The organism is Accumulibacter sp. (genome assembly GCF_036625275.1).
Classification (GTDB): Bacteria; Pseudomonadota; Gammaproteobacteria; order Burkholderiales; family Rhodocyclaceae; genus Accumulibacter.
The window spans coordinates 1-57,671 of record NZ_JAZKUD010000015.1 but is presented as its reverse complement, the minus strand read 5'-3'; the positions used below and the strand labels follow the sequence as shown (position 1 = coordinate 57,671).

At 61.4% G+C, this 57,671-nt stretch carries 34 protein-coding genes and 1 pseudogene (1 of these 35 running past the window's edge); 19 read left to right on the top strand and 16 right to left on the bottom strand.

Annotated features, from left to right (window positions below):
- From mfd to V5B39_RS08035, 5 genes are all read left to right on the top strand, one after another.
- Positions 1-2,995, top strand: the 3' portion of a protein-coding gene (mfd, locus tag V5B39_RS08055; protein ID WP_332342382.1) for a transcription-repair coupling factor. The gene continues 437 nt to the left of window position 1, outside the view; only the last 2,995 of its 3,432 coding nucleotides appear in the window; the start codon falls outside the window, past its left edge; the stop codon is at positions 2,993-2,995.
- Complete coding sequence (locus V5B39_RS08050; protein WP_332342381.1) at positions 2,992-4,065, top strand: 3-deoxy-7-phosphoheptulonate synthase; 1,074 nt, start codon at positions 2,992-2,994, stop codon at positions 4,063-4,065. The genes mfd and V5B39_RS08050 overlap by 4 nt, the downstream gene beginning before the upstream one ends.
- Positions 4,066-4,107: 42 nt before the next feature.
- Entirely contained in the window at positions 4,108-5,205 is a 1,098-nt protein-coding gene (locus tag V5B39_RS08045; protein ID WP_332342380.1) for an NADH:flavin oxidoreductase/NADH oxidase, read from the top strand.
- Positions 5,206-5,472: 267 nt separating this feature from the next.
- Positions 5,473-6,507 (top strand): dihydroorotase, encoded by a 1,035-nt coding sequence (gene pyrC, locus V5B39_RS08040; protein ID WP_332342379.1) that lies wholly within the window; start codon positions 5,473-5,475, stop codon positions 6,505-6,507.
- A 55-nt stretch (positions 6,508-6,562) separates the two neighbouring features.
- A complete protein-coding gene (locus V5B39_RS08035) occupies positions 6,563-6,991 on the top strand; it encodes a hypothetical protein (RefSeq protein WP_332342378.1) in 429 nt (142 codons plus the stop codon).
- A gap of 83 nt (positions 6,992-7,074) precedes the next feature.
- Here the strand turns inward: V5B39_RS08035 and V5B39_RS08030 are convergent, their stop codons facing one another.
- Both V5B39_RS08030 and V5B39_RS08025 read right to left on the bottom strand, forming a co-directional pair.
- A complete protein-coding gene (locus V5B39_RS08030) occupies positions 7,075-7,785 on the bottom strand; it encodes an alpha/beta hydrolase (protein ID WP_332342377.1) in 711 nt (236 codons plus the stop codon).
- A 127-nt stretch (positions 7,786-7,912) separates the two neighbouring features.
- Positions 7,913-9,007 (bottom strand): isocitrate/isopropylmalate dehydrogenase family protein, encoded by a 1,095-nt coding sequence (locus V5B39_RS08025; RefSeq protein ID WP_332342376.1) that lies wholly within the window; start codon positions 9,005-9,007, stop codon positions 7,913-7,915.
- Positions 9,008-9,277: 270 nt separating this feature from the next.
- Here V5B39_RS08025 and V5B39_RS08020 point away from each other — a divergent pair, with 270 nt between their 5' ends.
- The 9 genes from V5B39_RS08020 (at position 9,278) to V5B39_RS07980 (ending at position 23,621) form a co-directional block, all read left to right on the top strand.
- A complete protein-coding gene (locus V5B39_RS08020) occupies positions 9,278-11,293 on the top strand; it encodes a hypothetical protein (protein ID WP_332342375.1) in 2,016 nt (671 codons plus the stop codon).
- 459 nt (positions 11,294-11,752) lie between these two features.
- On the top strand, positions 11,753-13,135 hold the full coding sequence (locus V5B39_RS08015; RefSeq protein WP_332342374.1) for a TIGR03013 family XrtA/PEP-CTERM system glycosyltransferase: 1,383 nt from the start codon (positions 11,753-11,755) through the stop codon (positions 13,133-13,135).
- Positions 13,136-13,202: 67 nt separating this feature from the next.
- Positions 13,203-15,314, top strand: coding sequence for an XrtA/PEP-CTERM system histidine kinase PrsK (gene prsK / locus V5B39_RS08010; RefSeq protein WP_332342373.1), 2,112 nt, complete (start codon positions 13,203-13,205; stop codon positions 15,312-15,314).
- Positions 15,311-16,669 carry a PEP-CTERM-box response regulator transcription factor gene (gene prsR, locus V5B39_RS08005; protein ID WP_332342372.1) on the top strand — a complete coding sequence of 453 codons (1,359 nt, stop codon included), beginning with the start codon at positions 15,311-15,313 and terminating at the stop codon, positions 16,667-16,669. The genes prsK and prsR overlap by 4 nt, the downstream gene beginning before the upstream one ends.
- Before the next feature lie 41 nt (positions 16,670-16,710).
- Positions 16,711-19,494 carry an XrtA/PEP-CTERM system TPR-repeat protein PrsT gene (gene prsT, locus V5B39_RS08000; RefSeq protein WP_332342371.1) on the top strand — a complete coding sequence of 928 codons (2,784 nt, stop codon included), beginning with the start codon at positions 16,711-16,713 and terminating at the stop codon, positions 19,492-19,494.
- A gap of 47 nt (positions 19,495-19,541) precedes the next feature.
- Entirely contained in the window at positions 19,542-20,822 is a 1,281-nt protein-coding gene (locus V5B39_RS07995) for a nucleotide sugar dehydrogenase (protein ID WP_332342370.1), read from the top strand.
- Positions 20,810-21,877 (top strand): NAD-dependent epimerase/dehydratase family protein, encoded by a 1,068-nt coding sequence (locus V5B39_RS07990; protein WP_434735667.1) that lies wholly within the window; start codon positions 20,810-20,812, stop codon positions 21,875-21,877. The genes V5B39_RS07995 and V5B39_RS07990 overlap by 13 nt, the downstream gene beginning before the upstream one ends.
- A complete protein-coding gene (locus tag V5B39_RS07985) occupies positions 21,874-22,797 on the top strand; it encodes a transglycosylase SLT domain-containing protein (protein ID WP_332342369.1) in 924 nt (307 codons plus the stop codon). Before V5B39_RS07990 ends, V5B39_RS07985 begins: the two co-directional genes overlap by 4 nt.
- A 2-nt stretch (positions 22,798-22,799) precedes the next feature.
- Positions 22,800-23,621 carry a S1C family serine protease gene (locus V5B39_RS07980; protein WP_332342368.1) on the top strand — a complete coding sequence of 274 codons (822 nt, stop codon included), beginning with the start codon at positions 22,800-22,802 and terminating at the stop codon, positions 23,619-23,621.
- A 41-nt stretch (positions 23,622-23,662) separates the two neighbouring features.
- On the opposite strand, the gene V5B39_RS07975 is transcribed toward V5B39_RS07980, so the two are convergent.
- Together V5B39_RS07975 and V5B39_RS07970 are read right to left on the bottom strand one after the other, a co-directional pair.
- Entirely contained in the window at positions 23,663-24,904 is a 1,242-nt protein-coding gene (locus tag V5B39_RS07975; protein WP_332342367.1) for an adenylate/guanylate cyclase domain-containing protein, read from the bottom strand.
- Between the two features lie 219 nt (positions 24,905-25,123).
- Positions 25,124-25,762: a putative metalloprotease CJM1_0395 family protein gene (locus tag V5B39_RS07970; protein ID WP_332342366.1), complete on the bottom strand. Its 639-nt coding sequence runs from the start codon at positions 25,760-25,762 to the stop codon at positions 25,124-25,126.
- A gap of 376 nt (positions 25,763-26,138) precedes the next feature.
- Here V5B39_RS07970 and V5B39_RS07965 point away from each other — a divergent pair, with 376 nt between their 5' ends.
- Positions 26,139-28,286: a YgiQ family radical SAM protein gene (locus tag V5B39_RS07965; protein WP_332342365.1), complete on the top strand. Its 2,148-nt coding sequence runs from the start codon at positions 26,139-26,141 to the stop codon at positions 28,284-28,286.
- Here V5B39_RS07965 and ettA read toward each other — a convergent pair.
- Positions 28,276-29,940: an energy-dependent translational throttle protein EttA gene (gene ettA / locus V5B39_RS07960; RefSeq protein WP_332342364.1), complete on the bottom strand. Its 1,665-nt coding sequence runs from the start codon at positions 29,938-29,940 to the stop codon at positions 28,276-28,278. The two genes, V5B39_RS07965 and ettA, sit on opposite strands and share 11 nt — an antisense overlap.
- Before the next feature lie 547 nt (positions 29,941-30,487).
- Positions 30,488-32,983, bottom strand: a complete 2,496-nt coding sequence (locus tag V5B39_RS07955; RefSeq protein ID WP_332342363.1) for a bacteriohemerythrin — start codon at positions 32,981-32,983, stop codon at positions 30,488-30,490.
- 863 nt (positions 32,984-33,846) lie between these two features.
- Here V5B39_RS07955 and V5B39_RS07950 point away from each other — a divergent pair.
- Both V5B39_RS07950 and V5B39_RS07945 read left to right on the top strand, forming a co-directional pair.
- A complete protein-coding gene (locus tag V5B39_RS07950; protein ID WP_332342362.1) occupies positions 33,847-35,505 on the top strand; it encodes a methyl-accepting chemotaxis protein in 1,659 nt (552 codons plus the stop codon).
- Positions 35,506-35,570: 65 nt separating this feature from the next.
- The gene (locus tag V5B39_RS07945) at positions 35,571-36,365 is read left to right on the top strand and encodes a hypothetical protein (RefSeq protein ID WP_332342361.1); all 795 of its coding nucleotides are present in this window, start codon (positions 35,571-35,573) and stop codon (positions 36,363-36,365) included.
- A 275-nt stretch (positions 36,366-36,640) separates the two neighbouring features.
- Here V5B39_RS07945 and V5B39_RS07940 read toward each other — a convergent pair whose 3' ends face one another.
- The gene (locus V5B39_RS07940; protein ID WP_332342360.1) at positions 36,641-37,705 is read right to left on the bottom strand and encodes an IS630 family transposase; all 1,065 of its coding nucleotides are present in this window, start codon (positions 37,703-37,705) and stop codon (positions 36,641-36,643) included.
- 265 nt (positions 37,706-37,970) lie between these two features.
- Between V5B39_RS07940 and V5B39_RS07935 the strand changes: the two genes are divergently transcribed.
- Positions 37,971-39,131 (top strand): acyl-CoA dehydrogenase family protein, encoded by a 1,161-nt coding sequence (locus V5B39_RS07935; protein WP_332342359.1) that lies wholly within the window; start codon positions 37,971-37,973, stop codon positions 39,129-39,131.
- On the opposite strand, the gene V5B39_RS07930 is transcribed toward V5B39_RS07935, so the two are convergent.
- The 8 genes from V5B39_RS07930 to V5B39_RS07895 all read right to left on the bottom strand — a co-directional run bounded on the left by V5B39_RS07930 (position 39,089) and on the right by V5B39_RS07895 (position 55,334).
- Positions 39,089-40,006 (bottom strand): DUF547 domain-containing protein, encoded by a 918-nt coding sequence (locus V5B39_RS07930; protein ID WP_332342358.1) that lies wholly within the window; start codon positions 40,004-40,006, stop codon positions 39,089-39,091. The two genes, V5B39_RS07935 and V5B39_RS07930, sit on opposite strands and share 43 nt — an antisense overlap.
- 64 nt (positions 40,007-40,070) lie before the next feature.
- Complete coding sequence (locus V5B39_RS07925) at positions 40,071-42,218, bottom strand: FAD-dependent oxidoreductase (RefSeq protein WP_332342357.1); 2,148 nt, start codon at positions 42,216-42,218, stop codon at positions 40,071-40,073.
- A 282-nt stretch (positions 42,219-42,500) separates the two neighbouring features.
- On the bottom strand, positions 42,501-44,072 hold the full coding sequence (locus tag V5B39_RS07920; RefSeq protein ID WP_332342356.1) for a methyl-accepting chemotaxis protein: 1,572 nt from the start codon (positions 44,070-44,072) through the stop codon (positions 42,501-42,503).
- Positions 44,073-44,135: 63 nt separating this feature from the next.
- Positions 44,136-44,588, bottom strand: a complete 453-nt coding sequence (locus tag V5B39_RS07915) for a cache domain-containing protein (protein WP_332342355.1) — start codon at positions 44,586-44,588, stop codon at positions 44,136-44,138.
- 145 nt (positions 44,589-44,733) lie between these two features.
- Entirely contained in the window at positions 44,734-48,660 is a 3,927-nt protein-coding gene (locus tag V5B39_RS07910; protein ID WP_332342354.1) for a PAS domain S-box protein, read from the bottom strand.
- On the bottom strand, positions 48,657-49,877 hold the full coding sequence (locus V5B39_RS07905) for a PAS domain S-box protein (protein ID WP_332342353.1): 1,221 nt from the start codon (positions 49,875-49,877) through the stop codon (positions 48,657-48,659). Before V5B39_RS07905 ends, V5B39_RS07910 begins: the two co-directional genes overlap by 4 nt.
- Positions 49,874-51,463, bottom strand: coding sequence for a PAS domain-containing protein (locus V5B39_RS07900; protein WP_332342352.1), 1,590 nt, complete (start codon positions 51,461-51,463; stop codon positions 49,874-49,876). The genes V5B39_RS07905 and V5B39_RS07900 overlap by 4 nt, the downstream gene beginning before the upstream one ends.
- A gap of 337 nt (positions 51,464-51,800) precedes the next feature.
- Positions 51,801-55,334 carry an indolepyruvate ferredoxin oxidoreductase family protein gene (locus tag V5B39_RS07895; RefSeq protein ID WP_332342351.1) on the bottom strand — a complete coding sequence of 1,178 codons (3,534 nt, stop codon included), beginning with the start codon at positions 55,332-55,334 and terminating at the stop codon, positions 51,801-51,803.
- A 393-nt stretch (positions 55,335-55,727) separates the two neighbouring features.
- Here V5B39_RS07895 and V5B39_RS07885 point away from each other — a divergent pair, with 393 nt between their 5' ends.
- The gene (locus V5B39_RS07885) at positions 55,728-55,862 is read left to right on the top strand and encodes a hypothetical protein (protein ID WP_332342350.1); all 135 of its coding nucleotides are present in this window, start codon (positions 55,728-55,730) and stop codon (positions 55,860-55,862) included.
- 286 nt (positions 55,863-56,148) lie between these two features.
- On the opposite strand, the pseudogene V5B39_RS07880 reads toward V5B39_RS07885, so the two are convergent.
- A pseudogene (locus V5B39_RS07880) lies at positions 56,149-57,325 on the bottom strand (IS3 family transposase); the annotation flags it as partial.
- Between the last annotated feature and the right edge of the window lie 346 nt (positions 57,326-57,671).

The following is a 57,671-nucleotide window of genomic DNA, read 5'->3' as shown; positions in this document are numbered from 1 at the left end:
CACCCAGATGACGCTGGCCGGTTACGCGCTGGTCACGCAGGTCGTGGCACCGGGCGAGTACGCGATCCGTGGCGGTCTCGTCGATCTCTTCCCAATGGGCTCGCCACTGCCTTTCCGCCTCGACCTCTTTGACAACGAGATTGAAAGCATCAAGACTTTCGACGTCGACAACCAGCGCACACTCTATCCCGTACCCGAGGTTCGCCTGCTGCCGGCCCGCGAGTTTCCGCTCGACGACACCGGTCGCACCCGTTTCCGCCAGCGTTTCCGGGAGATTTTCGAGGGCGACCCCGGTCGCTCGGGGATCTACAAGGACGTCTCGAACGGCCTCGCGGCGGCCGGCATCGAGTACTGGCTCCCCCTGTTCTTCGAGGAAACGGCGACCCTTTTCGACTACCTGCCACACCACACCGTACTTTGCCTGTACAGCACGGTGCCGACAGCGATTCGGGACTTCTGGCGCGAGGCACAGTCACGCTATCGCCTGCTCTCCGGCGACCGTAGTCGCCCGCTGCTGCCACCGGCTGATCTCTTCCTGAGCGAAGAAGAGTTCTTCGTTGCCGCCAGGGCCTATGCCAGAATCAACCTGACCGCCGACCATGAAGGTCCGGCATGCAGCCTACCGTCTCTGGCCATCGACCGTCGTGCGGAAAACCCGCTGAGTCGTCTGCAGACCTTTCTCGCCGAGTTTCCCGGCCGTGTGCTGTTGCTCGCAGAAACCGCAGGGCGCCGCGAGACCTTATCCGGACTCTTCTCGGAATGCGGCCTGAAACCACAAGCCTGTGCCGGTTTCAGCGATTTCCTGGCGACCGACACGCGCTTGTCGCTGGCGGTTGGCCCACTGCATGACGGCTTCCAGCTTGCTCAACTGGCAATCGTCACCGAAGCCGAACTGTACGCCGACAGTCCGTCGCGGCGTACTCGCCACGTGGCGCAGCGCAGGGCGTCGGTCGACAACTGGCTGCGGGATCTCACCGAACTGAAGGTGGGTTCGCCGGTCGTGCATGAGCAACACGGCATCGGACGCTATCAGGGCCTGGTCCACCTCGATCTGGGCGAAGGCGAGATGGAGTTCCTCGAACTGCACTACGCTGGCGATGCCAGGCTCTATGTCCCCGTATCGCAGCTACACGTCATCGCACGCTACTCGGGCTCCGACCCGGATACCGCACCATTGCACACCCTGGGCTCTCAGCAATGGGAAAAAGCCAGGCGCTCTGCCGCCCTGCAGGCTCGCGACACCGCCGCCGAGCTTCTCGCGCTCTATGCCTTGCGCGCAGCCAGACAGGGTCATGCCTGCGAGTTCTCGACCCATGACCATGACGCTTTCGCCGACGGTTTCGGCTTCGAAGAGACACCTGATCAGGCCACAGCCATCGCTGCGGTCATCGAAGACATGCGATCAGGCCGGCCGATGGACCGCCTGGTCTGTGGCGACGTCGGCTTCGGCAAGACCGAGGTCGCCTTGCGCGCCGCTTTCTGCGCGGTGGCCGGTGGCCGGCAGGTTGCCGTTCTCTGCCCGACCACCCTGCTCTGCGAACAACATTTCCAGACGTTCAGCGACCGCTTTGCCGACTGGCCGGTCAGAATCGCCGAACTCTCCCGTTTCAAGACCGGCAAGGAGGCGGCACAGTCCCTCCAGGAACTGGCCGACGGCAGGCTCGACATCGTCATCGGAACGCACAGGCTGCTGCAGAAAGACGTGCATTTCAGCCGTCTCGGGCTGGTCATCATCGATGAGGAACACCGCTTTGGCGTCCGTCAGAAGGAAGCTTTGAAAGCGCTGCGTGCAGAGGTCGACGTGCTGACCCTGACCGCAACGCCGATCCCGCGCACCCTCGCGATGTCGCTTGAAGGCCTGCGCGACTTTTCGGTCATCGCCACCGCGCCGCAGAAACGCCTGGCGATCAAGACCTTCGTCAGCCGCTTTTCCGACGGGGTCATCCGTGAAGCACTGTTGCGGGAATTCAAGCGCGGTGGGCAGGTGTATTTCCTGCACAACGAAGTCGACACCATCGAGAACATGCGCGACAAGCTCGCCAAGCTGTTGCCCGAAGCACGCATCGTCGTCGGCCACGGCCAGATGAAGGAGCGCGATCTGGAAAGGGTGATGCGCGACTTCACGCAACAACGGGCCAACCTGCTGCTGTGCACGACGATCATCGAAACCGGCATCGACAACCCGCATGCCAATACCATCATCATCAACCGTGCCGAAAAATTCGGTCTCGCCCAGTTGCATCAGTTGCGCGGTCGGGTCGGACGCTCGCATCATCAGGCCTACGCCTATCTGCTGACGCACGACGAGGCCGCGCTCAACAAGCAGGCCAGGCAGCGCCTGGAGGCGATCCAGATGATGGACGAACTCGGTGCCGGTTTCTATCTGGCAATGCATGACCTCGAAATCCGGGGTGCTGGCGAGGTGCTCGGCGCCAACCAGTCCGGGGACATGCAGGAAGTCGGTTTCAACCTGTTCACCGAGATGCTCAAGCGCGCCGTCGCGGCGCTCAAACTGGGCAAGGAGCCAGACCTGATGCAGCCCTTAGCGATCGCCACCGAGATCAAGCTGCATACGCCCGCCCTGCTCCCCGACGACTACGCTCCCGATGTCCACGAAAGGCTGACGCTGTACAAGCGCCTCGCCGACTGCGTGACTGCAGAGGCCCTGGCCGACCTGCAGGAAGAGCTGGTCGACCGCTTCGGGGCCTTGCCGCCGCAGGCTCGCGCCCTGCTCGACAGCCACCGGCTGCGCCTGCTCTGCAGGCCGCTCGGGATCAGCAAGCTCGACGCCAACGCCGAGCAGATCGTCGTACAGTTTGAAGCCAGGCCGCCGATCGACCCGATGCGCATCATTCATCTGATCCAGAAGGACCGCAACTACCACTTGGCCGGACAGGATAAACTGATCCTCAAACGCCACTGCGCGAGCCTTGGCGACCGCGTTGCCGCGGTCAAGGACATCATTCATCAACTGAGCACGCAGGCAAACACATGACCACCTTCGACATCGACAACATCAACGTTACCGCCTTCGACCCCATGCCTTCGCCGGAGGAAGTCCATGCCCAACTGCCTCTCTCGGCCAGCGCCGCGCGCCTGGTCATGCACGGCCGTGAGGTCTTGCGCAATATCCTCGACCGCAGCGACCCGCGCCTTTTTGTCGTCGTCGGACCATGCTCGATCCATGATCCGGTCGCCGGATTCGACTATGCGCAACGCCTGAAGGCGCTCGCCGACGAGGTCAGCGAGACGCTCTACCTGGTGATGCGCGTCTATTTCGAAAAGCCGCGCACGACCACCGGCTGGAAAGGCTATATCAATGACCCGGATATGGACGATTCCTTCCGTGTCGATCAGGGAATGCTGAAGGCCCGCGAATTTCTCCTCAAGCTTGCCGAACTCGGGCTGCCCGCCGGCACCGAGGCGCTCGACCCGATTGCGCCGCAGTATCTCGGCGACCTGATCTCCTGGACAGCGATCGGCGCGCGCACCACCGAATCGCAAACGCATCGGGAAATATCATCGGGCCTGTCGACCCCGGTCGGCTTCAAGAACGGTACCAACGGCGACATCGGCATTGCCGTCAATGCCATCCTCTCGGCTGCACGGCCACACAGCTTTCTGGGCATCAACGCCCAGGGGCGCACTTCCATCGTTCGCACGCGCGGCAACCGTTATGGGCACCTGGTCCTGCGCGGTGGCGACGGGCGTCCCAACTACGATACGGTCAGCGTGCAGATCACCGAGCAGGCGCTGCGCAAGGCGGGTCTGCCAATCAACATCGTGGTCGACTGCTCGCATGCCAACAGCTACAAGAAGCATGAGTGGCAGCCGCTGGTGATGGCCGATGCGGTCAACCAGGTCCGACTCGGCAACCAGTCTCTGGTCGGGATGATGATCGAATCGAATCTCGTCGCCGGCAACCAGGCGATTCCGGAAGACCTCTCGCAACTCAGATATGGCTGTTCGGTCACCGACGCGTGTGTCGACTGGCAGACCACCGAGCAGATGATCCGCGGCGCCGCCGGACTGCTGCGCGAGGTGCTGCCCGGTCGAACCGGTTGAGGGACGATCACCCGATTCTTACGGACCTGAAAGAGACTCAACGTGTCTGAACTGTTCTCCCCTTTTCAACTGAAATCCGTCACCCTGCGCAATCGCATTGCCGTCCCTCCGATGTGCCAGTATTCCGCGACCGACGGCGTGGTTAACGACTGGCATCTGGCCCATTACACCGGGCTGGCCCGCGGCGGAGCCGGCCTGGTCACCGTCGAGGCTACGGCGGTCTCCCCGGAAGGACGTATCACCCCCGCCTGCACCGGGCTCTGGAACAATGCCCAGGCTCAGGCACTGGCACCCATTGCCGCGGCCATCAAGGCCAGCGGCGCGGTAGCGGGCATCCAGATCGGCCATGCGGGCCGCAAGGCCAGCGCCAACCGCCCTTGGGAGGGCGATGACCATATCCCCGAAGGAGATGCTCGCGGTTGGCAAACACTCTCACCTTCAGCCATTCCCTTTGGTGCCAACCTGCCGAAGGTGCCGCAGGCCATGAGCCGCACGGATATCGCCCGGGTGCGTGCTGATTTTGTCGCGGCCGCACGGCGAGCCAGGGAAGCCGGGTTTGAGTGGCTTGAGCTGCACTTTGCCCATGGCTATCTTGGCCAGAGTTTTTTCTCGGTTCATGCCAACCAGCGCGACGACCAATACGGAGGCAACCTTGACAATCGCAGCCGTTTCCTTCTCGAAACGCTGGCCGCCGTTCGCGAAGTCTGGCCGGAACATCTGCCGCTGACTGCCCGCTTCGGCGTGCTCGAATATGACGGCCGCGACACCGAAACACTCGCCGAATCGATCGAACTGGCCAGGGCGTTCAAGCGTCACGGGCTGGACCTGCTGAGCGTCAGCGTCGGCTTTTCGACGCCGGCTGCGGTCATTCCCTGGGGGCCCGCCTTCCTTGCTCCGGTCGCCGAACAGATCCGCCGGAAAGCCGATATTCCCGTCGCGGCCGCCTGGGGCATCGATGACCCCGAAATCGCCCAAAACACGATTGCCAGCGGCCAACTCGACCTGGTACTGGTGGGGCGCGCCCATCTGGCGAATCCTCATTGGCCTTATCACGCCGCGTTGAAGCTCAAAGTCAAACGTGCCGCCTGGTTGCTGCCCTGCCCGTATGCCCACTGGCTGGAACGTTATCGGCCGGCGTGAACGGCCAGCCAAGGGATTATTGAGCAGCGCCCGCAAGGCACGCACCGCGGACGGGGGGTGAATGCAAGTGTTGAGAGATACCGAGATACTTCCCTCCCCCTCGCGGGGGCGATCACCGAGGTCAACGCCTCTCCATCGAACAAGGGATTTCGACCCACACTTTCATTCGCACCCCATCTGGCCTGTGCGATCCGCCGGACTGGCACAGCGCTGTTAGAATCCGGAATTCAACGATTTCCTCAACAGTTTCCTTTTCCAGGCGCAGGTATGCAGATCACCCTTACCCGTCCCGATGACTGGCACCTCCATCTGCGCGATGGTGCAGCGCTGGCCGCCGTCCTGCCACACACCGCGCGCCAGTTTGCACGCGCCATCGTAATGCCCAATCTGCGTCCGCCAATCACGACCGTTGCCGCTGCCGAGGCGTATCGTGCGCGCATCCTGGCCGCGCTGCCACCGGGGGTGACGTTCGATCCGCTGTTGACCCTTTACCTGACCGACCATACGCCCGCCGATGAAATCCGGCGGGCCGTCTATAGCGACTGTGTGCACGCCGTCAAGTTCTACCCGGCCGGGGCGACCACCCACTCCGACGCGGGCGTGACTGAGGTCAGTCGATGCGCGCCCGCGCTGGAGGCAATGGCCGAGTTGGGGATGCCGTTGCTGGTACACGGCGAGGTGACTGACCCGGCGGTTGACGTGTTCGACCGCGAGCGGGTGTTCATCGACTCCGTGCTGCGGCCTCTGCTGGCGCGGCACCCGCAGCTCCGGATCGTTTTCGAGCATATCACGACCGCTGACGCCGCCGACTTCGTGGCCGCTTGCGGGCCGAATGTTGCGGCCACGATCACCGCTCACCACCTGCTTTACAACCGCAACGCCATTTTTGCCGGCGGAGTGCGTCCGCATTACTACTGCCTGCCGGTCCTCAAGCGCGAACGACATCGCCAGGCCCTGCTGCGCGCGGCCACTTCCGGGAACCCGAAATTCTTTCTCGGGACCGATTCCGCACCACATGCGTGTGCCAGCAAGGAAGCCGCCTGCGGTTGTGCCGGCTGTTACACGGCGCATGCGGCACTCGAACTCTACGCGACCGCCTTCGAGTCGGCCGGCGCACTCGATCGACTGGAGGCCTTCGCCAGTTTTCATGGCCCCGACTTCTACGGCCTGCCGCGCAATGGCGGCCAAGTGACGCTCGCACAGCAGGATTGGCGAGTCCCCGAAACCTTCGCCTACGCTGATGACGATCGTCTGGTTCCGCTGGGGGCCGGCGAGTGGCTGCACTGGCGGATGCTCGACTGAGTTTGCGCCCTATGGGACTGCCGCCCTTTTTTCGAATTCCCTGGAGGAAATTCCCTTGTTACTGAAAAGGCTTTTCCCCTGCTTGCTGCTGCCGCTGTTGGTGGCCTGCTCGGATCAGCGCGCGTCTTTCGAAATCGCTTCACGCCAGCATTCGCTGACGCTGATTCGTGTGCAGAACTTCTTCTGGGAAAAGACCGCGAGGTACGCGGTCGTCGCAGCGCGCATGCCCGATTGCATGCGTCGGCACGAGATGGGACCGGGAGGGGCTGAAGGCAAGGTCGAGGTCTATGCGCCGGGTAACGACGCCTGGATTCTCAAACAGGGCAAGCGCATGTTTGTCGTCGAGACGCGCAGTTGCGAGGGCTTTGCCAAGCTGGACGGCGAACCCGAGGGCGGCATGGGTCCCCTACAGGGAACGTTCCAGATGCGCAGCGGAACCCTGACCTTTGTCGCCGCACCGCGTGAGGCCCCCGCCGCGCAGTGAGCGGCACGCCGTGCGCCTGGTTACCGGAGGCACACGGCGTGCGGGCAAAACGCCATCCCCCTTCCGGAAGGCTTTACCGCCGCTCAGCAGGCGTCTGCCAGCACCTTGTTCAGCCAGGCCTCGATGTCACGCAGCTCCTCGAGGCACACCGTATGCTCGGCGGCGTAGCCATGCCACTGCACCGGGTAGTCCGCAGCCTTGAGCAGTTTGGCGGAACGTTTGCCGAGGTCGTAGGGAATCACCGGGTCGGCACGCCCATGCGCCATGAAAATCGGCACGTCGCGGTTGGCCTGCTGCGCTTCCTCAGCCAGGGTCTCGGCAAGCGGCAGATAGCACGATAGCGCCAGGATCCCGGCCAGGCGCCGCGGGTGACGCAGACCGGTGTGCAAGGCGATGACTCCGCCCTGCGAGAAACCGGCCAGCACGATGCGCGCATCCGCGATGCCCCGTGCATTCTCACGGTCAAGCAGGGTTTCGATCTGTTGCGCGGAGGTACGCACGCCTTCCGCCTCCTCGCGTCCCGGCGCAAAATCGACTGAGACGATGTCATACCAGGCGCGCATCACGTAGCCCGCATTGATGGTCACCGCCCGCATGGGCGCGTGCGGAAAGACAAAACGCAGCGCCGGCAACTGATCAAAATCGAATTCGTCTACGATCGGCTCGAAGTCATGCCCGTCGGCACCCAGGCCGTGCAGCCAGATGATTGCGCACTTGGGGGACTCGCCGGTCTGCCGCTCGACAGTGGGCAACAACAGGCTGGCAGAGGTAGCGGGGGGCGGCTTGACAGTCATGGTGGAAATCCTTGTTCTTATGGAGGTCGCCATTGTAACAGTCACCCCGCCTGCATCAATCTGGCAAGACCGACCGCAGGCGCCAGCACGACACGACAGGATCGAGCCTCAAGGTTTGCCGCCGTGATCAGACCTTGCGAATCTGGGTCATGATCGCTTTGGTAATGGCTGCCGTGCCGTCCTGGCCGCGGAATTCGATCGGGCAAACCACGGTCAGCGCCTTTTCGACCGCCCGTTCCAGGATGCGTGCGCCATGTGCCAGCCGGGGTTCGCCATGCTGGTCGGCCAGCCAGTCCAGCATCAACGCTGCCGAAAGGATCTGGGCAACCGGATTGGCGACGCCCTGACCGGCCATGTAGGGGGCACTGCCGTGCGCCGGCTGAAAAACCGCGTGCTTTTCCCCGATGTCGGCCGACGGCGCCAGACCGAGGCTGCCCACGACACCAGCCGCAAGGTCGGAAAGGATGCCTCCGAAAGCGTTCTCGGTCACCAGCACGTCGAAATCCCACGGCGTCTTGACCAGGTTCATGGCCATCGCGTCTACGTATGCGTACTCCGACTTGATCTCGGGGTGTTTGGCAGACACCTCGGCGAAGACCTTGCGGAAGAAAGCCATCGAAGAGAGTACATTGGCCTTGTCGACGCAGGTGACCTTGCCCGTACGCCGCCGGCTCTTGGCGCGTCGTGAAGCGATACGGAAAGCAAACTCGGAAATCCGGCGGCTGCCGTGACGCGAGACCTTCATCGTCTCCCAGGCGAGCTGGTCCTCCTCCACCGTCCCTCGCCCGCGTGAGTAGAAGAGCCCTTCGCTCTGCTCGCGAACGATGACCAGATCGATCAGTGCTGCACGCTTGTCGGCCAGTACGCGCGGCAGGCCAGGATAGCTGCGGATCGGGCGCAGACCGGCGTACAAATCCATTTCAACCCGCAAATCGAACTGTGTGGAGATTTCCGTCCCATCGGGGTAACGGACCTCCGGCAGGCCAAAGGCGCCCAATAGCACGGCATCGGCCTTCTTGCATACGGCCATGCTTTCATCGGAGAAGGCGGTGCCGGTTTTCTGGTAGAAACCCGCACCCCCTTCGAGTTTGCGGTAGTCGAGACCGATGCCACCCAGGCGCTCCTGCAGAATGTCAAGCACTTGCAGGCAGGCAGCCACGATTTCAGGGCCAATGCCGTCGCCAGGAATGACAGCGATGTGAAAGCGCGAATCTCTTTTCATGGTTTCGGTTGTCCTGAAGGTGCAATGTGGATGCGGTGATCGACGGGTGTGGACTAAGACATGGGGCCGGTGCCTGGCCAGGCGCCAGTCCCCCGTCAAGCGCAGCGCTCATGTCGGCACCCTCGCTGTCCACAACCGTGCACACTTTAATTAAACACGCCGCGCGGTCAAGGGCTTTTTGCTGCCGGCATCAAATTTCACGGCCCCGGCCACTGAGCGATGGTAGCCGTATGGTATGTTTATCGTGGAATGGACCTCACATGTAACTGAATGGCGCCAACCTTGATGCAGGGCGTGCTGGCGACGCTGGCTGGCCTTCTCGGTGCTTTTATTGCGCAACATCACCCGCTATGGTCGACATCGCTGAGTGCGTTTTTTGTCGCCTGGTGCCTGGCCGTCTACGGATACCCGCACATCTGGCTATTTGTTCTGCCGGCACTGTTGCCGGTCGCCGGTTTTTCCGCGTGGACCGGATGGATCGGTATCGATGAGTTCGACTTGCTGGTGCTTGGGGCGGCGGTTGGCTGCCATGCACGTATGGCAGGTGATCGATTACGGCGCAGGTCTGAATCCGCCGTGCCCACCAAGCAGTCAGCCGGAACCCGGCGCTTCGCGGAACCATCCATCGACCCGTGCCGGGAACCCGAACGGAACAGGCTCTTTGGCTTTGCACAGATCTGGCTGGGCGCGCTGGCCGTATCCTACCTGTGGGCCATGCTGCGCGGTCTGGCTGATGCAGGCGGCTTTTCCCTGGGGTGGTTCCAGGGTTATGAAGAACCCTTGAACAGTCTGCGCGCCGCCAAGAGCTTCCTGCTGGCGCTGCTCTTGTTGCCAGCCTTGCGGAGCCAACTGCAGACCGGGGCGGCACGGGCGGAGCAATGCCTTGTGGCCGGGATGGCGAGTGGGCTGGGCGGGGTGAGTCTGGCCGTCATCTGGGAACGTAACGGGTATCCCGGACTGCTGGATTTTTCAACCCCCTATCGCAGCACAGCGCTATTCTGGGAAATGCATGTCGGTGGCGCAGCAATCGATGCTTTCCTTGCCCTGGCGGTACCATTTGCGGTCTATGCCGTGGTGCACGCGCGCACCCGATGGCGCTGGGCGGTCGCCGCGTGCCTGGCGGTGGCCGTTGGCCATGCCTGCCTGACCACTTTTTCTCGTGCCGTTTATCTGAGTATCGGGGTGTCCCTGGTCGTCCTCGCTTGGCGCTTGCCAGTGCCCTGGCTGCGGCGATCCCGGCTGGCCCGCGCCACCGGGCCAGTCGCCATCGCCAGAGCCTCCGAGCCGGAGTCCTGGCGGCAATGGGGAGATCGGTTGCTGGTCAGTGTGCTGATCCTTGAGGTTCTGGCGATCCTGTGCCTGGGGGATTTCATGGGCCGCAGGGTGTCAGCCGGCGAGCGCGATCTGAGTGGCCGCCTGCAGCACTGGCAAGAGGGCCTGAGCCTGCTGCGTGCGCCCTCGGAATGGCTGCTGGGCAGAGGGCTCGGGCGTTTCCCGGCCAACTATTCGCAGATCGTTCCGGGACGTGCGATGCCAGGTCGCCTGCAGATCATCGAAGCAGGCGAAGGGAGCCATCTGCGCATTTTCCGACCGCCCCACAGCGCACGCGCTGGAGACGCTTTCGAACTGCTTCAGCGCGTCCCGGCGTTTTTTGCAGGGAGCACTTATACGCTGGCAATGGACCTGCGCGCGCCGCAACCGGCAAACCTGCGCGTCGGCTTGTGCCACCAGCATCTTCTTTATGCTGCGAACTGCGCACAGACCGGCCTGACCTTGTCGGGCCAGGATGACCAATGGGAACACTTTACGCTGGCCCTCACTGCGAGCAAGGACGGCTCCCGAGGTTGGCCGGTACCGTGGCTGGGATTCCTCTCGCTACGGCTGGAGGGAGGAGCGGACTTCGTCGATGTTGACCATGTGAGCCTTCTCGATACGAACGGCCACCAGCTACTCGACAATGGCGACTTTTCCAGCGGCATGGCGCACTGGTTCTTCGCTGGCCGCCATTACTTCCTGCCATGGCATGTCGACAGCCTTTTCATCGAGATGCTGATTGATCAGGGCGCCGTTGGCCTGCTTCTGCTGCTCGGTCTGCTCGGCCTGGCGTTTGCCAATCTGCTGCGGGGTCGCGGGCGCGAGCATGCCCTCGCCCCCTATCTGCTGGCCGCCCTGACAGCCTGTCTGGTGATCGGGATATTCTCGAGCGTACTGGACATGCCGAGGCCAGCTTTCCTGTTGTACTTGCTGTCATGCTTTGCCCTGTTCCTCGAAGAACGTTCCCCCTGAGGGACTTCAACGCGCCGTTAATGTGAAAGTCGCGTCAGCGACTCACGAATCTCCCCTCCCCCTTGCGGGGGAGGGGTCGGGGGAGAGGGAAACGGTCATGACTTTCATGATCGGTGGTGCCTGGAAAAGTCATGACCGTTAGCGTCCCTGAAAACGCCTTGAAGGTGGTCGCCCGAGGTATAATTCCAGCATGAGGCGGCCTCCGTGATTATAAAATCATCAATTATATCATATGATTGTATCGTTTTTTGAAAGTGGCGTCTTGATTTTCAACAGGCACAGCAGGGCTTTCTTCCACGGGTATTGTCCCTGGCGTGTGCATTAGGTCACGTTCTCCAATTTTCTGCAGTGATAGCCTTCGTTGCGTGACGTTTGCCGAGCTTTCCTGATTTAAAGCAGCTCTCGGAGCAGCGATCATCAACGAGAAGTATTCAGGTTTATGCTTGCAAGGAGTCTATCGTGATCAAGGTGTTCAATCATTGGTTTCATCGGACGACGATTGCCCAGGTGGCCGTTGACCTGATGTTCCCGGTTGCGTGTGTGGTCCTTGCCGCCACGTGGATCGGGCATGGCGCTCCGCTCGCGCTGGAGCAGGTCGCCTTCTATGCCCTGATTTTCGCGCTGACGATGATCGTCCTGAATGCCTGGCTGGGCATTTATAAGCGGGTGCATAGCCGAACGCGGGAAGAGACCCAGGCGCGCGCGGTGCTGTCGCTCTACCTGGCGATTCCGCTGGCGTATATGGTGTTTGCGCTGCTTTCGGTAGCCGAGGTCGATCGCGATTTCATGTTATTGTCCGGCTTAGCGGCGCTCTTTGCGACGCTGGCGCGGCGTGTGCATCTGGGACACAGCCGCACCAGTTCCTTGCTGAGTCACCGCGTGCTGGTTTTCGGGGTCGGTGAGGAAGCGGAAAACGTCGGCCGCGTACTGCGTAAATCGGATCCGGATATTCATATCGTTGGCTTCTATCCGTCCGTCAACGACACCGAGATCGTTGTTCCTTCACAGGTCATTCTTTCCCAGGATCGGTCGCTCTCGGACACGGCGCATGCCTTGAAAGTCGACGAGATCATCGTTGCCGTGCGCGAGCGCCGCGGGGGCTCACTCCCCTTGCGCGAACTCCTCGACTGCAAGCTGTCCGGAGTCCGTGTGCTCGATCTGGCGAGCTATTTCGAACGTGCCCTTGGGCAGATCCGCCTCGATTCACTGCGTGTCGGCTGGCTGATTTTTGGCGAGGGCTTTCGGCAAAGTTGGCGGCGGACGACGATCAAGCGGCTGTTCGATATCGTGGTGGCATTCCTGCTGCTGCTGCTTGCCACACCGGTAATGCTGCTGGCAGCGATCATGATCGTCCTCGAAGATGGTTTTTCGATCTTTTATCGGCAGGAGCGGGTCGGTCTGGATGGTCGTTTGTTCAAGATCATCAAGTTTCGCAGCATGCGCAACGATGCCGAGAGTGACGGCAAGCCGCGCTGGGCGATGGTCGATGATGATCGTGTGACGCGTGTCGGGCGTGTCCTGCGCAAGCTGCGTATCGACGAATTGCCGCAGTTGTACAATGTGCTGACAGGGGATATGAGTCTGGTAGGGCCACGTCCGGAGCGCCCCTATTTTGTCGACCAGCTGACACGTGACATCCCGTTTTTCGCGGTACGCCATAGTGTCAAACCAGGACTCACCGGCTGGGCGCAGGTGAGTTATCACTACGGGTCGACGATCGATGATGCTGTCCAGAAACTGCAATACGATCTGTATTATGTCAAGAATCACAGTCTGTTCCTTGATGTGGTCATTCTCTTCGAGACTGTCGGCGTGGTCTTGACGGGCAAGGGTGCCCGGTGAATCCGTCTGCGCCGGGCTAGATCATGATTGCGGATGGTCATCCGGAAGGAAAGGATAGATATCGTTGATGGACAGCAAGATGGCAATGGTCACTGCCTGGAGTTACGGCCTGGCGGCAGTTCTGGCAGCCTTCCTGACGCTCTACCTGGCGTCCGGCTGGCGCGCGGGTGGCCGCAGTCGTGCGATGTTTCTGGCGGTGAGCCTGTGCGCACTGTGGGGCGGGCTGTCTCTGGCCTTTGTGATGACCGGAAACGTGGTTTTTCTTGCCGGCAGCCTATTGGCCGATGTGCTGCGCTTCGGTGGCTGGTATTTCTTTCTCCTCGTCCTGATGAAGCCGGAACCGACCGATGCCGAGGGTGCGCCGGCGCGCTTTGGCTGGCTGAGCGGCTTCGCCTGCCTGCTGGTCATCATTGCTTTCATCTCGCAGCTTTTGCTGGTGTTCGGTATTGATCTCATCGTACCGTCACAACGAGTGGTCCTGTTCGTGTTTCTGGCGATGACCGTCTTCGGTCTGGTGTTGGTGGAGCGCTTGTTCCGTAACGTCTCTCCGGACTTCCGCTGGAGCATCAAGCCCTTGTGTCTCGGGCTGGGTGGTGTTTTCCTGTTCGACCTGTATCTGTACTCGGATGCCTTGCTGTTCAACCGGGTTGACGCGGATGCCTTCAGTATCCGCGGCTTTGCGCATGCCCTGGGCTTGCCCCTGGTGGCTTTGTCGGCGATTCGCAGCCATGACTGGAAAAGACGTTTGGTGATGTCGCAGCGTGCCGCCCTGCAATCGGTAACGCTGCTGATCGTCGGCGTCTACCTGCTGTTCATGGCAGCGGCCGGCTATTACGTACGTTTCTTTGGTGGCGAGTGGGGGCGGGCATTGCAGTTGGCGCTGTTCTTTGCGGCCTTGCTGGTGCTGGCGGGACTAACCTTTTCGGGTTCCATGCGGGCACGCCTGCGTGTGCAGGTGGGCAAGCACTTTTTCAGCTACCGCTACGATTACCGTGAGGAGTGGCTACGCTTTACCCAGACCCTGTCCTCACAGGGCGGCTTCTCCGGCATGGGACGACATGTCGTGCGTGGCCTGGCTGACATGGTCGAGAGCCCGAGTGGCGCACTGTGGCTGAAGGACCCCTCGGGCAAGTTCTTTGCTCAGGCAGCGCACTGGAACATGCCCGCTTCGTCGGCGACCGAAGATGTCGGGAGTCCGTTGTGCAGGTTTCTGATCGATAGCGGTTGGGTGATCAACCTCGAAGAGTATCGTTCCCTGCCGCGTCGTTATGATGGTCTCGAGATTCCGTCCTGGCTGGTCGAGGTACCGAATGCTTGGCTCGTAGTGCCACTGACGACCGGGAATGAACTGATCGCCTTCGTGGTGCTGGCGACAGCCCGTACCAAGATCGATGTGAACTGGGAGGTCAATGACCTGTTGAAGACAGCCGCTCGGCAGGCCGGCGCTTTTCTGGGTCAGATGCAAGCCAGCGAAGCCCTGCTTGAAGTCCGGAAGTTCGACTCGTTCAACCGCATGTCGGCCTTTGTCGTGCATGATCTCAAGAATATCATCACCCAGTTGTCGCTGATGCTCAAGAATGCCGAGCGTCATCGCGACAACCCTGAATTTCAGAAAGACATGCTGATGACCGTTGAACATTCCGTCGAGCGCATGCGCAAGCTGATGATGCAATTGCGCGAAGGTGCGACGCCGCTCGATGGTCCGCGGGGCATTGACCTGGCGGGAGTCCTGAGACGGATTCAGACCGCCAAATCCGGGCAGGGACGGGATATCGAATTGAAAATCGACGAGAAGCTGGTCGCTCGCGGGCATGAAGACCGGATCGAACGGGTGATCGGCCATCTGGTGCAGAACGCACTGGATGCGACCGAGGATCGTGGGCGAGTGTGGGTCCGACTGACCCGACAAGGGATACACGCCCTGGTTGAAGTCGGCGATAGCGGGCACGGCATGAGTCCAGAATTCGTCCGCGAGCGCCTATTCAAGCCTTTTCAGACGACCAAGCCGACGGGAATGGGCATTGGTGCTTACGAAAGCTTTCAGTACATTCACGAATTAGGCGGCAAAATGTCTGTCGACAGTGCGGTTGATGTCGGCACGCAGGTAGACTTGTTGTTGCCATTGTTTAATGTCGGACACACCACAGCGTCCGCTGACTTGCTGAAGGAATCAGAATGAGCGCAGAGAAGCTTCCGCACCTGTTGATCGTTGAGGACGATCACGCGTTGCAGAAACAGATTCGCTGGGCTTTCGACCAGTACGAGGCACTAACTGCGGATGATCGTGAGAGTGCGCTGTTGCTGGTACGACGCTATCAGCCGCCGGTGGTGACGATGGATCTCGGATTGCCACCAGACCCGGATTCGGTCTCCGAAGGTTTCAAGTTGCTCGAAGAGATTCTGACGCTGGCTCCGGATACCAAGATCATCGTCCTCACCGGTCAGAACGATCGCGCCAACGCGCTGCGTGCAATTGCTCTGGGTGCCTACGACTTTTTCGCCAAGCCATTCGAGATTGAAATGCTGGGCCTGACCATCCAGCGCGCCTACCGCCTCCATGAACTGCAACAGGAGAACGAGCGACTGCAGGCGATGCAGCAACCCGCCGTACTGTCTGGTTTGCTGACCCGTGATCCGGAGTTGCTACGCATCTGTCGCACCGTCGAGCGGGTTGGCGTCACCGATGCGACGGTGTTGTTGCTGGGCGAAAGCGGCACCGGCAAGGAGCTTCTGGCGCGTGGCCTGCATGAGGCGTCACCGCGTCGGCGCGAACGCTTCGTGGCCATCAACTGCGCGGCCATTCCGGACAACCTGCTGGAGAGCGAACTCTTTGGTTACGAGAAAGGGGCTTTCACCGGGGCTGCCAAGATGACGCCAGGCAAGATCGAAACAGCCCACAATGGCACGCTGATGCTTGACGAGATCGGTGACCTTCCGCATTCGCTGCAGGCCAAGTTGTTGCGTTTTCTGCAAGAGCGCGTCATCGAAAGGATTGGCGGCCGGCAGGAAATTCCGGTCAACGTCCGGATCGTTTGCGCGACGCACCAGAATCTCAAATTCCTGATCAACGAGGGACGTTTCCGCGAAGACTTGTACTATCGCCTGGCGGAAATCATCGTCAATATCCCGCCCTTGCGCACCCGCTCCGGTGACGCCGCCTTACTGGCGCACGCCTTCCTGAGGCGGTTTGCGGCCGAGAACAATCGCGGCAACCTGACCCTGCGCGAGGATGCCGTACGGATGATAGAAGCGTACTCCTGGCCAGGGAACGTGCGTGAGCTGGAGAACTGCATCAAGCGGGCGGTCATCATGGCCGATGGCAATCAGATTACCGCTGATGACATCGGTTTGGCGGGGGATCATCAGGAGGACGCGATCAAACTGGATCTGCGGCATGCGCGTGACCACGCAGAGCGGCGAGTAATCATCACCGCACTGGCGCGCGCCGACGGAAACGTCGTCCGCGCCGCTGAGTTGCTCGGTATCAGCCGCCCGACACTATACGACATGATGCACAGATTTGGACTGAAATAGCGTTTTTCCTGTCAACGTTGACCGATCTCATAGGGGCTCTGATGAATACTGGTAACTCGATCCACCTGCTGCGCAAGGCCACCGCTTCAGCACTGCTGGCTACTCTTCTGTTGGTGGGTTGCGGCGGGGAGAAACCGGAAACCATGCTGAATTCGGCGAAGGCATTTCTGGAGAAGAACGACCACAAGGCAGCCGCAATCCAGTTGAAAAATGCCTTGCAGCAGGACCCTCAACTTGCCGAAGCGCGTTTTCTGTTGGCCAAGGCGCTACTCGAAGGAGGCGATGCGACCGGTGCTGAAGTCGAGTTGCGCAAGGCACAGGGCTTGAACTATCCTGTCGAACAGGTAACGCCATTGCTGGCGCGCACCATGCTGATGCTCGGGCAACCCCAGAAAGTGACCGAAGAGCTGGCCAGAGCGCAGCTCACGACACCGGCAGCAATCGCTGACTTGCAGACCTCGGTGGGTCACGCCTATCTGATGCAGGGCAAAGAGGATCAGGCTGTGGCGGCTTACGCGGCAGCGCTGGCGGCACAACCAGGCTATGCGCCCGCCTTGCTCGGCGAGGCGCGGCTGAAAGCGGGCCGCGGTGATCTGCCGGGGGCTTTGGCCTTGCTTGACTCGGCTCTTGAGAAACAACCCGGGCTGTATGATGCCTGGCAGCTCAAGGGCGACATGTTTGCTGCCCAGGGCGATATCGCGGCGGCAACGAATGCCTATCGGAAGGTGCTGGAAATCAAACCGCACTATTTGCCGGCGCATTCGACGATCATCCGGATCCTGGTAGCGGAAGGCAAACTCGAAGAGGCTGGCAAGCAGATCGAGACGCTCAAGCAGTTTGCCGCCAATCATCCGCAAACCCAATACCTGCGGGCCATGCTGGCCTACCAGCAGAAGGATTATGCAGCGGCCAGGGACGCCGTCCTACTGCACCTCAAGGCCTCCCCAGAGAGCCCTCTTGGCCTGCAACTGGCGGGCTTGATCGAGTACGAATTACAGGCTTACCCGCAGGCCGAAACCTACCTGCTCAAGGCACTGCCGAAAACCCCGCCACTCGGTCTTGCGCGTCGCGTCCTGATCGCCAGCTATCTGCGCAATGCCCAACCGCATAAGGCTCTGGGCATCCTGGAGCCAATCCTCGACAAGATCGATAAGGATTCGAACCTGCTGGCGCTGGCTGGCCAGGTATTTCTGCAGAATGGTCAGATCGACAAGGCCGGAAGCTACTTTGCCAAGGCCGCAGCGCTCGACCCGAAAAATTCTGCCACGCGCACTTCGCTGGCGCTGGTCAACCTCGCAAAAGGCGACAGTGATCTGGCCTTCCGTGATCTGGAACAGGTAGCGGCAGCCGATACCGGCATCCGGGCCGATCTGGCCCTGATCACGGCGCACCTGCAACGCCGCGAGTTCGATCAGGCACTCAAGTCCATCGCGGCACTCGAGAAGAAACAGCCCGACAACCCGCTGACGTACAACTTGCGCGGCACCGCCCTGCTTGGCAAGCGCGATGCCGCAGCGGCCCGCAAGAGCTTCGAGAAGGCCCTGGCCCTGAACCCGGCATTTTTACCGGCAGCAGCCAACCTGGCCAATATGGACCTCAACGAGAAGAAGCCGGAGGATGCCAGAAAGCGTTTCGAGTCGGTGCTCGCGAAAGATCCGAAGAATGTGCAGGCGTTTATGGCGCTTGCCCAAATGCGTGCCAAAGAAGGCGGCACGACCGCAGAGGTTGCGACCCTGATCGGCAAGGCGGTGACGGCAAATCCGACCGATCCGGCACCGAGACTGGCTCTGATCGGCCTGTATCTGAGCAAGAAAGAGGTCAAGAGTGCGCTTGCCGCGGCTCAGGAGGCAATTGCCGTGCTGCCGGAACGACCGGAGATCCTGGATGCTTCCGGACGTGCCCAGCAGGCCGCTGAAGACTACAATCAAGCGCTCGCCACCTATCAGAAACTGGCGGCGTTGAAGCCGGATTCTCCGCTTCCCTATCTGCGCATGGCTGAGGTTCAAGTGGCGTCGAAGAACAAGGAGGCCGCGCGGGAGAATCTGCAAAAGGCGCTCAAGGTCAAGCCGGATTCGCTGGAGGCGCAGCGCGGAATCATCCTCCTTGATTTGGATGCCGGTCGCAGCAAGGAAGCGCTTGCGGTCGCTCGTGAAGTGCAGAAACAGAGACCCAAGGAAGCCATTGGCTACATCTTCGAGGGGGACGCACACGCGTCGCAGAGGGCCTGGGCGGAAGCCATAGCAGCCTATCGTGTCGGGCTCAAGGAAGCCCCGACGACCGATCTGGCGGCCAAGCTGCATACCGTACTGCTGGCTGGCGGCAATACCGCCGAGGCCGACAAGTACGCTGAAACGTGGCTCAAGGAACATGCCAAGGACAACCGCTTCCGCCTCTATCTGGCCGAGACGGCAAGCATGCGCAAGGACTATGCAGGCGCTGCCCGGCAGTACCGCATTCTGCTCGAGGCGCAGCCGGAGAACCCCACCGTACTCAACAACATGGCCTGGGTTGCCGGACAGCTCAAAGACCCGAAAGCGGTCGAGTATGCCGAGAAGGCCAACAAGCTGGCGCCTGATCAACCGGCTCTGCTGGATACCTTGGCGGTCTTGCTGGCGGATAAAGGTGATCACGCGCGCGCCATGGGCCTTTTCAAGAAGGCCCTGGAACTGGCGCCGCAGGCGTCACTGATCCGCCTCAACTACGCCAAAGCGCTGATCAAAGCCGGGAAGAACAGCGAGGCCAGGAGCGAACTGGACCAGCTCGCCAAGTTGGGCGACAAGTTCCCGGCGCAGGCAGAAGTCGCGCAGTTGCTCAAGGGGCTCTAGAAGCCGGTGTGACTGAAAACGAATAGCACTCAGAGAATGGAGAATTGATGACTATTGTTGCAGTGGTGGGTTTGGGTTACGTCGGTTTGCCGCTGGCCGTCGAATTCGGCAAGAAACATCGAACGATCGGTTTCGATCTGTCGGCAAGCAAGGTGGCGCATTATCGGCAGCATGTCGATCCTACCGGCGAGGTGAGCAGCGCTGATCTCAAGGCGGCGGTCCATCTGGAAGTCGGTACTGATGCGGCCGCCCTGAAAGAGGCTGATTTCGTGATTGTTGCGGTGCCGACGCCCGTCGATCAGGCGCATCAGCCGGATTTTGGACCGTTGATCGGTGCCTCGGAAGCCGTTGGCAGGAATCTCAAGCGCGGGGCAACGGTGGTTTTTGAATCGACGGTCTATCCCGGCGCAACCGAGGAAGTCTGCATCCCGATCATCGAGAAATATTCCTTGATGAAGTGGAAAGATGATTTCTTCGTCGGTTATTCGCCGGAGCGGATCAACCCTGGTGACAAGGAGCGGACGCTGACGAAAATCGTCAAGGTGGTTTCCGGTGATACCCCGGAAACGCTGCAGCAGGTCAAGGAGATCTATGGCAGCGTGATTGCTGCCGGCGTTTATCCGGCTTCGAGCATCAAGGTAGCGGAAGCCGCCAAGGTCATCGAGAACACGCAGCGGGACTTGAATATCGCCTTGATGAACGAGTTGGCAATCATTTTCGACCGCATCGGCATCGATACGCTGGAAGTCCTGGAAGCGGCCGGCAGCAAGTGGAATTTCCTGCCTTTTCGTCCAGGCCTCGTCGGCGGCCACTGTATTGGTGTCGATCCGTATTATCTGACACACAAGGCGGAGATGCTCGGCTATCACCCGGAGGTGATCAACGCCGGACGCAGAATCAATGACGGGATGGGCAAGTTCATTGCCGAACAGACCATCAAGCAGATGATCCGTAATGGCTGGCAGGTCAAGGGTGCGCCGATCATCGTGCTCGGACTGACCTTCAAGGAAGACTGCCCGGATCTCCGCAACTCCCGCGTCATCGACGTGATCCGGGAACTCGAATCCTATGGTGCGCAGGTGCTGGTGCATGAACCGGTTGCCGACGCCGACGAGGCTCGGCATGAATATGGCGTCGAACTGACAGCGTGGGAGCAGCTCCCGGTAGCCGGAGCGATTGTCGCGGCGGTTGCCCACCGCCAGTTCAAGGAGCGGCCACTCGCCGACTATGTCGGCAAACTGCAGCAGGGCGGCGTTCTGGCCGATGTGAAAAGCATGTTCAGTGAGGCCGAGCTGGTAGCGCAAGGAGTGACCGTGTGGCGTCTCTGATTTTTCCTTCCTTGCCGGTTACACTGGTCGAGCGGCTGCTGACAAAGCCAGCCTGTTGGCTGGTGACCGGCAGTGCCGGCTTCATCGGATCACATCTGGTCGAGACCTTGCTCAAGCTCGGCCAGACGGTGATCGGCCTCGATAACTTCGCGACCGGCCATCGTCGCAATCTCGACGAGATCCGCTCGCAGGTGACGCCTGAGCAATGGCTCCGTCACCGCTTCATCGAGGCGGACATCTGCAATCTCGACGCCTGTCGCGAGGCTTGCCGTGCGGTCGACTTCGTGTTGCATCAGGCAGCATTGGGATCGGTGCCACGCTCGCTGGCCAATCCGGTGGCGACCAACGCGGCCAATGTCGACGGCTTTCTCAATATGTTGGTGGCAGCCCGCGATGCTGGAGTCAAGCAATTCGTCTATGCCGCGTCGAGTTCGACTTACGGCGATCATCCGGCGCTGCCCAAAGTCGAAGACTGCATCGGTCGACCCTTGTCACCGTATGCCGTTAGCAAACTGGTGAACGAGCTTTACGCCGAGGTTTTTGCGCGTTGTTATGACTTTACCTCAATCGGTTTGCGCTATTTCAACGTGTTTGGCGCCCGTCAGGACCCGGAAGGCGCTTACGCTGCGGTCATTCCCCGCTGGACGCGCGCGCTGCTGCGCGGTGAACAGGTGATCATCCATGGTGACGGTCAGACCAGCCGTGATTTCTGCTTCGTGGACAATGCCGTTCAGGCCAATCTGCTGGCAGCGACGACGGCAGATCCGGCAGCACTGAATCAGGTCTATAACGTCGCGGTCGATGATCAGACCACGCTGAATCAGTTGTTCGAGATCCTGCGTGACGCCCTCCTGACGTTCCGGCCGGAGGTACAGCAAATCCAGCCGGTGTATGCAGACTTCCGGCCGGGTGATGTACGCCATTCGCGGGCCGACATTACCAAAGCCGGACGCCTGCTCCGCTACCTTCCCAGCCACCGACTGGCAGAGGGCATCCAGGCGGCGGTCCCATGGTATGTAGCACGCTTTGGCGTTGCCGACGGAGTCCCTGCATGAGGCCTGCCTGGCAATGTCTGTCACTGCTGCGTCGTGGCTTTCTGGTTCACTGCGGCCTGTTGAGTCTCTTTCTCTCCTCTGCCGCCGCTGCTGCGGACGTTCCCAGCGAGGCGGCTGCCGAGCGTCTGCTGGCTTTGCGCAAGGAAGCGCAGGCGTACGAACATGGCGAGGGAGTGCCCAGGGATTACGCGCGGGCGGTCAAGCTATATTGCGATGGTGCCCGCCTGGGGGATTCCGAAGCCCAGTTCAGTCTCGGGTGGATGTATGCCAACGGGCGAGGAGTCGATCGCAACGATGCCCTGGCGGCCTACTTCTTCAGCCTGGCCGCCAAGCAGGGACACCTGCAGTCGCAGAAGATGCAACGTTTTGTCGGCGACCCGACGTCGGAGGTGCCGGATTGCATGCGCCCGCTGTTGCTGCCGCCTGTTGACGATGGCACCGATGACATGCTGCCGCGCAACGAAGCGCAGAAAATGATCGTCGGTCTGGTGCACCAATTGGCGCCCGAATACGGTGTCAGTCCGCGTCTGGCTCTGGCGGTGATTCGAACCGAATCCAATTTCAACGCCGGAGCACTCTCGAACAAGAATGCGCAGGGATTGATGCAGCTCATTCCCGATACTTCGGCACGCTTCAACGTCAAGAATCCCTTTAATCCGGAGCAGAACCTGCGCGGCGGTCTGGCCTATTTACGGTGGTTGCTGGCCTATTTTGAAGGCGATGTGAGTCTCGTGGCAGCGGCCTACAATGCCGGTGAAGGAGCCGTCAACCGTTACCGCGGCGTCCCCCCCTACGCCGAGACACGCGGTTACGTGCAGCGGATCATCAGCCTCTTCAAACGCGACGACCATCCCTATGATGCCAAGATTACGACGCCTTCTCCGGAGTTGCCGCGAATCCGCCTGAGCAAGGGAGCCTAGGGATGAGATTCCGGTCCTTGCCGATCCGTGCTGGCGCTTACTGGTGTGCTGCGACCGTTATGCGGTGGCTGGCGACTTGGGCGCTGATCCCTGGCTTGCTGTGGGTCGCCGGACCCGCCTTGGCAGATTTGCCCGAGCTGATCGAACGGGTCAAGCCTTCGGTGGTGGTCATTGGCACCCTTCAACGCACGCGCAGTCCGCAATTCGTGATGCGCGGTACCGGTTTTGTGGTCGGTGACGGTTACGAGGTAGCGACCAACGCGCATGTGATTCAGGAAGAACTCAATGTGGCCGCCGGCGAAACGTTGGCCATCGTCTTCCGTTCGGCTACCGCCGCAGCCCAGCAACGCCTGGTAAAGGTGATCCGGGTCGACAAGGCGCACGATCTGGCCCTGTTGCGTATCGATGGTCCGGCCTTGCCGGCGCTCATCCTGCACGATTCCGAGTCGGTTAGGGAAGGCCAGTCGGTTGCTTTTACCGGCTTTCCAATCGGCGGCGCACTGGGGCTGTCGCCAGTCACTCACCGCGGCATCATTTCGTCGATTACCCCGATCGTGCTGCCCAGCGCGAATGCGCGGCAGCTCAACGCCAGGGTCGTGCAGCAGATCAGAAGCGGCAGCTTTGACATCTATCAGCTTGACGCCACGGCCTATCCCGGCAACAGTGGTGGCCCGCTGTATGAAACCACCCGCGGCGAGGTGATCGGCATCATCAACATGGTATTCGTCAAGGAAAGCAAGGAGTCGGTCCTCAGCAAACCATCAGGAATCAGCTTCGCCATCCCCATTCGCTACCTGCGCGAGTTGATGGCGCAGAACCCCTGATCTTCGACTGTTCGTACAGGTATGGCGATCGAGGTTCATGATCAGCTCGATGACGATGAAGCGATCGGTGTCTCGCAACCTTTGAGCAGAAATACGTGCATCCGGCCTTTGCCCTTGACTGCAATCTCGCCACGATCTTCGCAGATGAAGCGACCTGGCAGCAAAGCGCGCGTCGCGTCGCTGATCTGGATCTCGCCGGATATCCCCTGCGATTCCATGCGGGCGGCGATATTGACCGTATCGCCCCAGAGGTCGTAGATGAAGCGCTTCTTCCCGATCACGCCAGCCACGACTGCTCCCGAATTGATGCCGATACGGATCTCCAGCCCAGGGAAATCCTTGATTGCCGTCTGCATTCGCAAAGCCAGTTCTGCGGCTGCGATGGCGTGATCGGGACGCGCCACGGGAATGCCCGCTGCGACCATGTAGGCATCGCCAATCGTCTTGATCTTTTCCAGCCCGCTTTGCTCGGTGAGATCATCGAAACGTGTAAAGATGGCGTCCAGGAGACCCACAACGTTGGGCAATGATTCGGACAGCGCAGTGTAGCCCACGATATCCGCAAAGAGCACGCTGCATTCCCCGAAGGCATCGGCGAAGGTGCGTCCCTCGCGGCGCAAGCGCTGACTGATCGTTGGTGGCAGCATGTTTTCAAGGAGGGCTTCCATGCGCGCATTGGCACCCGCGAGTTGCTTCTCGGCTTCAGCCAGATCGGCCACGAAAAGCCGGGCGACCCAGATCAGCGAAGCAAAATTCGCCAGCGAGAGAATCCAGCGGCCCGTCCGTTGAGCGTCGGGCGGGTAGGCAAGGCCCAACCCCGGCCAGGTCAGCAGACCCAGTTCGACGGAAACAAAGATCATGACACAGGTGCCCACATACACCCGCCGCCCGCGCTTTCCGTGCTCGAAGAACAACAGATAGGCGCCGCCGATCAGTGGCAGCAGGTGGTAGTGGCTCATGCTCAGAAATGGACCTGTCACGCCCTCGAGTGTAATCATGCCGGCAACGACCGGAATGACGATGCAGAAATAACTGTGACCGGCAAGACCGAGTTGCCCGCTGCGAAGACAGAACCACACCCAGATCCCCCCGCAGACGGAAACTCCCTGCAGGATCAAGGTCGGCCAGTCGCCCCGCGTCAGTGCAACCACACTCCATGCAATCGCATAGGCAAGCAGGAATCCGACGCCGGTATGCAACAAGCGCAGCGCCCGGCGGCGGCGATACTGGCGAAATTCGACGTCGGTATAGACGAATTCACCCAAGGCACTGCGGTTACTCATCACGCCCGCCCCCTGAGAGCTTGTGAAGAAATCGTGACGAGCAGGCTGGGATGCAAGGCGGGAACGAGCGCACGACGAGACCTATCAGATCGATAGGCGAGGAGCGCGCGAGCGGGCAAGGCCGCAGATCAGCCACGCAGCAGATCGATTCATGACGGCTGACTCCTGTCGATCGGCCTCGGGAGACCGGAGGCATTGATCCAGGCAGGATGGCAGAACTCAGGCGAAAAGATCAATGGCTGACCCCGACGATTGCGCACTCGCGGCGACATCGGTATAGGCGGCCAGCGTCGGCTGGCCTGGTGTGCCGGATATGTCGTGCTGGCGGGCACTGACGCCGTTCTGGGTTGCCAGTTCCATGCTGGCCTGCATCGCCATGCGCGTAGCCATGGCGGCGACCTGCCGGTCCTGCCCTGAGGGGTCGGCGGGGGCCAGCGCGGCGGCCCTGATCTGATCGGCCCTGGCCAGAGTTTCGGCGGGTGTGCGTCCGGGCGAAGTGTCAATCCCGACTTCACCCCCAATTGCATAACGTTGCCCGTCCGGGCCGAATTCGTAGGTAAAACTGGCGCCGCCGCGGACCAGACTGCCGCCGGCGGCGACATGCGCCATTTCGTGAGCGCGTACCTCGCGGTCGCGTTGCTGCAAGGCCTGCACTTTTTGCAGATCGGCCTCGGAGAGTTGGCCGTCGCCTTGACCCCTGGATGGGATGCCGGGCTTGCCGTGTTCGCTCTTGCTGTCGGCTTCGGCACGCGACGTGGCACTGCCATCGGTTGCCGTATCGCGACTCGCTGGCGAGGCCTCGGGACGCTCTTGGCGTACGGCGGTGAATGGACTGCTTGGCGACAGGCTGGCGATCATTTTTCGACCTCTGGTCTCTGGTCACACGCCCACAAGTTTGCAACAAGACACTGACCGCAACCGCGGCAGCTCATTCGGACCCGATCAAGGCTTCGAGTCCAAACGACATTCAAAGTATATACGCCTTGCACGCTACTCGCGTGTGGTGATCCCATGGCCATCACTTTTTCTGGCATCCCTGATCATGAAGACGATGTTCGTTTTCAATCCCGCTCCCTTGTCGGCTTTTCTACTCGCAGGGCGGAGAAGGAGAGGGAAGCGCTCATGACTTTCATGATCGGGGGTGCCTGGAAAAGTCATGACCGTTAGGGGCAAGCAGGTCGACGGATTGATCAAGGCAGTCAAATCGAAGCCCCTGTTCCTGTAGAATCGCCTGATGAACACTCCTTGCAACCCCGCCTCCAGGAACCTCTTTTCGTACCGCAAATACTGGGCCAGCCGCTTTGGCATAGCACCGTTCCTGCCGATGTCGCGTACCGAAATGGACCAACTCGGCTGGGATTCCTGCGACGTCATCATCGTGACCGGTGACGCCTACATCGACCACCCGAGTTTCGGCATGGCTCTGGTTGGACGTCTGCTTGAGGCGCAGGGTTTTCGCGTCGGCATCATTAGCCAGCCCGACTGGCGGTCGGCCAAGGATTTTCGGGTGCTCGGCAAGCCGAACCTGTTCTTCGGCGTCACTGCCGGTAACATGGATTCGATGGTCAATCGCTACACCGCCGATCGCAAGCCACGTTCCGATGACGCCTACACACCGAACGGCGAAGCCAACCGGCGGCCTGACCACGCTGTCGTCGTCTATGCGCAGCGCTGTCGCGAGGCCTTTCCCGGCAGTCATGTGGTGATTGGGTCGATCGAAGCCAGCCTGCGCCGCATTGCCCATTATGATTACTGGTCGGACAAGGTGCGCCGCTCGGTGCTGCCGGATTCGAAAGCCGATCTGCTGATTTTTGGCAGCGCCGAGCGGGCAATCGTCGAACTCGCGCACCGTCTTGCTGCCGGCGAACCCATCGCCGCGATCCGCGATCTGCGCGGCACCGCGTTCATGGTGCCGCGCGGCTGGCTGCCGGGCGACGACTGGGCCGAGATCGATTCGAGCCAGGTCGATACACCGGGTCTGCTGGTTCGCCACCCCAACCCTTACGCGATGACCCCGGAGACGGGCCAGGAAGCCGCCTGTGCGTCCCGGCCGGCACCTTTGGAGACCCGCGTCAGACCAGACCGGACCCAGGTGATCCCGCGGTTGATCCAGTTCCAGTCGCATCCGCGCATGCCGAAGCTCGATCGAACGCGCAGCGCCATTCGCCTGCCATCTTACGAGGCCGTTGCCGCCGACCCCGTACTCTACGCGCATGCTTCACGTACCTTCCACGTCGAATCGAACCCTGGCAACGCACGCGCGCTGATCCAGGCGCATGGCGAGCGCGATGTCTGGCTCAACCCGCCGCCGATTCCGCTGTCGACGCCGGAAATGGACGGTGTCTTCGCCTCGCCATTCCAGCGCCGACCGCATCCGTCCTATGGCGATGCGAAGATTCCGGCCTTCGAGATGATTCGCTTTTCGGTCAACATCATGCGTGGCTGCTTCGGCGGCTGCACCTTCTGCTCGATCACCGAACATGAGGGGAGGATCATCCAGAGCCGCTCCGAGCCATCGATCCTGCAGGAGATCGAGGAAATTCGCGACAAGACGCCGGGTTTCACCGGCATCATCTCCGACCTCGGCGGACCGACCGCCAATATGTACCGCCTGGCATGCAAGGACCCGAAGATCGAATCGGCGTGCCGCCGCCTGTCGTGCGTCTACCCCGGCATCTGCGAGAACCTCGACACCGACCACACGCCGCTGCTCCGGCTTTACCGCAAGGCGCGGGCGCTGCCGGGAGTCAAGAAGGTGCTGATCAGTTCCGGCCTGCGCTACGACCTCGCGGTACGCGATCCGCAGTACGTCAAGGAACTGGTCAGCCACCACGTCGGCGGCTACCTCAAGATTGCTCCCGAGCACACCGAAGACGGGCCGCTGGCGCACATGATGAAGCCCGGAATGAGTTCCTACGAGCAGTTCAGGATCCTGTTCGAGAAGTTTTCGAAGGAGGCGGGCAAGGAGCAATATCTGATCCCCTATTTCATCGCCGCGCATCCGGGCACCACCGACCAGGACATGCTCAACCTGGCCTTGTGGTTGAAACGTCACCATTTCCGCCTCGATCAGGTCCAGACATTCCTGCCAACGCCGTTGGCGATGGCCACCGCCATGTATCACAGCCGCAAGAACCCGCTGAAGAAGGTCGGCCGCGATTCAGAGGCCGTCGAAACCGTCCGCGGCACCCGCCAGCGCCGCCTGCACAAGGCTTTGCTACGCTATCACGATCCTGAAAACTGGCCCCTGCTGCGCGAAGCCTTGAAGCAGATGGGGCGCGCCGACCTGATCGGCAACGGCAGGAAGCAACTGATTCCGTCTTTTCAGCCGGCTGGGACCAGGGCCCGCCGGACCATACGGAACATCATGCCTACCGGGTAATCGGCTTGTAGCGAATCCGTTTCGGTTTCGCCGCCTCCTCGCCGAGCCGGCGTTTCTTGTCTTCTTCGTACTCATGATAGTTGCCGCTGAAGAAGGTCCATTGCGAATCGCCTTCGCAGGCCAGAATGTGGGTGCAGATGCGGTCGAGAAACCAGCGGTCGTGGGAAATGACCAGCACGCTGCCGGCAAATTCAAGCAGGGCGTCTTCGAGGGCGCGTAGCGTTTCAACGTCCAGGTCGTTTGACGGTTCGTCGAGCAACAGGACGTTACCGCCGGCGATCAGGGTCTTGGCCATGTGCAGACGCCCGCGTTCGCCGCCCGAGAGTTGGCCGACACGCTTCTGCTGGTCGCCACCCTTGAAGTTGAAGCGGCCGATGTAGGTGCGCGCCGGGGTTTCATACCGGCCAACGGTCAGCACGTCGGCACCGCCGGAAACCTCTTCGAAAACGGTCTTGTCGCCGTCGAGGCAATCGCGGCTCTGGTCGACATAGGCCAGCTTGACGGTATTGCCGATCTCGATTTCGCCGGAATCGGGCTGTTCCCTGCCGATCAGCATCCGGAACAAGGTCGATTTGCCGGCGCCGTTCGGGCCGATGATCCCGACGATGGCGCCCGGCGGTACGCTAAAGCTGAGCTTGTCGAGCAACAGACGGTCACCGAAAGACTTGCTGACTGCCCTGAATTCGATCACCTTGTTCCCGAGACGCTCGCCGACCGGGATGAAGATTTCCTGCGTTTCGTTACGCTTCTGATATTCGACGCTCGACAGTTCCTCAAAACGCGACAGCCGCGCCTTGCTCTTGGCCTGGCGCGCTTTCGGGTTCTGGCGTACCCATTCGAGTTCCTGCTTCATCGCCTTGATGCGGCCGAGCTCCTGGCGACCTTCGCTTTCCAGACGTGCTTCCTTCTGTTCGAGCCAGCTCGAATAATTGCCCTTCCAGGGAATGCCGTGGCCACGGTCAAGTTCAAGGATCCACTCGGCGGCATTGTCGAGAAAATAGCGGTCGTGCGTGACGGCGACCACCGTGCCGGGGAAGCGCACCAGAAATTGCTCCAGCCATTCAACCGATTCGGCGTCCAGATGATTGGTCGGTTCATCCAGCAGCAACATGTCCGGTTTCGACAGCAGCAGCTTGCACAGCGCGACACGCCGTTTCTCGCCGCCGGAGAGATTGCCGATCAGAGCCTCCCAGGCCGGCAGGCGCAGCGCGTCGGCCGCGAGCTCGAGTTGGCTGTCGAGGTCCGAACCGGCGCTGGCAATGATCGCTTCAAGGCGGGCCTGTTCTTCGGCCAGCCGATCAAAATCGGCGTCGGGTTCGGCATAGGCCGCGTAGACCTCTTCGAGCCTGGCCTGTGCCTGGAAGGCCTCACCGAGGCCGGACTCGACTTCCTGACGGACGGTCTTCTGCGGATCGAGTTGCGGTTCCTGCGGCAGGTAGCCGATGTGCAGATTGGGCATCGGCATCGCTTCGCCGACGATGTCCTTGTCGACGCCCGCCATGATGCGCAGTACCGTCGACTTTCCCGATCCGTTGAGACCGAGCAGGCCGATCTTGGCGCCGGGAAAAAAGGAGAGCGAAATGTCCTTGATGATCTGGCGTTTGGGCGGGACGATCTTGCCGACGCGGTTCATCGTGAATACATATTGGGCCATGGCAGTCGATTCAGAGGGAGTGGTTGGCGAACGCAAAGTGTCTCGAAAGCGCAAGTCTACCCGAGACTGGCGGCCAATGGCCCGCCATCACATCGACGAGCTTGAACCCATCAGTTGATGGAGACGCCGAAGGGTAGGAGATCCAACGGCACTTCCGCAAGTGCTCCAGGCCCTGGTAACAGTCGTGATTCGAAGAAAGCTCGCCCAAATGCGAAAGGACCTCGCGGACGGATGATCTCTCCGTGAGGAAGGCGATGATCCGGATCTCGCCGCCGCACTTCGAACCGAGCCGCGGGAAGATCTCATCAATCCGGGCAAGCAGCAGGGCCCACGCGGTTCGCGCTGCCTGGCGATGGATCGGCTCTTCTGCAGCTTGTGTCTGGGCTGCTGCGCCTAGTGCGGCGGGGAGCAGAACGTTGCAGACCTCCGTTTGCTTACGCTGCCGGCGTTTCGGGCAGCCGCGGGTCTGCCGGCCTCGAAGACCCTTTTGATGACGAAAGTGCTTTTGAATCGACGGGTCCGCGGGCCAGAAAATCGGTGACCTGGGTTACTGCCCCTCGAGCGCCAATACGCCGCGTTTCTTCAGGAATTTCCCGAGTTTCTTGTCGCTGGAATGGATGTGCTGCATCAGCCAGGCGTGCAGCGACATCGCCAACTGTTGCAGGTTGATCTGCGGGTTGGCCTTGAGTTGCAGGTCGTAGCTCGCCAGCGCGTCGGCCAGTTGCAGGTGCTGCCCCTGGTGCTCACCGATGTCCGGATAAGCGTTTTCGAGCATCAGTTTTTCCTCGAAGGAAAAGTGGCTGCGCACGTACTCGATCAGCGCCTTCATCACCTTTCTCGATTCGCTCTTCTTGTCGCCTGAACGCGTGCTGGCGTCAAATCGGCTGAGGATGCGGATCAGTTCCTGGTGCTGGGCATCGATCGAGGCATGCCCCGTCTCGTAGGTGAATGACCACGCCAGCAAGGGGTTGCTGGCCTCCGCGAGCTGTTTCTTGATGCGGGGCTTCGAGGCGACTTCGTAAGGCGGGTTTTCCGCAAAGTCGGTCAAGGCCGCCAGCGGCAGCGGACGTGAGAAATGGTAGCCCTGGATGACATCACAACCGCTGGCTTCGAGGAAGGCCATCTGTTCCGGCGTTTCCACACCCTCGGCGACAGTCATGATGTCGAGCTTGTTGGCCATCTCGATGATCGCCAGCACAATGGGAATGTTGTTTTGATCCCGGATGAATGACTGGTCGATCTTCAGGTAATCGAAAGGCAGTTGGTAGAGGTAGGAAAGGGACGAGTAGCCGGTGCCGAAATCGTCCAGGGCAAGATTGACGCCGATCTTCTTCAGGGCCATGAGCGTGGCCTTGGTCACTGCAAAGTCGTTGATGAAGGCGCTTTCCGTGATTTCCAGGGTCAGACGGTAACCGGCCATGCCGTCAAGCGCTTCGGTGACCTTCGCCACGATGTCGCTCTGAGTGAGTTGCAGCGGTGACAGGTTGACGGACATGTTGATGCCGGTACTGCGCATGACGCGACAGGCTTCCTGCAATACCCACTCACCGAGCTTGCAGATCAGGCCAACCTCCTCGGCAATGGGAATGAAGCGCGCCGGACTGATGATTCCCAGTTCCGGGTGCGCCCAGCGCACCAGCGCCTCGGCGCCGTGTACGCTCCGGCTGACCAGGCAGAGCTGCGGCTGATAATGCAGCAACAGGTCACCGGGGATGGCCTGGCGCAGTGCGTTTTCGACCATCATTTTTTCCAGTGCCTGCGCGTTGATCCGCGCCGTGAAGAACTGGAAATTGTTCCGTCCCTGATTCTTGGCATGATACATGGCAACATCGGCGTGCTTGAGCAGATCGGCGACGTATTCGCCGTCGGTCGGGTAGATGGCGATGCCGATCGAGGAAGTGGTGGTAACGGAATGGTGATCAATCCGGCAGGGCTTGCCGATCGCGGCCAGCAGCTTCTGGGCGGCGTGCGTGATATCGACATCGTCGTTGAAATCCTCGAGCAGCAGCACGAACTCGTCGCCACCATGCCGCGAGACGGTGTCCGTAGCGCGCAGGCAGTCCTGGATTCGACGCGCCACTTCCTGCAGCAGCAGGTCCCCCACCTCGTGGCCGAAGGTGTCGTTGACCACCTTGAACCTGTCGAGGTCGATGAACATCACCGCCAGTCTGGAGCGCTTCCGCTCCGCGCGCCCTATCGCCTGTCTGATCCGGTCTTCCACCAGGCTGCGGTTGGGCAAGCCGGTCAGGAAGTCATGGTGCGCCATATGCTCGATTCTGGCCATCGTTCGGCTGGATTCGGTGATGTCGTTCATCAGGCCGATGTAGTTGGCCACCGATTCGCCCGTCCGGACGACACTGATGTTGGCGTGCACCAGATACTCTTCGCCGGTCTTCTTTCTGTTCCATATGTCGCCCTGCCAGTGGCCGATCTCATGCAGGGTTTGCCACATCTTGCGGAAGAAGCTGCGCGGATGGCGCCGGGAGGCAAACAGCCTGGGATTCCTGCCGAGCATTTCATCGATGCGAAAGCCTGTCAGCCCTTCCAGCGCCTTGTTGGCCGAGATGATATGGTTATCCTGACTGGTGATCACAATGCCTTCCGAGGCACTTTCGAAGACGCTGGCGGAAAGTTTCAGTTGTTCCTCAGCCTCCTTGTGACGGGTGATGTCCTGGAGTACCTCGACCGCACCAATGATTTTGTCGCCATCGAACAGCGGTTTTGCCTCGAAGGTCAGGTAACGTCGCTTGCCCATGAGGTTGTCGAACCAGCCTTCTGCCTTGTAGCCATCACTGGCAAATTCCGTTCTCTCATGCAGACTGTAGAAGCGCGAAGCATCGGCCAGCAGGTTGTCCAGCACCAGGTCGGCCAGGCAGGGCCTGGGTTCATCGTAGAAGCCCTTCCAGTGATCCTGCGTGCCCAGGACATCGCCGGCGGCGATGCCGGTCAACGACTCGCACGGGCCATTCCAGGCCATCACCACATGCCGGGTGTCGACCATGAATGCGGGCAGGCTCAGGGCATTCAGTATGCTGCTAGTCATTTTCAAGTTCTCTCAATTCGGGGGCACGCTGCCCACAACGTGCGGGTTTGCCATGCCTTCGTCCCTTGGTATGACCGAGTCCTGCACAGAAAATTTCTGCCTCAACGACCCACCATTCTAGCCAGTGCGGGGGAAACATGGGCAGAAACTATGTCACATCAAGTGACCCGTTCGATACTGTCGATAAACCGCCTATCCCCAAGCGGCTGCTCCTGATCCAAGGCCATGCGGGTGTTGCTGATTGCGTCGACATCCCGTTCCGGATGGAACAAGGACCGATCATTCGCCGGCCGCTCAACCTCGTTTTCCCCACAGACTGGAATACACCGCATGCGGAGTTCGCAATGAATCAGGTTGCCCCAGTCCGTTCGCCCGATAATTGCTCCAGCGATAATGCGCCGGGTCGAAGAAGCAGGCGTCGCGGTTATGTCCTCGCTGAACGACGTGCAGGGGAAGACCTGGGAGATGAATGCGGGGACGACGGGGAAATGTCGCTCAGGATAGCAAGTTCTGCCGGCCAAATCGAACCTGGCCCCTTGCAGGGGTAATTGACTTGCATTTGATTCATTTAATTCGACCCTGCCCTCTTTAATCTCCGGGCACTGATGCCAGGCAGGCGACGCCGTCAGCGGCGCCTGCCCGAGAGATACTGTTTTGTCATCGTACAGTCTCTGAGTTGGTGACATGTCCGCCGTGCGGGCACGATTGACGTCCCGCTAATCACTCCCTAGACTGGTGCGGTATCCCATTGGTGATGAAATAGCCTTTCAAAGTCACCAATGGTCGGACGAAGGATGAAAACGCCAACCACAATAATGCATATGACCAGGTGGGCGTCGCGGAAACCAGAGGAGGGACGCGAGATGAGCATGAGACTGGGCGCAGTCGTAGTTGTCGCCTTGCTGCAAGCGGGCATGGTGGTCTGGGTTGCTGGCGGCATGGGTGGGTTGGTGATGATCGTTGCCTGCGGCAGTGCGATCCTCACCGCCGCTTTGGCGTACGGGTTGCTGCGAGGAGAGGGGGCGGCGTTCACCGGGGGGACGGTGGTCGAGGAATTGCGGCGCGTCCGGGACGGCCAGGTGCCTCTGTCGCAGTGTCTTGGCGGTGACGACCCTGTCGCCAGCGAGATCAATCAATTGCTGTCCATGTTCCGGCGCATCCTGGTGCGCACGCGCGGCATGAGCGCACAGGCAGCGCTGGGCGCGGCGCGGATGGACCGGATTGTCAAGGGGACGCTGGCCGGGGCGGCGACGCAGGGCGATCTGTCGAAGCGGATATACACGATGTCGCAGGAAGCCAGTCAATCGGCGAACAGCGTGCTCAGCAACTCGGCGTCGATTGCGACCACCTCGTCGACCAACCTCGAAGTGGCCGAACGAGCGCTGCAGGAGATGCGACTGCTTGCCGGCGAGATCGTCAACGTCAGCAGACGGCTGCTGGGCTTTCGCGAGACGGTCAAGCTGCTTGACCAGAGCGCCTCGCATATTGCCGAGATTTCGCAGTTGATCAACGAGTTCTCCGATCAGACCAACCTGCTGGCGCTGAACGCGGCGATCGAAGCGGCGCGTGCCGGTGAGCATGGGCGCGGTTTCGCGGTGGTGGCGGACGAAGTGAGAAAGCTCTCGCAAAGCGTCAAGGCCGCATCGAACACGATTTCGGAAAACATCGCCGAGATGACGACGCTGGTGAAAAACACCGATCACGATTCCGCGCAGATTGCCGAAAGCGTCGACCGCTCGCGCTCGGTGGTCGAAGAATCGGCGGGCAACTTCGAGCGGATGGTGAGCGATCTCAAGGACGCCACGGCCAAGATCGCCGAGATAGCGCAGGCCATGCAATTGCTCAAGGCGTCCAACGAAGCGGTGCATCAGATTGCCGATCAGATTCAGGAGACGAGTCACCATATTGTCGAACAGGTGAAGGCATCGGACGCGTTCGCGAGCGACCAGAGGGAGGCGACCGAGCGCGCCCAGGCAGCGCTGGCCGAACTCCGCACCGGCGAGACCGAATTCGACCGCGTCGTGCTGATCACCGAGACCTTCCGCGATCAGGTGGCGGCCACCCTCGAAAAACTATCGGCACAGGGCGTCAATGTCTGGGACCAGAATTACCAGTTGATTGCCGGTTCGAATCCCAAACGTTACAAGACGAGCTACGACGACCTCTGCGAGGCGGCGCTACAGGCGACGGGCGATACAGCGGTGGCGGCCAATCCGCGCCTCGTCTATGCGCTGGCGCTCGACAGCCGCGGATACGCGCCGGCGCACAACAGCAAGTTTTCACAGCCGCCGACCGGCGACTACGCAAAGGATCTGGTCGGTACGCGACACAAACGCATTTTCGACGATCCGGTCGGATTGAAAGTTGCTCAGAATGCAAGCCCAAGCCTGTTTCAGACCTATATGCGCGACACCGGCGAGGCGCTCAACGACCTGTCAATGCCGGTGGTCGTCAATGGCCGGCGCTGGGGCGCGGTCAGAGTCGGCTTTGATTCGCAGGTCGTGATCGCCGAAGCGGGATAGTGTCCGTTCGTCGTTTGGGGGTAACTCCTTGCTGTCCAGCGAGGAGAAGCCGAGACGCCGACTCCATGTTGCTCTCGACAGTCGTCGGCGACGTGCTCGAGCAGTGCGGTGCCGCACAGGTGCGCGCAGCGGTGGTGTGTATGCTTCGTTCGGGTTTTGCCGAAACCGGCGAAAAAGGACAGGCGCTGGAAACGGCGATCAAGGCGATTGCCAGGCGCTACCAGATTCGGCTGCTGGGGCCGCGGGCGGTGAGTTTTGTCCGACCCCGACGGGAACTGAACGCGATTTCTTCTCGGCGCCAGGTTCCGGCCGGCAACCTGGCGCCGGTCTCGCAGTCTGGCGCGGTATGTACCAGTATCCTCGACTGGGTATTCGCCGAGGATCTCGCCCTGTCGGCAGTATTCGCGCCCGGCAACGGTTGCGATCCCGACCTGCCCGAAATCCTCGATTTCCTGGCGGCAGACCCCGAGACACGGTGCATCCTGCTCTACCTGGAAGGGCTGCACGACCGGCGGCGGTTCATGAGCGCCTTGCACGCCGCGACCCGGACCAAACCCGTCGTGGTAGTCAAGAGCGGTCGACATGCGCTGTCGGCGCGCCTGGTCGAAGCGCATCACCGAGTGCCGGTGGGAGACGATGATGTCTTCGACACGGCCTTGCGCCGTGCCGGCACGTTGCGAGTGGATTCAATCGGCGACCTGTTCTCGGCGGCGCGCGCTGATCTCGCCACGCATGCCGCGTGGGTCGCGGCTGACCGTGGTTGCCAATGGTGGCCGGCCTGTGTGTCCTCGCTGCCGATGCCGCCGCCGAGCAAGGAATCCACCTTTCCCGTCTTGGTCCCGACTCTGTTGTGGCGCTGAACGAGGTGTTGCCGGCTTCGTGGTCGATGAGCAACCCGGTTGACATTCGTTTGATGCCGATGCCCACCGCTTGCAGCGGGCGGTAGAGGTCAGCCTCGCGGACGAAGCGGTCGACGGAACCGTGGTGGTTGTCTCTCCCAGCTCCTTCTCCGATCCAACGGAAGTGGCATGGTCGTCGAACTGGCCGCGACCAGCAGCAAGCCGCTACTGGCGTGCGTGAGGGGAGAAGCCTCGGTGCACACGGCCCGTCGACTGCTGGTAGAGGCGGATATACTTCACGCGGTACAGTTTTCGGTTTTTGAAAACAGTTGGAAATTCATGGTCATCAAGGTTTGCATTTTGCTTTTGAAGCGGGTGCCAAGGTCGCGCAGGCAGGCGTCGATGCTTTCCTTGAAAGTGGCGAACGTGTCGTAATGGGTGCTGTACAACACCTGCTTCTTGACGAAGCGCCACAACCTTTCGATGAGGTTCAGGTTGGGAGAATAGGCTGGCAAATAAAAGAGTTCGATCCCCAATGCCGTGGCCTTGTCAAAAACGGACTGGCATTTCTGGTCACGGGCGTTATCCAGTATCAGCGTGATGGAGAGTCCCGTACCTGCGTAGCAACGGGCGATCTTGTCGAGCAAGGCGCAAAACGTCACTTGGTTGACAACGGTGTCGTTGGTCAGCGTGACGGCCTCCTGCCGGATCGGGTCGTAGGCAGCCAGGACGTTGTAGCGTTTGCGCCCGCAGCTTGACGGCAACCACTGGCGCACGAAGCACCAGCGCATCCCCAGGAATGCGCCCATCACGAAATGCGCCGCGTCCACGAACAGCATCGTGCGCCTGCCCTGCTTGGCTTCTTCCAGGCGCGGTTGCAACTTGTTGTCGTGGAACTCCTGTTGCGCTTGAAGCTGTTTTTCGTCGTCCAAGGCCTTGCCGGGCACCCATCCGCAACGCCTGCATTTCATGCCGAGCTTCCGCAAGAACGCCCGGCAGGCCGAGTGTTTCAGGCGCACCCCGGTTTCCCGCTCGATCCCCTCTATCGCCTGGTTGAGCGTGTGCGGCGGACGGTTCTCGAAAACCTTCTTTAGCCTTTCCGCGTGGGCATCCAACTGCCCCTCCCCCTTGCGGTAGTGCTCGGCCAGGAGCCCCGGCAGGCCACCGTCGCGGTACTTCCTCACATATTCAGTGACCGTGTCTTCATCCACCCGCACCACGTCGGCTATCTCCCGGTGCGCGTAGCCCTTGCCCTTGAGGTAGACCACCCAGCATCTTTTGCGGGCGCGCGGGCAGGGGTTCCCGCTCGCCTCCTTGTGCAACTCGTCCAATTGTTCTTCGGTCAGTTTCAGATCGATCATCTTCAGGCTTCAACGCAGTGTTCAAAGCTCCTTTTATCACCCAACATTGGCTTGACGTAAAACCGAAAATTTGGCCGCGCGGAGTATAGTCACCGAAAGGCGGTGGCTGTTCAGTAGCCGTCAGGCTGGTAAGCAGAGCCGCACCGGCAGGCTTCCGGCAGCGGGTGCCCGGCCGATGTCTGTCTGGTACGCCATGCTGGTTCAAGATCGAAACGCCGGTCGGTACCTAAATTGATCTCAACACGAAGCCAAGGAAAGGATCGCAATGCTCAATGCCCCAGACGAATACCAGGAGATTCGCGACGCCGTACGCGACCTCTGCCGCCAGTTTCCCGACGAGTATTTCCGCCGCATCGACGAACAGCGCGCGTACCCCGAGGCCTTCGTCGATGCGCTGATCGGCGCCGGCTGGCTGTCGGCGATGATCCCCGAGGAGTACGGTGGCTCCGGCCTCGGGCTGACGGCAGCGAGCGTGATCATGGAGGAGATCAACCGCAGCGGTGGCAACGCCGGCGCCGTGCACGGGCAGATGTACAACATGGGCACGCTGCTACGCAACGGCAGCCGGGCGCAGAAGGAGAAATACCTGCCGGCAATCGCCGCCGGCAGGCTGCGCATCCAGTCGATGGCGGTCACCGAGCCGACCACCGGCACCGATACCACCAGGATCAGGACCAGCGCCGTGAAGAAGGACGGCCGCTACCGGGTCAACGGCCAGAAGGTCTGGATTTCGCGCGTGCAGCACTCGGACCTGATGATCCTGCTGGCGCGCACGACGCCGCTCGCCGAGGTGAAGAGAAAATCCGAAGGCCTATCGATCTTTATCGTCGATCTGCACGAGGCCATCGGCAACGGCCTCAGCGTGCGGCCGATCGCCAACATGGTCAATCACGAGACCAACGAACTCTTCTTCGACAACCTGGAGGTTCCCGAAGAGAACCTGATTGGCGAGGAAGGGCAGGGTTTTCGCTACCTCCTCGACGGCCTCAATGCCGAGCGGGCGCTGATCGCCGCCGAGTGCATCGGCGATGGCTACTGGTTCATCGAACGCGCCACACGCTATGCCAAGGAGCGGATCGTCTTCGATCGGCCGATCGGCCAGAACCAGGGCGTTCAGTTCCCGATCGCCGACGCCTTGATCGAGGTCGAGGCGGCGAACCTGATGCGCTTCCGGGCCTGCGCGCTGTTCGACGCGCGGCAGCCCTGCGGCGCCGAGGCGAACATGGCCAAGTACCTCGCCGCCAAGGCCTCGTGGGAGGCGGCCAATGTCTGCCTGCAGACGCATGGCGGTTTTGGCTTCGCCAACGAATACGATGTCGAGCGCAAGTTCCGCGAGACACGCCTCTACCAGGTGGCGCCGATCTCGACCAACCTGATCTACGCCTACGTGGCCGAGCACCTGCTCGGCCTGCCGCGCTCGTTCTGAACACTCGATGAGTTCCGCAGGCCGATTTCTACGGCGTTGACTGGCGTTTCTGCCCTGGGTCGTCCCGATTCATCGTTCAGGCGCCAGTCGTAATCGAGAAACTCGATCTCGTAGTCGCCGCTCCGGATTCTCCTGATGTCGGCCGCCGAGTCGGCCAGTACGTTCGCATGGCGTGCCAGAGCTGCCTTGACCGAGGTCATTCCCTGATGGCCCTGGGCAAAATCCTTGCCATACCAGTCGAAGATCCTCGAGATCTTCATTTTTCCGCTGGCGGTCTCGAAGCGATTGCGACTGCGGTCGGAGAGGAAGCGACGCATGCCCTCTTCGAGCTGGGCGTCGAGCTTTTCGGCGACGAAGGCGCTGGGCAGCAGCATCGGGCAACCGACTGATGCGCAGACGACGGCGAAGTGGATTCTCGGTTCGTCGAATTTTCCCGTGGCGCGAATCATGCCGTGCTCGACATCGTCGAGACTGCGTTCCTGGCCGAGCAGGGTGAAGAACTTTTTCTTCCACGGGCTGCGAAAGGTGCTGCCAAGGTCCTTGATCGATTTCAGGTCGGGATACTTCTGCAGCACCAGCTCGACTGTCCAGGCGTTGTAGGCATTGATCAGGAAGGCCAGTTGCTGCCCTTTGTTCCAGCGCTCGTAGTCGCCTGGCGAAACCTCTTCCAGGGTCGTCAGATAGCGCCTGAGCGCTGCCCGGTCGGACTGCATTCCGGCGTAGCGCACGGCCGACGAGTAGCCTTCCTTGCTGACCACCACATGCCGGACCAGCAGGTCGTTCCAGGATCGGTGCGTGTGATCGAAGGCCCGCACCGGCCCGGCAATGAACAGCGTCAGCCAGGCGGTCAGCCAGAAAAGTCGTTTGCTCATCATGGCGCAGTTCTCCAGTCTTTGCGATAGGGTTCAGGCGTGTATCCTGGTCGGCGGGAGCAGCGGCTCATCCTCCCAGCCGCCAGGCGTGAAAGCGTTCGACCCAGCGCAGCAGCGTCGCTGGTGCGTGCGCCTTTTTCCAGACGCCGGCGACGTACTTGTTGGCCTCGGCGAGGGTCGGGTAGATATGGATGGTGCCGAGAATCTGGTTGAGGCCGATGCCCTGTTTCATCGCCAGCACGTACTCGGCAATGAGGTCGCCGGCATGCTCGCCGACGATCGTCACGCCGAGGATACGATCCTTGCCGGGAACGGTCAGCACCTTGATGAAGCCATGGGCTTCGCCATCGGCGATGGCGCGGTCGAGGTCGTCGAGGTCGTAACGTGCGACCTCGTAGGCGATTCCTCTTTCCCTCGCTTCCTGTTCGTTGATCCCGACGCGGGCGACTTCCGGCTCGACGAAGGTCGACCAGGGAATCACCGAGTAGTCGGCGCGGAATTTCTTGAAAGGTGCAAACAGCGCATTGACCGCGGCATACCACGCCTGGTGCGCAGCCGTGTGGGTAAACTGGAAGGGGCCGGCGACATCGCCTGCGGCGTAGATGTTCGGGTAGCGTGTTTGCAGGAACTCGTTGATCTCGACCGTTCGCCCGCTCGGGATGCCCAGTTCTTCGAGGCCATAGCCCGTCAGATTGGCGCTGCGACCGAGCGCCACCAGCAGGACGTCGAAGGCGATGCGCAGCTCTTTTCCCTCGTGCTCGGCGATCAGGATCTTCTCCCCCTGCTCGATGACGAAAGCCTTCGCCTGATGGTTCAGCAGCACTTGTATACCCTCCGCGCGAAAACGTTCGGCAACCATCGCCGACACTTCCGGGTCTTCGCGCGGCATGATGCGCGAACCCCGTTCCACTTGCGTGACGCGCGCGCCGAGGCGGGCGAAGGTCTGCGTCAGCTCCGAGCCGATCGGCCCGCCGCCGAGCACGAGCAGGCGGCGTGGCAGTTGGCGCAGATTCCAGACGGTGTCCGAAGTCAGATAGCCCATCTCCTCGATTCCCGGCATGGGCGGCACAAAGGGACGCGCGCCGGCCGCGATGACGATGTTGCGCGTACGCAGCGTCTGTATCGTTCCATCGTGGCAGATGACCTCGACCTGCCACGGCGAAACGATGCGTGCCGAACCCTCGACCACCTCGACTCCCAGCTCGCGGTAGCGTTCGACCGAGTCGTGCGGCTCGACCGTCTTGATGATTTTCTGTACGCGCTCCATCACCTCGGCGAAGTCGAAGCTCGCCTGCGCCGAGGCGATGCCGAACTCGCGCGCGCGGGCGATGTGCGACAGCAGCCTGGCCGAGCGGATCAGCGCTTTCGACGGCACACAGCCGGTGTTCAGGCAGTCGCCTCCCATGCGGTGCTTCTCGATCAGGGTCACCTTGGCCTTCACGGCCGCCGCGATGTAGGCGGTGACCAGGCCGGCACTGCCGGCACCGATGACCACCAGGTTACGGTCGAAGCGTGCAGGCTTCTGCCAGCCGGCGTAGACCCGGCGCGCTTTCACCCCTTCGACGACTTTGCGGGCGATCAGCGGAAAAATTCCGAGCAGTGCGAACGAGGCGAGCAGACCTGGCGAGACGATGCCGGCGAGTGAATCGATACGCGCCAGTTGCGTGCCCGCATTGACATAGACGACCGTACCGGCAAGCATGCCGATCTGGCTGACCCCATAAAAGGTGCGGGCCTTCATCGCGGTCAGAGCGAGCAGGAGATTGACCAGGAAGAAGGGGAACACCGGGATCAGGCGCAGGGTGAACAAGTAGAAAGCGCCATCACGCCGGATGCCTTCGTCCACCGCCTTGAGGCGTTCGCCGAAACGTTCGCTGACCCAGTCGCGGAGCAGGAAGCGCGCGGCGAGAAAGGCCAGTGTAGCGCCGATCGACGAAGCAAAGGAGACGATGACGGTGCCCCAGAGGAGACCAAAGATGGCCCCACCGGCGAGCGTCATCGGCAAGGCGCCGGGCAGCGACAGCGCGGTCACTGCGACATAGGCGACGAAGTACAGTCCGGCGACCTGCCACGGGTGTTGCCGCTGGTAGTCGCCGAGGGCTGCCTGTTGCGCCTTGAGTGCATCGAGGTTCAGGTACTGCCCGAGACCGAGCTGAAAGTAGGCGACAATGGCCAGGGCGATGAGCGCAAAGATGACGATCTTTTTTCTGTTCATGGCGATTCCAGGGCGATGGTTGCATCCAGGGCGCGGGGGGCCGCACCGGTTTCTCGGCCGCTTGCCGCCGGCAGTGATTCGTCGGTATGGTTGCCGAAAACTTACAGGCTGTCGCCGGAGCCGCGTGATCGGCAAGCCCGGCGGGTGCGGTCAGCCGCGGTCAGACTAACGGTCATGACTTTTCCAGGCACCCCAGATCATGAAAGTCATGACCGTTTCCCTCTCCCCCGACCCCTCCCCCGCGAGGGGGGAGGGGAGATTCGTGCGTCGCATACGCGACTTTTACATTAAACCGGACCTGGCAGCGCGTCTCGGGGTGGCTGGAGGAGCAGGTGGGGACGACGCACCGGATCGGGCGGCAGCGTCGATTTTGAAAAAGGCCATGAGTTCCTGGAGCTGGCTGGCTTGTCCGGCCAGCTCTTCCGCCGTGGCCGCAAGTTCTTCGGATGCCGAGGCGTTCTGTTGTGTCGCCTGATTCAATTGTCCCAGGGCACCGTTGATCTGCATCACGCCGCTGGATTGTTCCGAGGAGGCCGTGGCGATCTCCTGCACCAGGTCCGAAGTCTGGCGAATACTGGGCACCATCTGCGTCAGCAGGTTTCCGGCGAGATCGGCCTGTTTCACCGAGGATTTGGCCAGGCTGCCGATTTCCTGCGCAGCGACTTGCGAACGTTCCGCCAGCTTACGCACTTCCGCGGCGACGACGGCAAAGCCCTTGCCGTGCTCGCCGGCACGGGCCGCCTCGATCGCGGCATTGAGGGCCAGCAGATTCGTCTGGTAGGCAATGTCGTCGATGATGCTGATCTTGCCGGCAATGCTCTTCATGTCCTCGACCGTGCAGCCGACTGCCGCGGCCCCTTCAGCCGCCTCACTGGCCGCCTTGGCGGCAAGCTTGCCGGTGAGTTTGGCATTTTCCTGGTTCTGTGCGATGGACGCGGTCATCTCCTCCATCGAGGCCGTGGTCTCCTCGACCGACGCGGCTTGTTCGCTGGACGAATGCGACAGGGAACTGGCTGTCGCGGAGACCTGTCCTGCCGCATTGCTCAGGCTGTCGGCGGCAGTGTGCACTTCGCCGATCACCTGTGTCAGTTTGCCCTGCATGTCGGCCAGCGCCCGCAGCAGATCCCCGGTTTCGTCCTGTCCGCCGGCTTTGACGACCATACTCAGATCGCCGCCGGCAATCGTGGTCGCCGTTCGCACGGCTTCGACCAGAGGGGCGACCATTCTGCCGGCCGATACCCATGCGATCGACACGGCCACGACCAGGCCCAGCAGAAACAGGCCGACGTTGGTGGCAATCAGATTCGACACGCGCCTGTTCGCTGCAGAAACCATCTCGCCCCCTTCGCTCTTCTGCTGATCGAGAAACTTGCTGAGTGCAGCGTCGATTTCCAGGAAGCGCTTGTCTGCCGCCTGCATCATGCCGGTGCCCGTGGCGAGGTCGGATTGCGCCATGTCGATGGCCTGCGCCACGCTCTTGCGGTAACGTGTCAAGGGCTCTTCAAGTGCGGCAAGCGCCTTCCTTTCGTCCTCTTCGAGATCGCTGCGTTCGCGGAATTTCTGGAGCAACTGTATCGCGCCATCCGCGTGCCCCATGATCACAGCGCTGTCTTTGGCAATGCGCGCCTCGTCGAAGTTGCCCAACATGGTGAACAGGCGGTAGGCCGCGACGTTCGCTTCGAGCAACTTGCTGCGGCTGTCGTTGACGGTGGAGAAATGCTCCATCCCTTTCGCCATCACGGCATCCAGCGTTTGCTGCATCGAGCGCAAGCCAAGGTGGCCGACGACGCCCAGAAGCAGCATCATGGTCAGCGGCACGAGCGAGGAAACGACGATTCTTGCCTTGATCTTCATGATTCTCTCCGCGAAAGGGGGCGGCTGGCCGGGGCGTCGGGGCCGGCAGCGCCAACAGCCCGATCAGCGCTTATAGACGCCCGCGCAGACGATGTATTCGCCGGTTTTCTCGCAGTACGCCGATTTCGGCAACACTTTCTTGCTGACCGGATCGGTGAACTTGTAGTCCTGCCAGAACTTGCCTTTGCTGGTGGCCAGAGACACCCGCTCCTTGATGAATTCCTTGCCGTCGGCATCGGCCAGATCGATCAGATCCTTGCCAACCTGCCTTTCGTTCTGACCGTGGGCAATGCACTTGCCGTGCATGTCATAGACTACCGGATAGAGATCGCGGTCGACCCATTTCTTGTCCTTGCCGGTGATTTCCTTCAAGGTCGTCGTGCGATCGGCACCGAGTGCCTTGACCGCCTTGGCCACCATGGCCTCGGCTTCCTTGGGCGTGGCAAAGTTGTCGGCGGCAAAGGCGACCGAAGCAATGGTGGAAACCGCAGCAACTGCGAGCAATGACTTAAACATCGGGGTTCCTTTCTGGAGTGTACCAATCACCGTATCGGCACGTCAGCCAGATTCTTTAACCCGCGGGGTAAATTTGTTCTGCCTGCAACCCATTGATTGTCATATTTTCCAGCATGGCAGGCGAGCAGACTCCGTCCGGGAAACGTCAAGTGGTGCTGATATCGGTCAGTTCGGGGGACGATGGCTTCCTGAGCGCCTGGCGCAACCCATTGATCAACTGTTCGAGTTCGTCGGCCAAGGACATCACCTGGCCGGACAGATTGGGACGATGCTCCCGTAGATCGGTCATCAGGTCAGCCGCCTTTGCGCTCAAATGAAGCGCTCCGACAGTGCCCGCGGACCCCTTGAGGGTATGAACGAGCTGCCCCAGTGCTTCTGGCTCATCCGAGCAGGCCAGCATGCGCAGACACTCCGAATCAGGGGCGTGGCTATCGACAAACATCGAGAGCAGTCGGGCGTAGAATTCGGTACGACCCCGTGTAATCGACAGTCCTTGCCGGATGTCGAGACCAGCAACCTGGGCCAGGCGGCTGTGCAGGTCAGCCGTTTCGACGCGCGTTTCTGGTTTGGCGACGTTCGCTGTACGCTCCAAGGCTGGCAACCATTTGAGCAAGATGGTGTAGAGCCGATCCGGATCGATCGGCTTTGTGATGAAGTCGTTCATGCCCGCGGCGAGACAGGCTCGACGGTCTTTTTCGAAGACATTGGCGGTCATCGCCAGGATCGGGACCCTGTCGCGCCCTGGCAGGCCCCGGATGGTGCGGGTGGCTTCGATGCCGTCCAGTTCGGGCATCTGCATGTCCATCAGGATCAGGTCGTAGTCATGGCCTCGCGCCTTGTCGATGGCCAGGCGTCCATTCTCGGCGCTGTCCACCTCGAGATCCACGGTGCGCAAAAGCTCGATGGCCACTTCGCGGTTAACCGCGTTGTCCTCCGCCAGGAGAATGCGTGCCCCACGACGGGAGCGAAGATCCGCCGCCGCATTCCGGAGCAGCGCTCCCGCTGGCACGGGCATGACGCCATGCCCATGTTCCAGCCGGGCCGTGAACCAGAAGCAACTGCCCTGGCCGGGCGTGCTTTCGGCTCCGGCATCGCCTCCCATCATCCGGGCCAGACGTTTGGTAATGGCCAATCCGAGGCCGGTTCCACCGTACTTGCGGGTCGTCGAGACATCCGCCTGGGTGAATGCCTGAAACAGTCCGGCGAGCTTGTCGGCCGGGACCCCGATCCCGGTATCTTCCACCTCGAACCGCAGCAGCAAGCCTTGCGCATCCTCCGTGATGCGTTGGGCGCGCAGAACGATCCGTCCGCGTTCGGTGAACTTCACCGCATTGCTTGCATAATTGAGCAAGCCCTGACGCAGTCGCGTCGGATCGCCATGTAGCCAGCGGGGCGTGTGGTCAGCATCGATATCCACCACCAGGCCCTTGGTCTTGGCGGCTTCCGCGATCAGCGTCCGGGTGTTCCCGAGGAGGTCGCCGAGCGCGAAATCGGTGCTTTCAAGCTGCATGTGGCCGGCCTCGATCTTGGACAGGTCAAGGATGTCGTTGATGATCGAGAGCAGGTGATGGGCGGCGGTGTCCACCTTGTGCAGGCGTTCGCGTTGCTCCTCGGTCACCTGGGATCGCTGTAGCAGATACGTCAGTCCGATGATGGCATTCATCGGCGTGCGGATTTCATGGCTCATGTTGGCGAGAAAAGCGCTCTTTGCCTGATTGGCCGCATCGGCACGCAGGCGCGCCTCGACCAGTTCTGTGGTGCGCGTCGCCACCAGTTCCTCAAGGTGGTTCCGGTGGGTATCGAGCTCGATCGCAACCTGCTTTCTTTCGGTGATGTCCTCCTTGATGGCGACGTAATGGGTGATGGTCCCGTCCGGCTGCCGGATCGGCGTGACGATCGCGAACTCGATGAATTCGCTGCCATCCTTGCGCCGGTTGTAGAACTCGCCCTTCCAGGTATCACCCCGTTGCAGGGCGCGCCATAATGCGGCGAAATTTCCGGGCGGTGTCCTGCCCGAGTGCAGGAGGCGCGGGTTCTGGCCGATGACCTCGGTCCGGTCGTAGCCGCTAACCTTGAGGAAGGCATCGTTAACGTATTCGATTGCCCCGGTCAGGTCGGTAATCACAATGCTTTCCGGGCTTTGCTCTACCGCCAGGGAGAGTTTGCGCACCGTTTCGAGGGCGGCCTCGGCGCGCGACCGTTCGCTTTGTGCATCCTCCATCAGGCTGAGCGCAGCCATCTGTGCCAGTCGCTGCTCTTCCATCGATGCGCGCAGCGCCTGCTCGGCCATCCTGCGCGAGGTGATGTCTTCGGAAAAGATGACGATCCCACCGACAGAGCCATCCGCGGCATGCCACGGCCGAACCTCCCAGCGTACCCATTGAACACGACCATCGGCACGCTCAAAGCGGTCCTCGTCGGCCGCCATGGTTTCGCCAGCCATGCCGCGTTGATGGACCTCGCGCCAGGTCGCCGGGATCTCCGGAAAGATTTCGTAGTGTGAATGACCGAGCATCTCGCGGTCGCCCAGGGCATAGTCCTCTCGCCAGCGCCGACTCACGGCGAGGTAACGCATCTCGCGGTCGAACATGGCGAGCGCGGCGGGGGCATGGTCGATCAGCAATTGCAGGCGATTCTGGCTTTCCTGCAGCGCCGCGGTCAAAGACTCTGCGCGTCGCAGGGCGGCATTGGTGTCCACCATCTGGTTGAGTGTGGCCAGCCGTGCCTTGCCCTGTTCGGCGAGTGTCGCCTCAAGCGCCTGCATGGCCTGCTTTTGTACGCTGATGTCGATGAACATGGCCAGCGCACCTGCAACCTGGGGGACCGAAGAGATCAACATGTCGCGCGCCAGGCCATCCTTGCAGACAACCCGGTATTCACGCGAGGCAATGTCCTCGCCGCTGGCGGCTTGTTGCCAGGTCGACCGGGCTCGCTTCCGGAGCAGCGGATCAGGATAGGCGCGTTCGAACCAGGCGTCGACCGTCGGCAGGTCTTCCGGCGTATAGCCGAACACGGCCTGGAACCTGGCGTTGAGGGTCAGGACCCGTCCGTTTTCGGCGACCAGGGCGAGCGGCAGCGGGGCGAGGTCGAACAGCCGGCGAAAGCGCTCCTCGCTGACGTTTCGCTCCGCATTCAAGGCGTTCATTTGCGACTGTGTGGCTGCAATCTCGGTGATTTCCAGCGGCGGGACGGTGCTGCCCGACGGCATGGCCAGCGCCTTCACCTCCCGGCCGATCCGGCGGCTGGTGAGGGTGCCGCCGAAGATGGCGAACAGCGTGGCGAGCAGGGTCGCCGCGGCGAGAATACCAAAGGATTGCATTTGTACGGCCCAGTGGCGGCTGCGCGGAATCTCGACGACCACTGACCAAGCTGACTTTTCAAGGGCGACAACGAAGCGGTGATCCTCTGCCACGTCCTGCGCGGTGTCGAACCCGGCCGGCGCCCTGCGCGCGATAGGGGCTCCAGTGCCATCGACCAGCGCCAGCGACCAGTCGTCCGGCAGCGCGACCTGATCGAAGATCTGTTGCAGTTGCGCCGTCTCGATCGTGGTAATCATCAGGTGGGCCACCTTGCCGTCTTGCACGCGGGGCACGACGATGGCCACCAGCGGCGCCTGGGCGACTGGCCCGAAAAAGAGGTCGCCCACCTGCGGCTGGCCGGTTTCGAGCGCCAGCAGCGTGGCGCTGCGGCCCTTCGGCCTGGGCAGCAAGGGCAACGGTGTGCCGAAGGGGGTGCGGGTATTGAAGTGCATCTGCTGCGTGCTGGCAGCAAAGATGACGTGGGTGCCGAAACTTTTCTGGAAGCCCAGCGCTTCGGCATACAAGTCCGGCCAGCGCCGTGGATCGTCGGCCAGCGGCGAGTCGGCCAGCAGGCGCAGCGCACCGATGCGCGCGTTCAGATAATTGTCGTAAGCGATCGCCTGGTTTTGCGCCAGGTTGGCGCCTTCACGCAGGTGCCTGTCCTCCAGCTCCTGCAGGTAGCTCCAGGCCAGCCAGACGGCAAGCAGCAGCAGGGGGGCGATGCACAGCCCGATCAGCCGTGCGAGGAAGAAAGAGAGAGGACGCGCCTTCATGGTTCGCTCCGGCACGGCAAGGTATCCGCAAAGGACAGGTCATAGGGCGGTTCGCGGCCGAGTTCGCGCGCCATCTCATTGACCTGCCGTTTCAGCACGATCATCTGCAGTTCGCGGTCGATCGAGGCGCGGTCGAAGCGTTCCAGCTCGGCATTGCGCTCCCGCAGCTGGATTTCGGCCGCCTTGCGCTGCGAAATATCGATCGCCGCCAGCATCATCTCGTCACCCAGCCGCAGGCGGGACAACAGTACCGTCTTGCGGCTGCCATCACGGCACAGGACCGACTGTTCGACCAGTTCCGCCGGTTGCTCCGCTGGCCACAGGCTGCTCCGGTCCCGCTCGGCCGCAGCGCGCTGCCCGGCATCCGGCAGCACCCGCGTGCGCCAATGGGCGACCGTCGGGATCTCTTCGACATGGTAACCGAACAAGTCGATGAAGGCTTCGTTGATCAGGAGGAGGTTGCCTTCACGGTCGCTCGTGGCCAGGGCGACAGGGGCCTGTTCGAAAAGTTGCCGGAAGCGCTGCTCGGCCCGCTTGCGGCCGGAGATGTCCTCGATCACCACGATGAAGTAGTCGGGCGCGCCGCCGGGCTTTCTGGAAAGGGCGACGGTCAGCTTGACCCAGACGATGCTGCCGTCCTTGCGGATGTAGCGCTTTTCCATCGCAAAGGTATCGATCTCCCCCGTCAGCGCACGGCGTACATAAGCGAGGTTGGCGTCGAGGTCGTCCGGATGGGTGATGTCGTGGAAGGTTCTGGCCATCAGCTCTTCAGGCGAGTAGCCGACGATGGTGCTCAGTCGAAGGTTGACGCGCAGGAAGCGGCCGTTGGGCGCTACCAGCGCGATGCCGACCGCCACCTGCTCGAAGGTTGCCTCGAAGCGGCCTTCGGAAAAACTCAGCGCGCGCCGCAGCTTGTCGTGGAACCACGAGAACAGACAGCCCATGCCGATAAACACCATGATCGAGAAGGCTGTGGAGAGTCTCTGCAAGGTGAAGGAGAACGGTAGCGGGATGAAGACGTACCAGACCAGCAGCGCGCTGATCAGCGTGCCGCCGATGCCGCCCGCCAGGCCGCCGAGCCAGGCGCTGAAGAAAGCCACCGGGAAAAACAGGAACCAGACGTAAGGTTTGATCCAGTTCTCCCACAGCAGCCATTGCAGGCCGCCGGCGGCGATGGGCAAGAGCAAGGCCAGGACAAGGCGCAGGCGTGGGGTCATGGGGCAGATTCTCCGTCAGTTTGCCTCATGAACGCCAGCGGATAAGGGGGGTCGCGGCCGAGTTCCTGCGACAGCGCGTTGATGGTCTTTTTCATCTCGATGACAGCCATTTCGCGGCCAAGCGTGGCACGGTTGAAGCGCTCGAGCTCCCGGTTCCGCGCTATCAACGACTGCTCGGCAGCCTTGCGCTCGGTAATATCCCGGGCGATCCCGAGCACACCGATGAGCGTTCCCTGGCTATCACGATAAGGCGTCTTGATGGTGAGCAGGCGTTCCCGGTGTCCATCGCTGGCAAAAACGACCTCTTCCTCGTTCTCTACGGAGGTATCCGCTGCGAGGGCTGCCCGGTCTTTCTCGCGGAAGAATTCGGCCAATTCACGCGGCACGAAATCGAAATCCGTCTTGCCGACGATGTCGGCCTTCCCGGCACCGAAGAACGCCTCAAAGCGTGCGTTGCAGGTCAGGTAGCGCCCCTCCAGATCCTTCAGCCAGAGCAGATCGGGAATCGTGTTAATGACCGCATGCAGCATGTCCTGGGTGGTTTGGAGTTCCTGCTCGGCCCTTTTTCTGGGGGTGATATCCCGGTCGAGACCGCGATAACCGAGCAGCGTGCCATCGGGGGCGAGGATCGGCATGCCGTTGGTCCACACATGGCGCAGGCTGCCATCTTTGTGTACGCTGATGTTGTCGAGGTCGCGGAAGGGTTCCTTGCGCGCGGCGATGGCAGCAAATATCGCACCGACCCGCGCCGCCTCGTCCGCTGGCATCAGGTCGAACGGGGTCCTGCCGAGAATCTCTGCCGGTGTGTAGCCGAGCAGGCTTTCGACGCTATCGGACACATAGGTGTAACGACCTTGGGCATCCACTTCCCAGACCCAGTCGGCGGAAACCTCGACAATGTCATGGAAGCGCTTCTCGCTTTCTGCCAACGACAGTTCGGCCAGCTTGCGATCGGTGATGTCGTGCGAGATGCCAAAAATGCCCACGACGCTTCCGTCCTGAGTGCGCAATGGACCCTTGGTGGCTAGGAAGATGCGCGGCCCTTGCACGGTGTCGAGTGCTTCCTCGTTGGTCTCGGCACGCCCGCTGGCAATGACCCGGCGCCCGATGTCCATCAGCATCTTCGCCTGCTCGGTCGGAAAGAGGGCCAGATCGTCCCGGCCCAATACATTCGCTGCAGACTTGCCGACAAAACCGCTGGCTGCCCGATTGAAAAGGATGTAGCGACCGTTCAGGTCCTTGGCGAAAATGGCATCCTCCGAGTGATCGGAAATGGCGGCGAGAAGATCGAGCGACCGCTGCTTCTCGCTCATCAGACTCGTCTGGCGCCGGTGCGCTTCCTGCAGCTGGCGGACGAGACGTTCCACCAGCACATAGAGCAGCAGCCCGGTCACCGCGACAAACAGCCAGCCCTTGATCATGCTGGCTTGCGTCATCGCCACAGGGTCCTGGAAGATCAGGCCCACCGCCTGATCGGAAAGCAGGATCCACAGCGCGGCAAAAACTGCATAAATCAGGGCGACGCGCAGCGCCCCCTGTCGATGGGTGAAGCCGCCATTCTCTGCGGACACTGCAGGCGGTTGCATATCAGATCCTCAAGGTATCTCGTGTGGGTTCCGGTCGTTCGGGCGCGCGAATCAAAGTATTGAGAGGTACCAATATACTCCCCTCCCCCCTCGCGGGGGAGGGGTTGGGGGAGAGGGGGAATCCATGCTCGCAGAAGCCAGCAGAGCCGATTGACGGCACTGACCATGCGCTTTCGCAAGGACCTGACGAATTCCTGTGCCACGATGGCCCTCTCTCCCCCGACCCCCTTCCACGACCCGCGCTGCATCGCGGGCCGGCTGCGGCGGCGCGGAGCAGTGCTCCGCGAAACCCCGCCTTCGCCATCGCGAGGGTGGCCGGGAAAAGACGCCATGACTGTCAGGAGGCGTTTGCCAGGGCCTCCAATTGCGCGCGCAGTGTTGCCCGTCTGGCGCGCGCCGGCAGCACCGACGCCGCCTTGACATGACCATAGCCGCGAATCTGCTCGGGCACTTTGGCCAGTTCAATGGCGATTGCCTGGGTTTTTTCCTGGAGTTGCGCCAGCATCAGCTCGACATCGGCTTCGTAATCGGCGAGCAGTTGCCGTTCCATCCGGCGTTCGCGGGTTTTTCCGAAGGGATCGAAGATCGTCCCGCGCAGGAACCTGAGTCTGCTCAGCCCCTTGAAGACAGACATCATCCAGGGCCCGTAACTGCTTTTCCGGACTCTGCCGGTCGCCGGATCGAGTCTGGCGAGCAACGGTGGCGCGAGGTGGAAACGCAGGCTGTAGTCGCCCTCGAATTCTTCGGACAACTGCTGGAGAAATGCCGGGTCTGAATGCAGTCGTGCCACCTCGTACTCGTCCTTGACGGCCAGGAGTCTGAAATAGCTGCGTGCCACGGCTTCGCTCAGCGCGGTCGACTGCCATGAAGATTCGGCGGCGCGTACGCGCTCGACCAGCGCACGGTAACGTTCCGCGTAGCGCGCATTCTGATAGGCGGTCAAGGTCTCGACATGCTGGCGGACCAGCTCGTCGAGGTTCTGCGAGAGTCGCTGCGGTGCCGGCGTGCCGGCGGGTTTGAGCAGGCTCTGCAAGGCTTCGGGGTCGTGCGCTGCGCGCCGGCCCCAGAGGAAAGCCTGGCGGTTCTGTTCGACCGCTGCGGCATTGAGTTCGATGGCCTGATCGATGGCGGCCAGCGACAGCGGTACCAGTCCGCGCTGCCAGGCGACACCGAGCAGCAGCAGGTTGCCGTACAGGGCATCCCCCATCAGGCGGCGCGACATGGCTGCGGTGTCGATGAAGAGGGTGTTGCCCTCGCCACATGCTTCACTGATCTGCTCCTGCATGCGTCCCTGCGGGAACTGCCAGTCCGGGTTGCGCGTGAACTCGGCGGTGGGTGTTTCGGCGACGTTGACCACCGCCCGGGTCTTTCCGGCAAGCACTTTCGACAGCGCCTCGACGCCGGCGCTGACCACCAGGTCGCCACCGATCACGGCATGCGCTTCGCCGGTCGCGATGCGTGCGGCATGAATGTCCTCGGGCCGGTCGGCGATTCTGAGGTGAGAAAAAACGGCGCCGAATTTTTGTGCCAGGCCGGTCATGTCGAGCACCGAGACGCCCTTGCCGTCGAGATGCGCGGCCATTCCCAGCAGGGCGCCGAGAGTGACGACGCCGGTGCCGCCGACGCCGGTGATCAGGATGTTGTAGGGGTGACCGGTGTCGGGCAGCAAGGGTTCTGGCAGCGCCGCCGCTGCGGCGGTGGCGATGGCTCGGCCGCGGCGCAGTCTGCCGCCTTCGACGCTGACGAAGCTGGGACAGAAGCCCTGGATGCACGAGAAATCCTTGTTGCATGCAGACTGATCGATCGCCCGCTTGCGGCCGAACTCGGTGTCTACCGGAATCACCGCCAGACAGTTGGACTGCACGCCACAGTCTCCGCACCCTTCACAGACCGCTGTGTTGATGAACACCCGCCGGGCCGGATCGGCGAGCTTGCCACGCTTGCGCCGGCGGCGTTTCTCGGTAGCGCAGGTCTGGTCATAGATCAGGATCGACACGCCGGGATGATTGCGCAGTTCGCGCTGCACGGCATCGAGTTGATCGCGATGATGAATCGGCGTATTCGGGGCGAGGTCAGGGACCTGTCGATATTTTTCCGGATCGTCGGTGACAATGACGATCCGCTGGATGCCTTCCGCCGCCAGTTGACGACTCAGTTGTGCGACACTCAACTGACCATCGACCTGTTGCCCGCCGGTCATCGCCACGGCGTCGTTGTAGAGAATCTTGTAGGTGATGGCGACGCCGGCGGCGACCGCCTGGCGAATCGCCAACAGACCGGAGTGGAAATAGGTTCCATCGCCGAGGTTGGCGAAAATGTGCTTCTCGCTGCTGAACGGCGCCTGCCCGACCCAGGTCACGCCTTCTCCGCCCATGTGCGTGAAGGTCGCGGTATTGCGGTCCATCCAGGTCACCATGTAGTGGCAGCCGATGCCGGCAACGGCGCGAGAACCTTCGGGTACGCGCGTCGAGGTGTTGTGCGGGCAACCGGCACAGAAGTACGGCGTGCGCTGGATCATCGCCATGCCGGTCGCCGGCAGCGGCCCCTGTGCGAGGCTTTTCTGCTTGGCTTCGAGCAGTGCCAGTCGAGCCTCGATTGCCGAAGAAGTGAAGAAGCGCCCGATGCGCGCCGCCAGCGCCCGCGCCACCTGTGCCACCGACAACTCGCCGGCCGCCGGCAGCAGCCAGTCGCCATGCGTCAGATGCCCGCTGCCGGTGGGCAGCAGCGCCCACTCGCCTTTCTCGTCGAACTTCCCGACGACGCGCGGCCGGACATCCTCGCGCCAGTTGTAGAGTTCCTCCTTGAGCTGGTATTCGAGCAGTTGCCGTTTTTCCTCGACGACCAGGATTTCTTCGAGTCCCTCGGCAAAACGGCGCACGCCATCGGCTTCGAGTGGCCAGACCATGCCAACCTTGTACAGGCGAATGCCGATCTGTGCGGCCAGTTCGTCGTCGATCCCGAGTTCGTCGAGCGCCTGGCGGACATCGAGGTAGGCCTTGCCGGCGGTGATGATTCCCAGGCGGGCTGGCCAGGCCGGGTCGGCACTATCGATCACCACCCGGTTGAGCTGGTTGGCTCGGCAATAGGCCAGCGCCGCGTAAAGCTTGTGATTGAGCAGGCGTGCTTCCTGCTGCAGCGGTGGGTCCGGCCAGCGGATGTTGAGTCCGTGCGGATCGTTCTTTGGCATCTCGAAATCTTCGGGGAGCCGGATCCGTGTCGACAGCGGGTCAATCGAGACCGAGGCAGAGGTTTCCACGGTGTCGGCCAGCGCCTTCATCACCACCCAGCAGCCCGAGTAGCGGCTCATCGCCCAGCCGTGCAGGCCGTAATCGAGATATTCCTGGACGTTGGCCGGATAGAGGACCGGCATCATCACCGCCTTGAAGACATGCTCGGTCTGGTGCGGCAGGGTCGAGGACTTGGCGGCGTGATCGTCGCCGGCGATCACCAGGACGCCGCCGTGCTTTGCCGAACCGGCCGCATTGGCGTGCCGGAAAACGTCGCCGCAGCGGTCGACACCCGGACCCTTGCCGTACCACATGGCGAAGACCCCCTCGTATTTGGCACCGGGAAAGAGATTGAGCTGCTGGGTTCCCCAGACTGCGGTGGCTGCGAGGTCCTCGTTGACCGCCGGCTGGAAAACGATGCGCTGGGCCTCGAGATGCGGGCGAGCTTTCCACAGCGCCTGATCGAGTCCTCCCAGCGGGCTGCCACGGTAACCCGCGACAAAGCCGGCGGTATTCAGCCCGACCGCTTCGTCGCGCATGCGCTGCAGCATCGGCAGGCGAACGAGGGCTTGCGTGCCGCTCAGAAAGACGCGTCCCGAGTTGGCCGTATAGCGGCTGTCGAGTGTGGTCGAGAGATCGCCCATGGGATTCTCCTGTGGTGGTGGCTATCCGTTGTCATGCGCGGTTTCAACGATCAGCCAACGATTTCACGGTTAAACAGGTCAAGCACGACCGCCAGAGACCGCCAGAAACCACCAGTCCTCGTCCGTCCACAGGTCGGTGATGTCCTTGATCCGCTGGACCGTCAGTTCCTTGGACTCGACCGTCTATGCCAGATCCGCCCTCTGATTTCCTGCCTTCCAACAGTGACGACAATTTTAGGCGATTTCCGTGACTGCTTTGTCAGCGCCATATCGAACTCAATCCTGAGTATGCAGCAATGATCGATGACCCGGCGCATTATCGCTGGAGCAGTTATCGGGCAAACGGACTGGTGAGCTTCCCCCGGTTTGGATGCACGGATTCTTGATGCGGTGATGAATGCGCTGTCAGCGTTTTCGTCGATGAACAAGCAAGCGCTGGAGTCAGCCAAGATTCGGGCTGACATCAAGGCGATCCTGCTCGGGCCTGTCGGACTCTACGAGGCGCTGCGGGGGAAAGGGATGCTCTGATGCTCTTCGTTCTTGCGCACGAAAAATGTAGAAGTCGGGGTGGCAATGACTGCTGTTGGCAATGAGTGCTTTGCGGATGCAGGCACTAACGAGTACTATCGGCCAGGAGCGATGAAGTGGCCCCCTAAGTCAAGACAAAACCGCCTCGGGTTTAAGCTGCTCCTGCGACTTCACCAGCAGCTGGACGGCGCTGCCCCGGTTTTGCCTTTGTCTGGTTTGCTGTTGCTTGGCTTTGTGCGGTTGATCTTGCTTCTGCGGGGGGAGAAACCCCTGCGGAGCGTAGCGGAGCAGAGGTTTCTCCCCCCGCGCGGGCAAATTTCTCCACGATCTTCGCCCCGCCACCAAGTGCGGTGCGATACACCACGTCAGGCGTTTGCTGGCCCAGCGACTGGTGGGGACGCTCCCCGTTATAGAAGGCGAAGTACTCGGTCAGGCCCACCCTCAGCTCGTCCATCGTGGCATAGCCCTTGAGATACACGTCCTCGTGCTTGACGCTGCGCCACAGCCGCTCGACGAAGAGGTTGTCGAATACTCGTCCCCGTCCATCCATGCTGATGACGATCTCTTCGCGGGCCAGGACGTTCGTGAAGGCTTCGCTGGTGAACTGCGCGCCTTGATCGCTGTTGAAGAGATCCGGCTGCCCGTGAGTGCGCAACGCCTCCTCCAGGCAATCGACACAGAACCTCGCTTCCAGGGGGGTGCTGATCCGCCAACTGAGGACTTTACGGCTATACCAGTCGATGATCGCCACCAGATAGGCGAAGCCACGAGCCAGCCGGATGTACGTGATGTCCGTACTCCAGACCGGGTTGGGCCGGACCACCGCTACCCCACGCAGCCGGTAAGGATAGACGCGGTGCTCCGGGCGCCGCCGACGGGTATTCGGACCCGGCGCCATGCCGGCTAGTCCCATCAGCCGCATCAGCCGCCCCACCCGTTTACGATTGACTTTATGGCCCGCCTTCTCGAGAAAGGTCACCATTCGGCGACTGCCGTAGAACGGATGCCGAGTGTATTCCTCGTCGATCAGGCGAATGTGCCGCAGGTCCGTTTCATCGACTGCCGGTGGCTGTTGTTGCGCATAGATCGTGGCACGGCAGACCCCTGCCAGGACGCATTGTCGTACCACGGGCACCCCCTCTTCAGACTCGATCCCGGCGCGTCGCGTTAGGACAGACAGATCCCCGACTTTTTTGAGCCAGTCCAGTTCTCCCTTCAGCTTGCCAATCTCGCTGTACAGCACCTCCGGCTCCCGATGCCCCTCCACCGGTTTGGGGCCGCGCTTACCTTCGAATAGGGTCTTCGCCTGCTCCTGGATCGCCTTCTTCCACTGCCCCACCTGTACCGGGTGAACCCCGTGCCCCTGGCCGATCTCGTTGATCGTCTTGACCCCTCGCAAGGCCTCCAGACCCACCTTCGCCTTGAACTCGGGGGGGCACCTTCCGCGTTTTCACTTCGCTCATCACTTCTCGCTCCTCTCAGGCAGAGCACCGCTTAAACCCGTGTCTGAAATCCGGGGACCACTATAGCCTTCGCAGAACTACGAAGCCGCAACGACAAGATGCTGACGGCGCCAAAAGCCGAAATACGCAAGGCACTAACCCGGCAGGCTGTCGTGCTGGAATCAACTACCTTGCGGTTTCTAACCTTGTCGGCACGAGCGAAAAGCGTAGACCACGTGGCCGTAATCGTTCACACCCCCTCAACAAAACCTTCCAGCGTGATGATTTGTATGGGATAGTTGCGGCACTTTCGGACGACCTGAGCGACGCGGGGCGATGCACCTGAGCAGACATGACCTTTTCCAGA

Excerpts from the sequence above, each read along its gene's own strand:
- V5B39_RS08050 (WP_332342381.1), top strand. The coding sequence starts at position 2,992 with ATGACCACCTTCGACATCGACAACATCAACGTTACCGCCTTCGACCCC.
- pyrC (WP_332342379.1), top strand. The coding sequence starts at position 5,473 with ATGCAGATCACCCTTACCCGTCCCGATGACTGGCACCTCCATCTGCGC.
- V5B39_RS08030 (WP_332342377.1), bottom strand. The coding sequence starts at position 7,785 with ATGACTGTCAAGCCGCCCCCCGCTACCTCTGCCAGCCTGTTGTTGCCC.
- V5B39_RS08025 (WP_332342376.1), bottom strand. The coding sequence starts at position 9,007 with ATGAAAAGAGATTCGCGCTTTCACATCGCTGTCATTCCTGGCGACGGC.
- V5B39_RS08020 (WP_332342375.1), top strand. The coding sequence starts at position 9,278 with ATGGCGCCAACCTTGATGCAGGGCGTGCTGGCGACGCTGGCTGGCCTT.
- prsK (WP_332342373.1), top strand. The coding sequence starts at position 13,203 with ATGGACAGCAAGATGGCAATGGTCACTGCCTGGAGTTACGGCCTGGCG.
- prsR (WP_332342372.1), top strand. The coding sequence starts at position 15,311 with ATGAGCGCAGAGAAGCTTCCGCACCTGTTGATCGTTGAGGACGATCAC.
- prsT (WP_332342371.1), top strand. The coding sequence starts at position 16,711 with ATGAATACTGGTAACTCGATCCACCTGCTGCGCAAGGCCACCGCTTCA.
- V5B39_RS07995 (WP_332342370.1), top strand. The coding sequence starts at position 19,542 with ATGACTATTGTTGCAGTGGTGGGTTTGGGTTACGTCGGTTTGCCGCTG.
- V5B39_RS07985 (WP_332342369.1), top strand. The coding sequence starts at position 21,874 with ATGAGGCCTGCCTGGCAATGTCTGTCACTGCTGCGTCGTGGCTTTCTG.
- V5B39_RS07980 (WP_332342368.1), top strand. The coding sequence starts at position 22,800 with ATGAGATTCCGGTCCTTGCCGATCCGTGCTGGCGCTTACTGGTGTGCT.
- V5B39_RS07975 (WP_332342367.1), bottom strand. The coding sequence starts at position 24,904 with ATGAGTAACCGCAGTGCCTTGGGTGAATTCGTCTATACCGACGTCGAA.
- V5B39_RS07970 (WP_332342366.1), bottom strand. The coding sequence starts at position 25,762 with ATGATCGCCAGCCTGTCGCCAAGCAGTCCATTCACCGCCGTACGCCAA.
- V5B39_RS07965 (WP_332342365.1), top strand. The coding sequence starts at position 26,139 with ATGAACACTCCTTGCAACCCCGCCTCCAGGAACCTCTTTTCGTACCGC.
- ettA (WP_332342364.1), bottom strand. The coding sequence starts at position 29,940 with ATGGCCCAATATGTATTCACGATGAACCGCGTCGGCAAGATCGTCCCG.
- V5B39_RS07955 (WP_332342363.1), bottom strand. The coding sequence starts at position 32,983 with ATGACTAGCAGCATACTGAATGCCCTGAGCCTGCCCGCATTCATGGTC.
- V5B39_RS07950 (WP_332342362.1), top strand. The coding sequence starts at position 33,847 with ATGAGCATGAGACTGGGCGCAGTCGTAGTTGTCGCCTTGCTGCAAGCG.
- V5B39_RS07945 (WP_332342361.1), top strand. The coding sequence starts at position 35,571 with ATGTTGCTCTCGACAGTCGTCGGCGACGTGCTCGAGCAGTGCGGTGCC.
- V5B39_RS07940 (WP_332342360.1), bottom strand. The coding sequence starts at position 37,705 with ATGATCGATCTGAAACTGACCGAAGAACAATTGGACGAGTTGCACAAG.
- V5B39_RS07935 (WP_332342359.1), top strand. The coding sequence starts at position 37,971 with ATGCTCAATGCCCCAGACGAATACCAGGAGATTCGCGACGCCGTACGC.
- V5B39_RS07930 (WP_332342358.1), bottom strand. The coding sequence starts at position 40,006 with ATGATGAGCAAACGACTTTTCTGGCTGACCGCCTGGCTGACGCTGTTC.
- V5B39_RS07925 (WP_332342357.1), bottom strand. The coding sequence starts at position 42,218 with ATGAACAGAAAAAAGATCGTCATCTTTGCGCTCATCGCCCTGGCCATT.
- V5B39_RS07920 (WP_332342356.1), bottom strand. The coding sequence starts at position 44,072 with ATGAAGATCAAGGCAAGAATCGTCGTTTCCTCGCTCGTGCCGCTGACC.
- V5B39_RS07915 (WP_332342355.1), bottom strand. The coding sequence starts at position 44,588 with ATGTTTAAGTCATTGCTCGCAGTTGCTGCGGTTTCCACCATTGCTTCG.
- V5B39_RS07910 (WP_332342354.1), bottom strand. The coding sequence starts at position 48,660 with ATGAAGGCGCGTCCTCTCTCTTTCTTCCTCGCACGGCTGATCGGGCTG.
- V5B39_RS07905 (WP_332342353.1), bottom strand. The coding sequence starts at position 49,877 with ATGACCCCACGCCTGCGCCTTGTCCTGGCCTTGCTCTTGCCCATCGCC.
- V5B39_RS07900 (WP_332342352.1), bottom strand. The coding sequence starts at position 51,463 with ATGCAACCGCCTGCAGTGTCCGCAGAGAATGGCGGCTTCACCCATCGA.
- V5B39_RS07895 (WP_332342351.1), bottom strand. The coding sequence starts at position 55,334 with ATGGGCGATCTCTCGACCACACTCGACAGCCGCTATACGGCCAACTCG.
- V5B39_RS07885 (WP_332342350.1), top strand. The coding sequence starts at position 55,728 with ATGAATGCGCTGTCAGCGTTTTCGTCGATGAACAAGCAAGCGCTGGAG.